Annotated in this window: 48 protein-coding genes (1 of these 48 running past the window's edge); 10 read left to right on the top strand and 38 right to left on the bottom strand. The window is 51.6% G+C overall.

Translation table 11 applies throughout. The annotated features are described in order from the left end of the window. Nucleotides 1–392, top strand: the end of a protein-coding gene (locus SE18_RS26260) for an isoaspartyl peptidase/L-asparaginase family protein (protein ID WP_054537447.1). 523 nt of this gene lie to the left of the window's left edge; the window shows 392 of its 915 coding nt (coding positions 524–915); its start codon lies off the left edge, out of view; the stop codon is at nt 390–392. A 49-nt stretch (nt 393–441) separates the two neighbouring features. Here the strand turns inward: SE18_RS26260 and SE18_RS26255 are convergent, their stop codons facing one another. From SE18_RS26255 to SE18_RS26200, 12 genes are all read right to left on the bottom strand, one after another. Further along, a complete protein-coding gene (locus SE18_RS26255; protein WP_054537446.1) occupies nt 442–747 on the bottom strand; it encodes a YciI family protein in 306 nt (101 codons plus the stop codon). 279 nt (nt 748–1,026) lie between these two features. Then, nucleotides 1,027–2,031, bottom strand: a complete 1,005-nt coding sequence (locus tag SE18_RS26250) for a GNAT family N-acetyltransferase (RefSeq protein ID WP_054537445.1) — start codon at nt 2,029–2,031, stop codon at nt 1,027–1,029. A 114-nt stretch (nt 2,032–2,145) separates the two neighbouring features. Beyond that, nucleotides 2,146–3,603: a hypothetical protein gene (locus tag SE18_RS26245; protein WP_054537444.1), complete on the bottom strand. Its 1,458-nt coding sequence runs from the start codon at nt 3,601–3,603 to the stop codon at nt 2,146–2,148. A 118-nt stretch (nt 3,604–3,721) separates the two neighbouring features. Continuing rightward, nucleotides 3,722–5,266, bottom strand: coding sequence for a CpaF family protein (locus tag SE18_RS26240; RefSeq protein ID WP_054537443.1), 1,545 nt, complete (start codon nt 5,264–5,266; stop codon nt 3,722–3,724). 12 nt (nt 5,267–5,278) lie between these two features. Further along, the gene (locus SE18_RS26235) at nt 5,279–6,640 is read right to left on the bottom strand and encodes an ATP-binding protein (RefSeq protein ID WP_054537442.1); all 1,362 of its coding nucleotides are present in this window, start codon (nt 6,638–6,640) and stop codon (nt 5,279–5,281) included. A gap of 196 nt (nt 6,641–6,836) precedes the next feature. Beyond that, nucleotides 6,837–7,658: a hypothetical protein gene (locus SE18_RS26230; RefSeq protein WP_054537441.1), complete on the bottom strand. Its 822-nt coding sequence runs from the start codon at nt 7,656–7,658 to the stop codon at nt 6,837–6,839. A gap of 278 nt (nt 7,659–7,936) precedes the next feature. Further along, on the bottom strand, nt 7,937–9,505 hold the full coding sequence (locus tag SE18_RS26225) for an aldehyde dehydrogenase (NADP(+)) (RefSeq protein WP_054537440.1): 1,569 nt from the start codon (nt 9,503–9,505) through the stop codon (nt 7,937–7,939). Next, a complete protein-coding gene (locus SE18_RS26220) occupies nt 9,496–10,410 on the bottom strand; it encodes a dihydrodipicolinate synthase family protein (RefSeq protein WP_054537439.1) in 915 nt (304 codons plus the stop codon). The genes SE18_RS26225 and SE18_RS26220 overlap by 10 nt, the downstream gene beginning before the upstream one ends. Further along, the gene (locus tag SE18_RS26215; RefSeq protein ID WP_054537438.1) at nt 10,407–11,633 is read right to left on the bottom strand and encodes an NAD(P)/FAD-dependent oxidoreductase; all 1,227 of its coding nucleotides are present in this window, start codon (nt 11,631–11,633) and stop codon (nt 10,407–10,409) included. The genes SE18_RS26220 and SE18_RS26215 overlap by 4 nt, the downstream gene beginning before the upstream one ends. Beyond that, nucleotides 11,623–11,865: a 2Fe-2S iron-sulfur cluster-binding protein gene (locus SE18_RS26210; RefSeq protein ID WP_054537437.1), complete on the bottom strand. Its 243-nt coding sequence runs from the start codon at nt 11,863–11,865 to the stop codon at nt 11,623–11,625. The genes SE18_RS26215 and SE18_RS26210 overlap by 11 nt, the downstream gene beginning before the upstream one ends. Beyond that, entirely contained in the window at nt 11,862–12,971 is a 1,110-nt protein-coding gene (locus SE18_RS26205; RefSeq protein WP_054537436.1) for an NAD(P)/FAD-dependent oxidoreductase, read from the bottom strand. Before SE18_RS26205 ends, SE18_RS26210 begins: the two co-directional genes overlap by 4 nt. Then, nucleotides 12,968–13,900, bottom strand: coding sequence for a 4-hydroxyproline epimerase (locus SE18_RS26200; RefSeq protein ID WP_407928519.1), 933 nt, complete (start codon nt 13,898–13,900; stop codon nt 12,968–12,970). The genes SE18_RS26205 and SE18_RS26200 overlap by 4 nt, the downstream gene beginning before the upstream one ends. Before the next feature lie 461 nt (nt 13,901–14,361). Here SE18_RS26200 and SE18_RS26195 point away from each other — a divergent pair, with 461 nt between their 5' ends. Continuing rightward, nucleotides 14,362–15,060: an AraC family transcriptional regulator gene (locus tag SE18_RS26195; RefSeq protein ID WP_236707016.1), complete on the top strand. Its 699-nt coding sequence runs from the start codon at nt 14,362–14,364 to the stop codon at nt 15,058–15,060. Here the strand turns inward: SE18_RS26195 and SE18_RS26190 are convergent. Further along, nucleotides 15,043–15,501: a redoxin domain-containing protein gene (locus SE18_RS26190; RefSeq protein WP_054537433.1), complete on the bottom strand. Its 459-nt coding sequence runs from the start codon at nt 15,499–15,501 to the stop codon at nt 15,043–15,045. The genes SE18_RS26195 and SE18_RS26190 overlap by 18 nt on opposite strands. Nucleotides 15,502–15,733: 232 nt before the next feature. On the opposite strand from SE18_RS26190, the gene SE18_RS26185 reads away from it, so the two are divergent. Next, on the top strand, nt 15,734–16,225 hold the full coding sequence (locus SE18_RS26185) for an RNA polymerase sigma factor (protein ID WP_160319561.1): 492 nt from the start codon (nt 15,734–15,736) through the stop codon (nt 16,223–16,225). Continuing rightward, on the top strand, nt 16,212–17,510 hold the full coding sequence (locus SE18_RS26180) for an anti-sigma factor family protein (RefSeq protein WP_054537431.1): 1,299 nt from the start codon (nt 16,212–16,214) through the stop codon (nt 17,508–17,510). The genes SE18_RS26185 and SE18_RS26180 overlap by 14 nt, the downstream gene beginning before the upstream one ends. A gap of 141 nt (nt 17,511–17,651) precedes the next feature. Here the strand turns inward: SE18_RS26180 and SE18_RS26175 are convergent, their stop codons facing one another. The 3 genes from SE18_RS26175 to SE18_RS26165 form a co-directional block, all read right to left on the bottom strand. Further along, the gene (locus SE18_RS26175; protein WP_054537430.1) at nt 17,652–20,333 is read right to left on the bottom strand and encodes a chitinase C-terminal domain-containing protein; all 2,682 of its coding nucleotides are present in this window, start codon (nt 20,331–20,333) and stop codon (nt 17,652–17,654) included. 525 nt (nt 20,334–20,858) lie between these two features. Then, nucleotides 20,859–22,094 carry a patatin-like phospholipase family protein gene (locus SE18_RS26170; protein WP_054537429.1) on the bottom strand — a complete coding sequence of 412 codons (1,236 nt, stop codon included), beginning with the start codon at nt 22,092–22,094 and terminating at the stop codon, nt 20,859–20,861. A 62-nt stretch (nt 22,095–22,156) separates the two neighbouring features. Further along, nucleotides 22,157–22,663 carry a polyhydroxyalkanoate synthesis regulator DNA-binding domain-containing protein gene (locus tag SE18_RS26165; protein ID WP_054537428.1) on the bottom strand — a complete coding sequence of 169 codons (507 nt, stop codon included), beginning with the start codon at nt 22,661–22,663 and terminating at the stop codon, nt 22,157–22,159. A 180-nt stretch (nt 22,664–22,843) separates the two neighbouring features. Between SE18_RS26165 and SE18_RS26160 the strand changes: the two genes are divergently transcribed. Together SE18_RS26160 and SE18_RS26155 are read left to right on the top strand one after the other, a co-directional pair. Then, a complete protein-coding gene (locus SE18_RS26160; RefSeq protein WP_054537427.1) occupies nt 22,844–24,739 on the top strand; it encodes a PAS domain-containing sensor histidine kinase in 1,896 nt (631 codons plus the stop codon). Between the two features lie 276 nt (nt 24,740–25,015). Continuing rightward, entirely contained in the window at nt 25,016–26,437 is a 1,422-nt protein-coding gene (locus SE18_RS26155; protein ID WP_054537426.1) for a glutamine synthetase family protein, read from the top strand. 61 nt (nt 26,438–26,498) lie between these two features. Here the strand turns inward: SE18_RS26155 and SE18_RS26150 are convergent, their stop codons facing one another. Together SE18_RS26150 and SE18_RS26145 are read right to left on the bottom strand one after the other, a co-directional pair. After that, nucleotides 26,499–27,320 (bottom strand): expansin EXLX1 family cellulose-binding protein, encoded by an 822-nt coding sequence (locus tag SE18_RS26150; protein WP_054537425.1) that lies wholly within the window; start codon nt 27,318–27,320, stop codon nt 26,499–26,501. Nucleotides 27,321–27,443: 123 nt separating this feature from the next. Next, nucleotides 27,444–28,634, bottom strand: a complete 1,191-nt coding sequence (locus SE18_RS26145; protein ID WP_054537424.1) for an MFS transporter — start codon at nt 28,632–28,634, stop codon at nt 27,444–27,446. Between the two features lie 399 nt (nt 28,635–29,033). Here SE18_RS26145 and SE18_RS26140 point away from each other — a divergent pair, with 399 nt between their 5' ends. After that, complete coding sequence (locus SE18_RS26140; protein WP_083470177.1) at nt 29,034–30,185, top strand: DNA/RNA non-specific endonuclease; 1,152 nt, start codon at nt 29,034–29,036, stop codon at nt 30,183–30,185. Nucleotides 30,186–30,240: 55 nt separating this feature from the next. Here the strand turns inward: SE18_RS26140 and SE18_RS26135 are convergent, their stop codons facing one another. Then, entirely contained in the window at nt 30,241–31,125 is an 885-nt protein-coding gene (locus SE18_RS26135; RefSeq protein ID WP_054537423.1) for a roadblock/LC7 domain-containing protein, read from the bottom strand. A 302-nt stretch (nt 31,126–31,427) separates the two neighbouring features. Here SE18_RS26135 and SE18_RS26130 point away from each other — a divergent pair, with 302 nt between their 5' ends. Further along, on the top strand, nt 31,428–33,176 hold the full coding sequence (locus tag SE18_RS26130; RefSeq protein ID WP_054537422.1) for a diguanylate cyclase: 1,749 nt from the start codon (nt 31,428–31,430) through the stop codon (nt 33,174–33,176). 44 nt (nt 33,177–33,220) lie between these two features. Here the strand turns inward: SE18_RS26130 and lspA are convergent, their stop codons facing one another. The 14 genes from lspA to SE18_RS26060 all read right to left on the bottom strand — a co-directional run bounded on the left by lspA (nt 33,221) and on the right by SE18_RS26060 (nt 48,449). Then, nucleotides 33,221–33,721, bottom strand: coding sequence for a signal peptidase II (gene lspA / locus SE18_RS26125; protein WP_054537421.1), 501 nt, complete (start codon nt 33,719–33,721; stop codon nt 33,221–33,223). Further along, on the bottom strand, nt 33,718–34,470 hold the full coding sequence (gene map / locus SE18_RS26120; protein ID WP_054537420.1) for a type I methionyl aminopeptidase: 753 nt from the start codon (nt 34,468–34,470) through the stop codon (nt 33,718–33,720). The genes lspA and map (SE18_RS26120) overlap by 4 nt, the downstream gene beginning before the upstream one ends. 3 nt (nt 34,471–34,473) lie before the next feature. Beyond that, a complete protein-coding gene (gene map / locus SE18_RS26115) occupies nt 34,474–35,223 on the bottom strand; it encodes a type I methionyl aminopeptidase (RefSeq protein ID WP_054537419.1) in 750 nt (249 codons plus the stop codon). A 1-nt stretch (nt 35,224) separates the two neighbouring features. Continuing rightward, nucleotides 35,225–35,887, bottom strand: a complete 663-nt coding sequence (locus SE18_RS26110; RefSeq protein WP_054537418.1) for a phosphorylase family protein — start codon at nt 35,885–35,887, stop codon at nt 35,225–35,227. Continuing rightward, on the bottom strand, nt 35,884–36,645 hold the full coding sequence (locus tag SE18_RS26105) for an MTAP family purine nucleoside phosphorylase (protein ID WP_054537417.1): 762 nt from the start codon (nt 36,643–36,645) through the stop codon (nt 35,884–35,886). The genes SE18_RS26110 and SE18_RS26105 overlap by 4 nt, the downstream gene beginning before the upstream one ends. Then, nucleotides 36,642–37,130, bottom strand: coding sequence for a hypothetical protein (locus SE18_RS26100; protein ID WP_054537416.1), 489 nt, complete (start codon nt 37,128–37,130; stop codon nt 36,642–36,644). The genes SE18_RS26105 and SE18_RS26100 overlap by 4 nt, the downstream gene beginning before the upstream one ends. Before the next feature lie 10 nt (nt 37,131–37,140). Beyond that, a complete protein-coding gene (locus SE18_RS26095) occupies nt 37,141–37,818 on the bottom strand; it encodes a maleylpyruvate isomerase family mycothiol-dependent enzyme (RefSeq protein ID WP_054537415.1) in 678 nt (225 codons plus the stop codon). A 43-nt stretch (nt 37,819–37,861) separates the two neighbouring features. Beyond that, the gene (locus tag SE18_RS26090) at nt 37,862–38,344 is read right to left on the bottom strand and encodes a hypothetical protein (RefSeq protein ID WP_054537414.1); all 483 of its coding nucleotides are present in this window, start codon (nt 38,342–38,344) and stop codon (nt 37,862–37,864) included. Nucleotides 38,345–38,442: 98 nt separating this feature from the next. Beyond that, on the bottom strand, nt 38,443–39,642 hold the full coding sequence (locus tag SE18_RS26085) for a zinc-dependent metalloprotease (RefSeq protein WP_170206292.1): 1,200 nt from the start codon (nt 39,640–39,642) through the stop codon (nt 38,443–38,445). Between the two features lie 92 nt (nt 39,643–39,734). Beyond that, nucleotides 39,735–41,615: a selenocysteine-specific translation elongation factor gene (gene selB / locus SE18_RS26080; protein ID WP_054537412.1), complete on the bottom strand. Its 1,881-nt coding sequence runs from the start codon at nt 41,613–41,615 to the stop codon at nt 39,735–39,737. Continuing rightward, on the bottom strand, nt 41,615–43,657 hold the full coding sequence (locus SE18_RS26075; protein ID WP_054537411.1) for a glycosyltransferase family 39 protein: 2,043 nt from the start codon (nt 43,655–43,657) through the stop codon (nt 41,615–41,617). The genes selB and SE18_RS26075 overlap by 1 nt, the downstream gene beginning before the upstream one ends. A gap of 21 nt (nt 43,658–43,678) precedes the next feature. Then, nucleotides 43,679–44,554: a class I SAM-dependent methyltransferase gene (locus SE18_RS27765; protein ID WP_054537410.1), complete on the bottom strand. Its 876-nt coding sequence runs from the start codon at nt 44,552–44,554 to the stop codon at nt 43,679–43,681. 15 nt (nt 44,555–44,569) lie between these two features. After that, nucleotides 44,570–45,730 (bottom strand): glycosyltransferase family 4 protein, encoded by a 1,161-nt coding sequence (locus SE18_RS27760; protein ID WP_054537409.1) that lies wholly within the window; start codon nt 45,728–45,730, stop codon nt 44,570–44,572. Nucleotides 45,731–45,923: 193 nt separating this feature from the next. Continuing rightward, nucleotides 45,924–48,449, bottom strand: coding sequence for a glycosyltransferase (locus SE18_RS26060; protein WP_054537408.1), 2,526 nt, complete (start codon nt 48,447–48,449; stop codon nt 45,924–45,926). 103 nt (nt 48,450–48,552) lie between these two features. Between SE18_RS26060 and SE18_RS26055 the strand changes: the two genes are divergently transcribed. Then, nucleotides 48,553–49,221, top strand: coding sequence for an HAD family hydrolase (locus SE18_RS26055; RefSeq protein ID WP_054537407.1), 669 nt, complete (start codon nt 48,553–48,555; stop codon nt 49,219–49,221). After that, nucleotides 49,221–49,874 carry a thiamine diphosphokinase gene (locus tag SE18_RS26050; RefSeq protein ID WP_054537406.1) on the top strand — a complete coding sequence of 218 codons (654 nt, stop codon included), beginning with the start codon at nt 49,221–49,223 and terminating at the stop codon, nt 49,872–49,874. Before SE18_RS26055 ends, SE18_RS26050 begins: the two co-directional genes overlap by 1 nt. A 50-nt stretch (nt 49,875–49,924) precedes the next feature. On the opposite strand, the gene SE18_RS26045 is transcribed toward SE18_RS26050, so the two are convergent. The 5 genes from SE18_RS26045 to SE18_RS27670 form a co-directional block, all read right to left on the bottom strand. Continuing rightward, nucleotides 49,925–52,297, bottom strand: coding sequence for an alpha/beta hydrolase family protein (locus tag SE18_RS26045; protein ID WP_054537405.1), 2,373 nt, complete (start codon nt 52,295–52,297; stop codon nt 49,925–49,927). A gap of 166 nt (nt 52,298–52,463) precedes the next feature. Continuing rightward, complete coding sequence (locus SE18_RS26040) at nt 52,464–53,750, bottom strand: ABC transporter permease (protein ID WP_054537404.1); 1,287 nt, start codon at nt 53,748–53,750, stop codon at nt 52,464–52,466. Then, nucleotides 53,740–54,978, bottom strand: coding sequence for an ABC transporter permease (locus tag SE18_RS26035; RefSeq protein WP_054537403.1), 1,239 nt, complete (start codon nt 54,976–54,978; stop codon nt 53,740–53,742). The genes SE18_RS26040 and SE18_RS26035 overlap by 11 nt, the downstream gene beginning before the upstream one ends. Beyond that, the gene (locus SE18_RS26030; RefSeq protein ID WP_054537402.1) at nt 54,975–55,877 is read right to left on the bottom strand and encodes an ABC transporter ATP-binding protein; all 903 of its coding nucleotides are present in this window, start codon (nt 55,875–55,877) and stop codon (nt 54,975–54,977) included. The genes SE18_RS26035 and SE18_RS26030 overlap by 4 nt, the downstream gene beginning before the upstream one ends. A 171-nt stretch (nt 55,878–56,048) precedes the next feature. Further along, nucleotides 56,049–57,461: a DNA/RNA non-specific endonuclease gene (locus SE18_RS27670; protein WP_160319560.1), complete on the bottom strand. Its 1,413-nt coding sequence runs from the start codon at nt 57,459–57,461 to the stop codon at nt 56,049–56,051. Between the last annotated feature and the right edge of the window lie 210 nt (nt 57,462–57,671).

The following is a 57,671-nucleotide window of genomic DNA, read 5'->3' as shown; positions in this document are numbered from 1 at the left end:
TTGGCACAATTGCCGCAGCTACCTCAACCGGTGGGATTCCCAATAAATTGCCGGGGCGGGTCGGCGACTCGCCGTTGGTTGGCAGTGGCTTGTATGCAGATAATGAAACTGGCGGTTGCTCGACCACAGGCTGGGGCGAATCGATTATGAAAGTCTGTTTGGCCAAAAGTGTTACTGATCAGTTGCGCACTGCTGCGCCTCACGAAGCGGCCAAAGCCAACATTGCCTTTTTGGAGCGGCGGGTGCAAGGCTTGGCTGGGTGTATTGTGTTGAATGCTCAAGGCGAATTTGGCTGGGCGCATAATACGCCACGGATGGCTTTTGCCTATCGGCGTGGCGACGAGCCAGCGGTTGCTGCGGTGCATGCTGACGAACCGTTTTTGCACGATTAAGGAGCAATTGGCTGGTTGCAAGATCAATCCTCCAACCAGCCAATGAGCGTTATTCAACGTTGCCTGTTACCCATTCTTCGAGCCATGGCTGATGTTTAACTGGATTGAACTCGACAAAACGATACTCAGCAACATTGGCACTTTGATATGGATCGTTGGCGAAGAAGGCCTGAATTGCCGCAAGCGAGGCCGCACGGGCAATCACAATCCCGCCGATGCGCGGATTTTGTGGGCCTGCCATTAGCAACAAGCCTTGGTCGTAGCCTGTTTGTAAGAAAGCGCGGTGTTCAGCCACTATGGGCTCGATTTGCTCTAGCGGCACGGTATAGGTAATTTCCAACATAAAATGGACCATGAGAGTGCTCCTAAAAAAACGCCAACCACCACAGTATACTACTCTGGTGGTTGGCTTGGAATTTTAGCAATCTAGCGCGTTTCTTCGCATTAAATCTTGCTTCCATATTGTGAGTACGTAAAGTATTGCTGCCTTGTTGTGAATGGGATTTTAATTTTATTCCACTATCTTTGTCACACCCCAGATTGTCCTTTAGGGGGTGCAGGGGGATGAAAACCCCCTGCGTTTCCCTCTGATGGAGGAACGGAAGGGTGGCGAACCATGGATTGCCAAGAACTATTAGGCTTCGACAGTTTCGGTACCGAGTTCAACCCCTGGCCGCAATACTTTTTGGTAGCGGTCGAATTGGCGCACCGACTTCATGCCAACGTCGGAATAGACCTTAGTTGCGCCAGTCAGGCTTGAAGCATCGACACCTAAGCCAACTCGCTCTTGGCCACGCTTGGCAAATTCGTTGAAGGCATGGTAGAGCATAGCTTTGGCCAAGCCTTTGCGCCGCCATGGCCGACACACGCCCAGCGTACCAACCCAACCCATTGTTGGATCTTCGGTGATGTGCTTCCAACACATAGCAACTGCGGCAATTTGGTCACCATCGCAGACGATGAAGAACAGCGAAGGATCATAATTAGGCTCGCGACTGATCATTTCTTCCCAATGTTTCAGCTCTTTTTCAAAGGGCGATTCGGTAAATCCCCAATGGTCGCGGAACGAATCGCGCACCGCTGTGACAACCGCAGGCAATTCGGTTGCCGGATCATAGGGTCGAATGATCAAACCTTCGGGCAATTGGACTGGTTGCGGCGTATAATCATCCAATTCAATTACCATGCGCAAAAAGTGGCGCACAAGGCTATAGCCATGGGCTTGCAGACTGTTGGCCAATTCGTGATTGGTGCTCAGCACACCGTGATACACGCTGACCGCAGCATCGCTTGGGGCTTTGGCAATATCTTGGCTGGTGCGTTGCTCCAACCAATCCAAAAGTTGGCTTTGGATGTCGGTGGCAGCATAATCGCTATGTACCCGCGTCCAACCATAGCCATGAACAAATGGATCGTGATTGAAGACCCCTGCGACCCCAATCAGGTTTTCGCCATCCCACATGGTTAAGCTATCGGTGGTGATATCAAACTCAGGATCTTCCCACTCGCTGGCTAACTCGGCTTCAGTAATTTCGATCACATTGGCTTCTTCAAGCGAACAACGGTTGATTAGCGCAACTGCTGCTGGAATATCAGCTAAACTTGCAGGGCGCTGGGTATATTGGGCTACTGCTTGCATAGGCTCCTCAAAAATCGTGTAAATAAGTGCTGTGAGCAGTATCAGCGCATAGCCCAATCTGTTGTAGCGGCATGAGGCTGATTGTTAAGTCATCCTTTGGCCTGATTACAAGCTTTAGCGTTGGGTAATGGGTAAAAACGTTCCATAACTATTAAATGCAGTTGCTGGAACGTTGAGGGTTGGATTATTTTTGGCAACCGAGATCCAAACGCCAGCCGCGACATCATTGCCAACGCTCATTTGGAGCACGCTTGGGGTGCAGCCCAATGGGTTGAGAAACTGCTCAGCGATATGCAATTGATTGGCAAGATCACTGCGATAGCTAATAATTTGAGTTGTACAGCCGCTGCTGCTAAAACTATCGGCCTGCCATGCAACCAGATCAACAAGCTGGAAGCGACTGCTTGCAAGATTATTTTCATGCTTAGCAGGCGTATTGGTGAGATTAATCCCATCACTGGCTTGGACATCATATTGCCAAACATCATAGACAAACGGATCGCTGAAGCTATTGTTGCTGCCTGCAAAATAGACAGTTGGGCGACCTGTGCCATCGCTGACGGTGCTAATTTCACTGATGCTCCATGGCTCGCGAATCGATGGCAAGACTAAATCGCTGGTCACGTTAGTGGTTGCATTGTGGATGCGCAGGCTATCGGTTGCAATTCCACGCGGTGGAGCGCCATTTGGATGCTTGATATAGGTTACATACACGTTATCGCTCAAACTGAGATCGTAGACAAAGGGAATAATGTTTGAGGCGCTGGTGTAACTATCAACGGTGCGAGCTGTCATGCCGCTGAGATCGCCATGAGCATACCGAATTTCATCAAGGGTTGGGTCGCCGCCAAAATTGCGTTGATTGACGATTGACGAACGCTTGCCATAGACCACATGAATTTGATCGTTGCTATCAATCCCAACGTGCGGTTGAATCAGGATGATGTTGGTGGTAACACTTTCGATCACCACTGGTTGGCTTAAGCTGGGCACAATTTGGCGATAAACGAGCGCTTGCTTCGTCGTTTGCTGTTCTTGAATGAGCATTGTGTAGACAACGCCAACGCGTGAGCCAGTGGTATTGCGCACGGCGATGGGGCTGATCAAACTATTGTTGATGCTTTCGCCTTGCAAACTGACTGGTTGACTGACGGTTGCGCCGTCGGGGCTAATGCTGACGACATATGGGCGATAACTTGGCTCGCCTTGGGTCAAACTGGTTTGGTTACTAAGGTAGGCCAAGTGGATTGTGCCGCTGATATCGCCGGTTAAGCTGGTGTAGCCAAGGGTGGCAGTCGAATTATCGGCGCTGATCGTATGCCGTAAGACTTCATTGGGGCCGCGCATTCGACTATAAATTAAGTCGCAGCCATTGCCTGCTTGGCATTCGGCCCAAGCATAATGCCGGAGATCGTTGTTATCAACATAGATTGCTGGGTAGTAAGCACCTGAGTCGGCATTTGGATTAATCGCGAGTTTGGTGGCTGGGGCGATATACTGCCCACAGCCCCACAGCGCTAGCAGCAAGCCAGCCAAGATTGCACTTCGGCGAGTCCAGGTTTGTCGAGCCATTACGCTCCCCTTTGCTATGAATGATTCTTACTAGTGATCATAGCACACCCTGCCAGCGCCAAACAACCCGTAGGATTCACTATTCCTACGGGTTGTTGCTTGATGAAAAGCTTTGAGCTTAGCGCCGCATGCCTGGGAAGGTTGCGCCGAAGATTGATGGAGGCAATTTGAAGCCTTTGGCTTCGAGAACTGGCGTAAAGCGGGGGCGCGTGCCCGTTGGCCGTAAAACACCCAACACTTTGCCATCAGGCGCAGTGCCTTGATCTTCGAAAATGAAGATGTCTTGCAACACAACCTGACCACTTTCCATGCCTTGGACTTCGGTCACCGCTACAACTTTCCGCGAGCCGTCGCGCAAACGCGCTTGTTGCACAATCACATGCACTGCCGAGGCAATTTGCTCGCGAATAACCGCGACTGGCAAATCCAAGCCCGACATCAAGGCCAAGGTTTCCAAACGCCGAATTGCGTCGCGCGGCGTGTTGGCGTGGACAGTCGACATTGAGCCGTCGTGGCCAGTATTCATTGCTTGGAGCAAGTCGAGCGCTGCGCCGTCGCGAATTTCCCCGACCACAATCCGGTCGGGGCGCATCCGCAGCGAGTTCTTCACAAGGTCGCGGATGGTCACCAAGCCAGAGCCATCAACATCTGCTGGCTTGGATTCAAGTCGGATAACGTGATCTTTACCGAGTTGAAGTTCTGCTGAGTCTTCAATCGTACAAATGCGGTAGTGATCGGGGATGAAGTTGGAAAGCACGTTGAGCAAGGTTGTTTTCCCAGAACCAGTACCGCCAGAGACGATCAGGTTCATGGCGCTGACCACACAGGCATTGAGGAAGTCGGCCATTTCCTTGGTCATTGAGCCATAGTTAATCAAGTCGCTGACTTGGAGCTTTTTCTTGGAGAATTTACGAATACTCAACGATGAACCATCGATTGCACATGGTGGAATGATCGCATTAACCCGCGAGCCATCAGGCAAACGTGCATCGACCATTGGCCACTTGCGGTCAACCCGCCGCCCAAGTGGGCGAATAATCCGGTCGATCACTTTGAGCACATGATCTTCCGAGGCGAAAATAACTGGTGAAAGGGTCAATTTACCTCGTTGTTCAACATACACCACGGTGGCGCTGTTGACCATAATTTCAGTGATGCTATCATCGCGAATCAGTTGCTCAAGCGGGCCGAAGCCAAATAATTCATCAAGCACCATTTGATAGAGCAATTTCATGCCATCTTGATCAAGGTTTGTGCTCGATTGGCGGACGAAGGTGGTAAAGCGCTCTTGAATCAGCCGCTCGGAATCTTCGTTGCGTTGCAGCTGGGTTTGCGAGCCAACCGAAGCCTGAATTTTATCGACAATCCAGAGTGAAAGCTCAAGTAATTTGCGATGCGCATCGCGATCGGCGAGTACCAAAAAGCCACTGGTGTTGATTGTGCCAGCGCTGAGGCCAGAGCTTGAGCCAGCCAAGGCGCTCAAGTTGCCACTTGGCATTGGGGCCGAGCTTGGGGCTGGTGGCGGTGGTGGGCTTAGCGGCGTCAACGACGATGAACGATATTCAGGCATTGATTGCTCGCCAGCCATTGGTTGAACTGGGGCTGGTGGTGCAGCTGGTTCTGGGCTTGTTGGCGTGCTTCCAAGACGTTTGAGAAGTGACATAGCTTGACCTCACTACATTTTGACAAAATAGGCTTCACAAGCCCGATCCAAAAGGTCTTTGTTCATTTGGGGCGGTTGGCCACGATATTTGGCTTCATCAAGCACTTGATCAAGCAAATCGCGTGGGTGACAACAGCGCAATTCGCGGTTGACTTTGAAATAGTGTTCTTGAATCAAATAGCGCAAGCCATCGTCGCTATAGGGCACACCCTTGGATTTGCACACGATGCGGAAAATATCGCGATATTCGTTGGGCGTTGGGTTGGCAACCTCAATCTTATGCCGAATCCGCCGCAAGAAGGCATCATCAACCAAGCCCTTGGGGTCGAGGTTGGTCGAAAAGACGATCAACACATCGAAAGGAATTTCGATTTTTTTGCCAGTTTGTAAGGCCAAAAAGTCGATTTTCTTTTCGAGCGGCACGATCCAGCGGTTCAATAATTCTTCTGGCCGACAGCGTTGCCGCCCAAAGTCGTCGATCAGGAACAAGCCGCCGTTGGCTTTCATTTGGTAGGGCGCCTCATAGACTTTGGAGATCGGATCGAAGATAAGCTCCAATTGTTCCAAAATTAACTCGCCACCAACCATCACCCGTGGCCGTTTACAGTGCAACCAACGCCGATCAGGTGCAGGCGGAATCGTTGTGGCAACTGCGCCAAAGGGCGCTGGTACATCATCTTGGCGCATTTCGGGCTTGGTCAAAATCGCGTGATTGAGCGGATCGTAAAGCTTAATCACTTGGCCATCAATTTCGACTGCATAAGGCAGCATGACTGAGCCGCCCATAATCCGCGAAATCCCTTCGGCGATGGTGGTTTTGCCATTGCCTGGCGGGCCATAGAGGAATAGTGAACGTGCCGAGTTGGCAGCAGGGCCAATTTTATCGAGCATTTCGTCGTTGACAACGAGATCCTTGAAGGCTTCGCGAATCCGTTGTTGATTGATTGTCATGCCACCAATCGACTGGCGATTGACCATCTCGATGTAGGCTGCAAGCGGTACTGGCGCTGCCCCAGCATATTGCGAGCGATCAAGCACCTCGTTGACTTTGCGTGAGCCTTGCAAGGTAATGACATATTGATACGAACGTTCGCCAAAGCCTTGCTCCGCCCCGACAATATCGACATACTCGCTCATTTTGAGAAACTGAAGCACTTTGTCGATGACGTTGAGATAGGGCAAACAGGTTTGCTCTGAGATCCGCTGGGCGCTAATGGTGCCATTGAAATAAATAACTTTTAGGACAAGATCGGCAATAAAACCCATCCCAAGCCCGGTTTCTTCGATCGAAGTTGGTTCGTTGGGAAATTGCGGCCCATTATCAACGGATGGTTGAGCAGTCGAAGCAAATTCACGTAAAGGAAACGCAGACATAATGTGATCTCCTGAGCTTCAACAAGTTAAGATCGGCGGGGATTGGCAGATCTCCCCTATCTGCGCACACCGAATGAACAATAATCAATATTATACTTGAGCCTGCAAGCACGGGCAACCTAGAGTTGTGGTACAATGCACGACGAGGCGTAGCGCGGGCTCAAGGTTTTCGAGCCCGAGGGAAGCGGGGAGAAGTTTACCCGCCGATTGAACGCCGCTGTTGCAATGCCCGCCCAATCAATAACCCCCCAACCAAGGCAATTAACCCAAAACTTGCGACCCAAATCTGTGTTCCAAGGCTAGCCCATGGCACGCTTAGGTTTGCTGCGCCAACATCGACCAGTGCTAAACCTGCAATTACGCCCAAGCCTAGGACGACTTGGCTGCCACCAAGGGTCAATAATTCATGGCGATTGCCACCGCCAGCAACGATCCATGCGCCGATTGCTCCCGTGATGAACAAAGCGCTATAAATTTGGGCATGAAACGCATCAATGTTCCATGGCCAAAAAGCGGTTGCCCAAGCTGGCGCAACAATACAAGCAACTCCATAGCCTGCTAAAACCAAGGCTTCGATTAATAAGATGCTGCGCAACCAGCCAAGCGCTTGCGGATTGACCGCTGGCCAAGCCCGATACTGCCACCAAAACCAGCCCAAGACTAAGGTTGGAATCGTGTAGATAATGAACCAAAGCCAGACGATTGGCCGCGCAAAATCAAAATTACTCAGCCATGCCAATGATGCTCCCGTAACCACAGTGGTAAAGGTCACAGCTTGCGGGATGGTCAAGCGTGCCACCGACCAATCCTTGATGATGAGCGTACACAGCACCGCCACCATTTCAGCAGCATAGACCGCACCTAAAAAGCGGGTCGCAAACGGACGTAATGCCCAAGGCCAACGTGGCCCAACCAAATTTGGGGCCAGCAACAACGAAACGCCAGCAATTAACACCAGCGCAACAATCAAAAACATAATTCGAACCCATGGCGATAATTGAGGTTTTATGCTAGCCATCGCAATGCTCCTGTTGGCAAAACTGCCGTCAGTCTAGCATGCTGCGCTTGGCTCTGACAATGATTGCTTGCTGATTTGGCTGGGGTAAACGGGAACCACGAAGAACGCGAAGTTTTGATCCACGAAGAGCACGAAGGGGGAATAGAAACATAGGAACATTCCAACACCTAAATATTTGGGGGTGCAGGGGGCTGAAACCCCCCTGCGTCTCCCGCTGGCGGGACGGAAGGGTGGAAAACCTACATCGAAGTACCCAATCTCAGGTTTTGCTTCAAGAATTAAGCATTGCTCCATTGCTCATCGACCAAGCGCCAAATTGCCTGCGGATTGGCGTTTTGCAGAATGCTGGGCAAGCGTGATTCGCGCACATTATCGTAGCAGTGTAGCGCCGCAAAGCGTCGAATTGTTGCTGGAAAGCCAACTGCCGTCCAGCCTGCATGGCCTGTCGCCGGATACGGCCCACCATGGTTCATGGCCGAACTAACTGCCACGCCAGTTGGCATTTTATCGTTGAGCAAACGCCCAACTTTTGCTCGTAAGCGCTCGGCTACCACCTGATAAAACGCTTCGTCTGTGCCAGCGCTGCTGCTGTAGATGCTGCCAGTCAAATTGCCTTCAAGACAATCGAGAACTTGCAAAACCTCGGCTTGGTCGGCACACTCCACAATCAGGCTGACTGGGCCAAAGACTTCGTGGCTGAGTGCTTGAGGATTGGCGAGAAAGCTGTTGCCAGCCACATACAGCAAACTATTGGCATAGCGATAGCCATCATCCAACCCATGGCCGCCAACCAATACTTGCGCGCCTGCGTCTTGCAACGCGCTGATGCCCTCTTCGATGCCTGCCAAAACGCCTTGGTTAAGCAACGTTAGGCTTGGGTATTGGCTGAAATGAGTTTTGGTTGCTTCAATAAAATCATTGCTTGCTGCTGAATGTTCTAAAATTAGCAAGCCTGGGTTGGTGCAAAATTGACCAGCACCCAAGGTACACGAGCCAGCAAATTCTGCCGCCAAGGCTTCGGCGCGCTCGGTTACAGCTCCCGCCAGCATCACAACTGGGTTGATGCTCGACATTTCAAGGTAAATTGCTTTGCCCGCTTGATCGGCAGCAGCTTTGAGCGCCAAGCCTGCACGCCGCGAGCCAGTGAAGCCAATCGCGCCAATTAATGGATGGCTGACCAGCGCCAAGCCCAATTCGTCGGGCAAGCCATAGAGCAATTGCACACTCGCTGCTGGCAAACGAGCTGCCACAACCGCCTCATGCGCCAATTGGGCCAAGCGTTCAGTGGTAGCCGGATGGCTTGGGTGGCCCTTGGCAATCACGGCGTTGCCTGCGGCGATGGCTGAGGCAAAATCGCTGCCAGCAATCGCATTGTAGGCAAACGGAAAATTATTTGGCCCAAAAATGGCGACTGGCGCAGCCAAACTGCCATATAACGAGCGAATATTGGCTTTTGTGTCGATCGTTGCTAATTCCCAGGTATGGTTGCGCACAGCATTCGCAGCTTGACGTAATTGATTGACTGTGCGCGGCAATTCTACGCTATTCAAACGTGGCTCGATTGGCAAACCTGTTTCGCTATGAGCTAGCTCGCTTAATTGTTGACGATTGGCCTCAATTAAGTCTGCATAGTGTTCGAGAAATGTTGCGCGTTGCTCTGCACTGCTTTGCGCCAGTTCACGCGAGGCTGCAACTCCAGCATTTAAGGCGAGTTCTAAATCGCCACGCCCAGAAATTGGGTATTCAGTGGCGATGGTTTGGGCAGTTGTCGGGTTGGTTGCCTGAAAGCTGCCAACATAATCGCCAAGCTGCCATTCACCGTTGATCAAAATAGGTTTCATGGCCATAACTCCTGCCGCCGCGCGAGGGCTTGTTCAATCACCGCGACTGCTGCTTCGCGCTCGGCTCCAACTAATTCAAGCCGTGGTGCGCGGACAGTTTCGCTGCCCATGCCCACCATTGCTTGGGTTAGTTTAATCAATTGGACAAATTTTGGCATGGTATCGAGGCGTAGCAATGGCAAGAACCAAGCATACATCGCTGCTAAACGTTCGCGATCGCCATGGCCTGCGCTAACGGCCTGCGCCAAGTGAAATAATTCGACTGATTCATGGGGAAAGGCATTAACCAAGCCAGCAATCCAGCCCACCGCGCCAGCAGCAATGCCTTCAACAATCGCATCGTCAACCCCAACCAGAATTTCGAGCCGTTGCCCAAGCTCGGCCCGAATTGCCGTTACCCGCCGCACATCAGTGCTCGATTCTTTAACTGCCTGCACATTTGGGTGGCGCTCGGCTAATTCGCCAATTTGGCTGGGCACAAAATCGGTGCGATAGGCCACCGGATTATTGTAGATCATCACTGGTAGCTCGGTGGCGCTGATGACGGCGCTCATATGGGCTTGCATTTCGTGCCAATCGGTTGAATACAGGTATGGCGGCAAGACCATTAAGCCTGAGCAGCCTTCGGCTTCGGCAATTTGGGCCAGCTGACAAGCCTCGGCAGTTGAAAGTGCCGCAATCCCAGGAATAACAGGATTCTTGCCAGCAACCTTGACGCAGGTTTGCAGAATTGCCTGCTTTTCAGCAGCGCTGAGAGTTGCGCCCTCGCCCAGCGAGCCAAGCGGCACGATCCCCACACAGCCAGCATCCAACATCCAACGGCAGTGCTCGGCCAAAAAGCCATGATCAACGCTGCCATCGTGATTAAAACGGGTGGTAATTGCCGGAATAATTCCATGCCACATGCTCATATTGACTCCATTAATAAATCGGCGACGCTGACCGGATGAATCGGAAAGCGCACGCTATCTTGACCCCAACCGAACAAATATTGCGTTGCGCCGCTGCAAACTCGGCCTTGGCACATGCCCATGCCACAGCGAGTTTGGAGTTTGGCGTTGCGCCACGATGGCTGTGTTTGCAATTGTTCAAATGGCACATCTTCGCAACGACAAACCAGCGTATTGGCCTGCGCAAGTTGCTTTAACTCTGGCCGCAGGGCGAAACGGGTTGCTAATTGTTGACTAAATTGGCGGGCTTGGGCTTGCTTGTGGGCCAATTGGCTGGCCGCATGATAATTACCAGTTGCTGCAAAGCCCGCAATTTGGCCTTCGATGATTGCTTTATCTTCGCCGCCAATGCCAGTTAATTCGCCAGCAGCATAGATATGATTGACGCTCGTTTGTTGGCTGCGATCAACCAGCACCGAGCCGTGTTTGAGCGTGCAACCAAGTTGTTGGGCTAGCTCAGTGTTGGCAATTAAGCCCCAGCCGCAGGCCAAATAATCGCATTCGATGCTGTGATGATTGCTTAAACGCACCTGTTGCACCGCGCCATTGCCTTCAGCTGCCACGACCCATGTATTTGGGTAAAACGGCGTATTGCGCAAACTGGCTAGGCTTTGGGCTGCTTGCATGATTTTGCTTGGATAGCCAGCCAAGCTCCTACCAAAACCCAACAGTTGGCCCAATGGCGCTTGCTCAACCAGCGCTTTAACGATTGCGCCACGCTGTTTTAATTGGCTAGCGACCGCAACCAACAACGGGCCGCTGCCTGCAACGACAACGTTTTTGCCTGCAATCTGCAAGTCACCTTTGACCAAGGCCTGCAAGCCGCCAACCCCCAGCACTTTAGGCAGCGTCCAGCCAGGAAACGGCAAGAACAATTCGCGGGCGCCGTTGGCCAAAATCAAGCGATCAAACGCGAGTTGTTGTGGCCCATTCGGTGTTGCCAAAAACAAGTGATCGTCGTTCGCGCCAAGCACATGGCTTTTATTGAGATAACGCAGTTTGGTCTGCTGGGCAAACAAATGTTGATAACGCTTCGGCGCAGCATTTGCTCCACCACGCCAAATCTGGCCACCAGCCTGATCATATTGATCGATCAGGATGACATTAGCCTTGCTTTGGCTTGCACTCCAGGCGGCGGCCAAACCTGCTGGACCAGCCCCGACAATGACCAGATTAAGGCTCACACTGTACCTCCATGCCCTCGGAGCATTGTTGCAAGCAGGCCAGTTGATGAGCTTGCTGGTTGATTGTGACGCGGCACTCGCCACAGCTACCCATACCACAGACGGCCATGCGTGGCTCGCCGCTAACCGAGCGCCGATTGACGATGGCGTTGTGCATCAGCACGGCGGCGAGATTGCTGTGCTCAGCAACCTGATAGCGTGTGCCATTGATTGAAATGTGAATTTGTTTCATCGTTGCTCCTGCTGCAAGCCGCGTGGCAGGTAGGGTTGAAGATCGAGCGCTGCTGGGCGTTGTAGCATTTGGTCGGCCAACAGGCGGGCGCTACTCAACGCGGTCGTAATTCCCAAGCCTTCGTGGCCAACATTCACCCACAACCACGTATGCTCAGGGTGCTGGCCAATTAGCGGTAAGCCGTCGGGTGACGCGGCACGCACGCCAGTCCAAGTGCGCAGGCAGCGTACATCGGCCAGCGCTGGCACATAGTCAATCGCTTTGCGTAACATCATGCTTAATAACTGTTGATCGATTTGGCGATCGGTGCGATCAAACTGGCGCGAGGAGCCAATCAGCAGTTGGCCGTTGGGCCGTGGCTGAAGGTTGAAAGCCACCGAATCGCCGCTGCTCGCATGGGCGTTTTTGATGTAGCTTAATTCGACCAGCTGATGCTTGATCAAGCTGGGATAGCGCTCGGTAATCACCAATTGGCCGCGTTTGGCACGAATTGGCAACTCTGGCAATAGCTCAATGCAACGCTGACCATTGGCAACCACAATCGCATCGGCATGTAGTTGGCGTCCATCGCTCAAAGAAACAGTGTTGGGTTGAATGCTGCTCACTTCGCCGTACACCAGTTTGGCTGCATGGGTTTCAGCTTGTTGCCACAGGTACACTGCGCTTTTGGGTGGATAGACTACACTATCGTTTGGTACTAATAAACCGCCTACCAAGCCCGCTCGCAGCGCTGGTTCGTGGGCATACAGGGCCGCTGCATCCAATATTTTGCAGGCAATTTGGTGCTGGCGATAAACCACTGCTTTTTCAGCAACTACTTGCCATTCTTCAGCATCGGTGGCAACCCACAATGTGCCGCATTCATGGTATTCATGGCGCTGTGGGTGTGTGGCGGTGAGCGCTTGCCAGAGTTGCTGGCCATACAAAGTAAGCTTTAATTGCGCTTCGCCCTCATCCATCACCACAATATGGCCCATGCCAGCTGCCGTTGCCCCGCTGCCAAGGCAATCGCGCTCGATGAGGGTAACTTGCACGCCAGCTTGGGCCAATTCCAGCGCCACTGCACAGCCCACAATCCCGCCGCCGACGATGATCGCGCTGCTCATTGAATCCCCCAGCGAAACGGATCTGCCTCGTGCAGAATCAGTTGGCCTTCAAGCGTGACATAGGCCGAGCCTGTAATTTTGGGAATAATTGCCTCGCCAGTATTGCGATATTCTGCGTGAAAGCGGCTGCCAATGATGCTTTCTTGCACCCAAGTTGTGTTTGGAGCTAGTTTGCCATCGGCGGCGAGGCAGGCCAATTTGGCGCTTGTGCCCGTGCCACAGGGCGAACGATCGTAGGCCTTGCCCGGGCAAAGCACAAAACTGCGGCTGTTGGCTCCGTCAGTTCCAGCCCCAAACAATTCAATATGATCGATCAGGTCATTGTTGGCGCCAGTAATTTTGGCTGCTTCGAGGGCTTGGCGAATCTGCCAACTAAAATTGGTCAGCTGCTCGACATTCGCCAAACTAAGATCTTGTCCATGGTCGTTGACCAAGAAAAACCAATTGCCGCCCCAAGCAATATCGCCATGAATTCGGCCATGATTGGGCAGATCGAGCGCAACATTGGCACGATAGCGATAACTTGGCACGTTTTCGATTGTTGCTTGGCCATCGGGGTGCAAGGTTGCGCTGACGATGCCGACGGGTGTTTCAATCAGGTGCTCGCCAACCCCGATTTTGCCGAGGTGGGCGAGGGTTGCAACCAAGCCAATCGTGCCATGGCCGCACATGCCCAGATAGCCAACATTATTAAAGAAGATCACGCCAGTGCAACAGCGTTGGTCGCTTGGTTGACATAAAATTGCGCCGACCAGTACATCGGAGCCGCGAGGTTCGTTGACCACCGCCGAGCGCAGCCAATCGTAGTGTTGGGCCAGCACAGCCCGTTGCTCGGCAACTGTGCCGCCGCCAAGCTCAGGGCCGCCGCTAATGACAATGCGAGTTGGTTCGCCAGCGGTATGCGAATCGATGATTGCAATGTGCATTATGCCTCCTTGTAACGAGTGGTCGGGGGTCAGGGGCTGGGGATCGGTATCGCGTGCTGTGCCAACCGTCTGTTGCCAACCCGTTGATGCTTCTAAGAGCCAAACGTCTAAAGTCGCATCCCCCTTCATGGCTCAAAACTTCGTGTCCTTCGTGTTCTTGGTGGTTTTCGTCACTGGTTCATGCACGTTCGTTTCACCACCCTTCCGTCCCGCCTCAAGGCGGGAGACGCAGGGGTTTTCAGCCCCTGCACCCCAAATATTTAGGTGCTGGAATGTGACTATGTTTCTATTCCCCCTTCGTGCTCTTCGTGCGCTTCGTGGATCAAACTTCGTGTCCTTCGCGGTTCCGACCCCCAATCCCCAACAACCGATCCCCAACTCCTACAATAGCGGGTTTATGGCGATTTGTCTTGTACAATTAGGCTATGCAGTATGCGGATTTTTGCACAATTGAGTATCCAGATGTGGCGCAACTCGTGCCATTATTTGATCTGTTGCCCGATGTGGTGTTTTTCTGTAAGGATCGGGTAGGGCGCTATTGGGTGGTCAATGAAACCTTGCGGTTGCGCTGTGGTTGTCGGAGTAAGCAGGAGTTGATTGGGCGTTTGCCCGAAGATTTATTTCCGTTGGAGTTGGGCGCAAGTTATGCCAGCCAAGATCAGCAGGTTATTCGCTCTGGCTGCGCGCTGAATCATCGCCTAGAGGTGCATATGTACCCCGATTTGCAGATGGGCTGGTGTGTGACCCACAAACGACCGTTGCGCGATCGCAATGGCAGCATTATGGGCCTAATTGGGATTTCGCGCGATCTGCGTAGCCCAAATCGCAACGCCCCAACTTGGCGGCGGGTGGCTAGCTCTATCGATTATTTAAACGAACATTTTGCTGAAATTAACTCAATTCAGCAATTGGCAACCCTGGCTCAACTGTCGCTAAGCCAATACGAACGGGCGATTCAACAGATTTTTGAATTAACCCCCAAGCAACTGCTAATTAAAACTCGCATTGATGCCAGTATTCAGCTGCTGGCGGGCAATGATTCGATTGCCGCGATTGGCTTGGCCTGTGGTTATGCTGATCATAGCGCGTTTTCGCGTCAATTTCGCTTGATTACAGGCCTCACTCCGCGCCAATATCGCCAATTGCTAGGCCGTAACGCTTGAGTTGTAATAATTCAACATGTTGACACAGGCCAAAAGCTCATTGATTGGCAATTGTTGTTCATCGTTTTGCGGCACAAAACGAAAAACTGCGGTGATTGAGCGTGGTGGCAAGACCAAAATGCCACCTTGTACTTCGAGTTGTTCGCTGGCGTAGCTATAGCTGCGAAACACAGCGCCCGTCGGATCGCTGAGCACAGGATAAATTGGCTGGAAATGCTGAATAAATGCGTTTAAATGGGCGGGATTGGTTTTGGTTAAAATGACTGGTTGCGCTTGTAATTGGCGAAATTGCGCCTGTTGCGCTTCGAGCGTGCGCAGCATCTGTTGCGAACGTGCATCGACCGAATGACTAACGAAGATTGCCACAATCGGTTGCTGCTGATTTAATTTATGCCACATCGTTGACCGATAATCATGGGTAAACAACGTCAGATCACTCATGGAGAACTATGACCTCAGTACTAATGAATCGCTTGATAACTGTACGTGCTCAACCTTACGAATAAACTTGCGGTACTGGTTTCATGCACATTTGAGCAATTTTGCAGCAGTGCGATGCTAGCTGTCCATTTTTGGGTTCGCTGTTCGTCATTAATTGCAGACAGCATGCTACGGCCGGGGCAAGCAGCCTATGATTATTCCTTATGTGCACACAACCGAACGAGAGACGGCAGTGACCAAGGTCATAAGCCAATGGTTTGATGACTATCACGATGCAATGTTTCGCTATCTGACGCGAATTGTGGGGCAACCTGAGCAGGCAGCCGATTTGGTGCAAGAAACCTTTCTCCGCGCGATCAAGGTGCTTGATCCGGCGGTTTTGCCAGCGATTCCCCAAGCGTGGCTTTTTCGGATTGCCAGCAACCTCGCCTTAGATCACCTGCGGCGCCAACGGCGTTGGAGTTGGTTTATGCGTAGCTGGCAACCAGAAGCCAATAATTTTGCTCAGAATGTTGAAATGACACAGGCCATCCGTGGTTGCTTAGCCAAACTCAAACCCCAAGATGCAGAAGTGCTCTTGATGGTCCATTACGCTGGCTGTAGTCCAGCAGAAGTCGCCAATTTAAACGGTGAAGAATTAGGTGCAGTCCGCAAACGATTATCACGGGCCCGTGATCGTTTTCGGAGTTTATATGAGGAGGAACGTGGCCATGAAGTGTCATGATCTTCAGCCGCTCCTCAGCGATTGGCAACACCTGACTGAGGATGAGTGGCATGTGCTGAATCAGCATGTTGCTGAATGTGCAGCTTGTCGCCAAGCACTTCGTCAGCAACAAACAACCAGCCAGTTGTTAGAACAGTTGCCAACCACCACGCTCCACCTTACGACCGAACAGGTGCGGACAATCCGTGCCAAGCTTGGAGTAACGACAATGATTCGAACAAAAACTGTGATGATGTGGTCTTTTGCTGTGGGCCTGATATTTTTGATTGCTGGCGGGGTCTGGGCAGTCAAACCAGTTGAGACCGGAAACTCTGACCAAGTAGCTTCGGTTGTTACGCGGACTGCGCGACCAACCCAGGTTGCGACCGCTCGGCCAACCTGTATTCCAAGCACAACCAAGCCGTGTGATCCAACAGTTCCCACGCCTGTGCCAACCGCAATTGGCACGCTGGTTCCAACCTGTATCCCAAGCACAACCAAGCCGTGTGATCCGACAGTTCCCACGACTGTGCCAACTGAAGTTGCGACGGCGCTGCCAACGTGTGTCCCAGGTTCAACCACCTGTAATCCAAGTATTACAGCCACGCCATTGCCAACGTGTGTACCAAGCACTACCAACCCATGTGGGCCAAGCGTGCCAACGCAATCACCACCAATCGGCACAGCTTTGCCAACGCTTGTGCCAACGAGTACGCCAACGCCAGCCTGTGTGCCAAGCACGACCAATCCATGTAATCCAACCTGGCCAACGACTGTGCCAACTCAAGGCCCACCAACCGCTACGCCAGCGGGCCAACAGCCAACCGTGGTTGCACCATATCCAACGGCGATTCCAACCGAAGAGCCACATTATCCAACCAACACGCCATTGCCATGTCATGGTGCTGTGTGCTCAACGCCGCTCCCAACCAGCACCCCGTTGCCTTGTAGCAGCACGGTTTGTCCAACAGTTGTTCCACCAGTAACCAGCACGCCAGCACCATGTGGCGCTACGGTGTGTCCAACAATTGTTCCAACCGAAGAGCCAACTGCCTTGCCACCAGCGACCAGCACGCCATTGCCCTGTGGCAGCACGGTTTGCCCAACGATGCCACCGCCAGCATTGCCCTGTGAGATCACGGGGTGTCCAACCCAAGTGCCAACGGCCTTACCTCCAGCTACGGCAACGGTGGTTCCAACTAGCCCGCCGCATAACCCTACCGATCCAACGCCAACCAGCACTGTGCTGCCAACGGCAGTGCCACCAAGCGGCCCAACGCCGCCGCCAACCGCCCGTCCTAACTAAATCAACCTTAGGTCTATGCTAGTTAAACAACCCTCACGCCTGCAAAACAACTTGCAGGTGTGAGGGTTTTGGGTCTAAAAAACCGCCGCGTTCATGCACTGGCCTAGAGTGCATGGCGCGGCGGCTTGAACAATGGCGAGCTTAGTTGGCGCGCCAGAGCGCTGGAACGTTGCTTGGCTCCCAGCCCGGCAACGAGGTATGCGGTTGCAGACAGGTATAAATGACGCCGTTATAACTGACTTTTGCCCCAGCCACATAGCTCACGTTGGCTGCCCATGGCTGCACGCCTGTTGTGTTGGTTGGCGTAGCGCTTGGTTGCACTGGGGTGTTGGTTGCTGGCACAACTGGCGTATTGGTTGGGTTGCCCCCACCACAAACACCTTGATCCTGCCACACTTGAGCATTGCCCGGGGTTTCATTTTGGGTCCACCATTGGGCAAACCATTGATGGTTGTTGTACGAAACCAAATCGCCGCGCACATAGACTTTGCCACTTTCCCAGGCTGGAGCAGTACAGCTGCCTGGCTGGGTTGGGGTTGCGCTTGGCGCAGGCGTGCGGGTCGCGGTGGCAATTGGCGTGCGAGTTGGCGTCGCGGTTGGGCCAACTGGCGTGCGGGTTGCAGTTGCAATCGGCGTGCGGGTGGCGGTGGCAACTGGGGTATTGGTTGGGTTGCCAACCGTTGGCGTTGGGCCAACCACCGTGCCGCGTGGATAATCGCTCACCAAGCCATAGGTCGTGTTGTTAAAGTTCACAGTCCAGTTCGATGGCGTGCTCATTGGCAAGTAGTAGACGAAATCAATCGTTACGCTCTCACCAGGAGCCAAGGTTTGCCAGCCTGGGAACTTGAATTGAATATGGTTGAAATCGCCACGCAAGCCACCAGCATTGCTGCCAGTATGACCACTGCTCGTTACCGTAAAGCCAAAGCCCGATTGATCTTTGGCATTATTGGGAGCCGAGGTGCCATAATCGAATTCAAAGGTTGCGCCGCCTGGAATCGTCACGCTTGAGTTGTTGGTAATCACCATTTTGGGGCTAATGGGATAGTTGTTATCGCCAATTGGCCAGTTGGTGAAATCGACCTTAATGTTGAGCAAATTGCTGGGCATCGTGCGATTGGCTTTGTTTGCGCCATAGGCTGGGGCGCTGCGGAACTTGTCGTACAGCAGGCTGGTCAAGGTATCGCCCATGAAATATTCGCCTTGGCCGTTGTTGCGCTCGGCGTGCCAATCGTAGTCGCCTGAAAGCTCCCAGAACATTATCCCGCCTAAGCCTTTGTTGACCACGTAATCAGCTTTGGCTCCCAGCGATTGCTCATCTTCAGTTGAGATAAACACGCGCTTTTGGCTATTCCAAAGCCATGGCGCAACCAATGAGCTGCTGTAGTTGCGGACATAAGTACCAGTCAAGCGATCTTCTGGGTCGGTGGCTGGGTTCAAGCCAAATTGGCTGATGTAGCTGCCAGCAAGGCCTTGTTCGAGGTTTTTGGCGTGCCACATTGGGTTTGCGCCAGCGCCAACTTCTTGGCCATTTTCGGTGTCGTGCCAGATGTTGTCGATGCCGCGTGCGCCATCACCACACTTGGTCAAGCCAATTGGACAATTCGAGCCAACCGCTGTGCCCCACAAGCCATTTGTACCACCGTTGACATTTTTGAAGCCACGGGTGTAATAGGGCACGCCGATGTTGATTCGGCCCGCTGGCATGCTGCCACGAAAGTAATGATACGACCAGTCGGTGTTGAGATAGCCGATGCCGCCATATTGGGCCGTGGTATACACTCCAGCCGCAGCTAATTCTGCATCTTTGCCATCATCATAGAGCGCAGCGTTTGGCCCAACATACTCGTTCCATGCGCCATGCAAGTCATATGACATAACATTGACATAATCGAGATATTGGGTTACTTGATAGGTTTCCATGCCGCGCAGCAAGTAGCCCGATGATGGCGAGGCAATCGTCAGCATGTAATATTTGCCATCAGCAGCCCCAGCAGCGTCGAGCTTTTCGCGCAAGGTTTTCATCAAGGCCACATAGCCTTTCATCAGGCTAGCGCGGCGTGGGTTGGCATACACCCAATCAAGCGGATGGCCAGCGTTGTTCATCGAGGTTGGATATTCATAATCAATATCGACCCCGTTGAAATTGTAGCCGCGCAAAAAGCCAACCACTGAATCGGCAAAGGTGTTGATGCCAGCAGTATTGACGCTGTTATCGGCGTTGACGGTGAGGCTGAAGAAGCCGCCATCGCTAATCCGATCGCCGTTATCGCCAAAATAACCGCCAGTTTCCGCCCAACCACCAACTGAAATCAAGGTTTTGACATTCGGGTGTTGGCGTTTGTATTGGGTCAAAAGATTGAAGTGACCTTTGTAAGGCAAGGCTGGGTCCATTTCAGCGCCAGCAACGCCGGGCCAAGTCATGCCAATCGAGGGATTGGTGGCAGTGTTGCTGCCAACTGAGATGCGGCTGTTTTGAATGTGAGCAAAGGCATAATTGATGTGGGTGATTTTATTCCAAGGAATATTGTTGACGAGGTATGCTGGCTGGCCATTAGTGCCTGTCCGCCAACTTGGAAAATAGCCGATGATCCGCCGGGGATGATCGCTGCCCATCTTTTCGCGGCCAGCGGTATCGTAAATTGTACAATAGGGCGTGTCGACTCCAGCAGTTGGAGCCATCCCATCAGGCCGACAGTCTGCATTGCCTGCCGCTTGCGTTGGCGTGCCACGCGTCAGCAACATTCCCGCCAGCAGAGCGAGGGTGATGGTGAGCGAAAATGCTCCGCGTAGCTTGGCCGTCCTTCGGTACGCAACATCCATGACATTCCTCCATTGATTGTCATTTTGGCCTACGGACTAAAACCTTATTTATTCCATTGAAATTATAAAGATTTTATAAAAAATTAATGAATTTGTCAAGTAGAGGTTAAAAAAGAACATAGAGCAAAGAACATAGAACATAGCTGTATTAGTTTATTGCGTTAGCAATCAGCATATTGCCGCAATCCACCCCCATCGAGGGTCGGTTTTCGCTGTCCACCACGAATCCGCAGGTTTATCAATGGATGCGTGGTGTCCGCGTCGTGCCCTTGAGGGGGTGCAGGGGGATTAAAGCCCCCTGCGTTTCCCGCTGGCGTGACGGAAGGGTAGAAAAGCGTCATGATGGTTAACGTGATGAACCATTACCCAGATAGCATAGAATAGATGCTGTTGAATTGGTTTTTTTCCTCACCAATCAGACGCGGGCGAGAGGAGCACCCGTTTTTACCACGCTTCATGCACGAACGATGACATTAAAGCCCCTCGCCCGCGCACGGGAGAGGGGTTGGGGTGAGGGCATCTCAATTATTCCAAGGTGCCAAGCCGCGCATCGAGATCGTCGAGGGTATGGGCGAGGTTGGCAGTGCGCCAGCTTTTTTGAGGGTTGGTCAGGCGCTTGCCATCGGGGTCGCTGGCCAGTAACGAGTGCACGGTGTCTGCATCGTCGCTAGCAAACAGATGATGCAGCTCTTTAGCCACCCGTTGGCGGCTGATTTGCACGCCGTGTTTGGCCAAAATCGCCTTGTAAGCTTGATATTGGTCGGCCATGCGAATAGTGGCTGATTCGTAGCCATGGCGGGCAAGCATCATTCGCTCATCATAATGCAGCACATGTTCGCCAAACACCGTCGCATCATCAGCCCGTGGCTCAATCAAAATAATATCGACATCTGGGTGTTGTTGGCGTAATTTTTTGATGTGATAGTGTAAACCAGCCTGAATAAAGGTGCGAAATACTTGGTTGCCAATCGCCTGAATCCCTGCATCGGCGATGCGACTGCCAAGCTGTTGCTTGCGATTATCAAAGGCAACCAGTGGATTGACACAGACAATCAATTTTGCACCGCGATCAATCGCCACATCGAGGCTGGCAGTGCCACGCACGCCACCATCAATATAATCAACGCCATTGATCCGCACTGGCTCATAGACGATTGGCATCGCGCTGGACGCGGCGACTGCTGCCGAAATTGGCACATTGCGCAGGCTGCCCTCGCCAAACACCGCCCGATCGCCGCTATCAAGCTCGGTTGCGACGATATACAGTTCGCGTTGCACCTCAGCAAAGTGGTTGCTCCCGCGTTCGGCCAAAAAATTTCGCAGATAGCGCTCTAAACTATTGGTTGAATAAATGCCGTTGGGCAAGCCTTCGAGCATCTTCCAAGCCCAATCCAAGGGCGCAAAATCGCGTGGATGGCGCAAGGTTTCGAGCGCCCGTTGGGCCAAAAGCCGTGGCAAGCGGCGCCCGCGTTTGACTAAGCCCCGCAAATTGAGCGCCAAAATTTGGTCGCGTTGCAGGCGTTTGGCATCGGGCAAGGCGCCTTCGAGAATGCGCAGCAACTCGCGGGTGGTAATGCCATTGGCCAGACACGAGCTAATTAAGCTGCCTGCGCTGGTGCCAACATACATATCAAAATCGTTAATTGTGAGGGTTGTGAGGAGATCATCGATGGCGCGGAGTGCGCCAATTTCGTAAACAGCTCCAGAGATGCCACCACCGGCAAGAACGAGCGCGCGTTTAGATGGGGTTGAATTCTTCATTGATCGTGGCCTCATTGCCATTGGCGATACGTCGGCAAACGAATCGGAGAAACGGCGATTGCTTATTTATCCTGTAATAACTGTTCAACTAAGTTGGCTAGTTGCTCAACTTGGCCTTTCAAGCGTTCAACATCAGAGCGATCGGGCAGATTTTCGGCGTGCGCATGGCCAGAATCATTCAGCAATAATTGGCCCATACGTTGACATAACTCTTCGCTAATTTTGCCTTCATCAAGCAAATGCTCAAGCCGCAAGCGAATTTCGGCTTCAACGATTTGGTTGCCACCAAGCGATTGGAATAGGTTGCGGCGCATCTGTGAGAGCGTCTCGCCGCTGGTTTGAATCAGATCGGATAAGAGCGGAATTGGCAGTGGGCCTGAACGGCGGCCTTTGTTATTGAGCAAAATTTGCGATAACGTTTGCACCGTCAAATCTTCGCCAGTAACATTATCGACCACCCGAACATCGCTGCCAGCGCGGATTAACTTGGCGATGCCATGCAAGGTAATATATTGTTTGGCATTGGTATGATAAAGCTTACGATTGCCGTATTTCTTAATTAATTCCACAACGCCTCCTGCGATCTGAATTGTGCTGCGGGAAACTCATTATAGCATGGTCGTTGCTTGCTGCTGTGCAGTGCGTCATAAAGGATAAACCTGCTTAACCCACTTGGATCGTAAGGCTTCTCATACTACAATAGGGCTTGGACCGAAGGCTTGAAACTTGTGTTGTGAGGACGATACTCTATGCCTCAGAAACTGAAATGGCCGCTAACCAGCGCCTGGCAACGCCGTTTGATCAAAGCGACCCGCCGTAAAGATGTGACGCTTGAGCAATTTCCGGTTGGTTTGGTCTGGTTTCAAGGTTCTCAGGTTTTTTTCAATCAAGCAGTTACGGCGATGATTGGCTATAGCAACGCTGAAATTACCACTGCTGAGCAATGGTTTGAGTTGTTGTATCCAACGGAAGCTGCCAGCATGCGCCAATTATATGCAACTGCCTCAGCCTCAAGCTTAGGCCAAACAATTCAAGGCTTTATTGTTAATCGTCAACGCCAAAGCTGCCTTTTGGAATGCACCTTGGCGGCACATGGCCCGCGCCAAGTGTGGTTGGTGCGCGATATTACCGAGAGCAATCGGCTTGAACGCTTGATGCTGCAAACTGAGCAAACCGCCCATGTTGGGGGCTGGGAGATCGACCTGCGCACCAATCAAGTTTATTGGACGCGCGAAATGTATCGAATTTTAGATACATCGCCGCTTGAATACACGCCGACGATCGAGAATCAGAATTTTTTTCATACCAATGCCACGCTTGTTCAGTTAGAGTCAATTTTTCGTCAGATGATCGAGCAGCGTGGTTCATTTGATCTGAGCCTTGAAATGCGCACGTTTCGTGGGCGTTCATTTTGGGGCCGTTTTACTGGGCGCGTCGAGCTAGAATTTGGCCAGCCAATCAAAATCTATGGCTCGTTGCAGGATATAACTGAGCATCATGAATTAACCGATGCGCTGCGTATGGCCGAGCGCGATTATCGCACGATCTTTGAAACAACCAAAATTGGGATTTTTCGCATAACCCTTGATGGCCGAGTGTTGCGAGCCAACCCTGCTCTCGTGCGCTTAGCAGGCTTTGCCAACGAACATGAATTGGTCGATTATGTGGCCGATCTCAACACGATGTATGTTGATCCTGAGCGCGTGGAGTATTTGCGCGAGCTGCTGCAAACCAATGGCTCGTATGATGAAATTGAGTCGGAAGTGTATCGGCCTGCGAATGGCGAACGGATCTGGATTAGCGAAACCTCGCGCTTGGTGTATGCAGATGATGGGACTGTGCTCTATGCTGAGGGCACAATTCAAGAAATAACTGCGCGCAAACAAGCAGAAGAAGCTTTGCGCCATGCCCGCGATGCTGCTGAAGCCGCCAATCGCGCCAAAAGCACATTTTTGGCCAATATGAGCCACGAGCTGCGCACGCCGCTGAATGCGATTATTGGCTATAGCGAATTGCTGATGGATGACACCGATTTTAGCGATCCCAGCATGCTTGCGGATTTTCACCATGATATTGGCCAAATTAACGAAGCAGGCCATCAATTGCTCACCTTAGTTAATGATGTGCTTGATCTGGCCAAAGTTGAGGCTGGCAAATATCAAATTGCTGCCGAAACCTTTGATTTGAATGGATTGGGCAATGAATTAATTGCCACGATCAGCCCAATGGCCCACAAAAACGCCAACAGCCTTGCTTTTGAACCAAACAAACAGCTGCCATTAATTCATACTGATCGTGCCATGCTGCGCCAGATTTTGCTTAATCTTTTGAGCAACGCCGCGAAATTTACCAACCATGGCAGCATCAATCTAAGTATGAGTTTTGACCCAGCCAGCCAGCATGTGCAATGTCGGGTGAGCGATACTGGAATTGGCATGACCAACGAGCAAATATTGGGTTTGTTTGAGCCATTTACTCAGGGCGATGCCTCGACGACCCGGCGTTATGGCGGTACGGGCTTGGGCTTGGCGTTATGTCGCCATTTTATTGAGCTATTGAATGGCACGATTCAGGTTGAAAGCGTGTTTGGCCAAGGCTCGATTTTTACCATTATTTTTCCATGCTCGGTCGAGGCCATTGATTAGGCAAATTGCTACAATCACTCTTTCGAATACAACCCGCCATGCGGCCTCTAGCGGCAAGCAATCGGCAAAGCTTTTGTGCAACTTGTACAAATAGCGCAATTTAAACTTTGGATAGATTACACAAGTTCTGGTGTGATGGGATTGCGTATAATGCGACCTAGTTGAATGGATCGCGCGTTCCTTGGCCATATCCCTGAATGTTCCAAACCCACTACGAAGCCTTCATGCTCGCGGGACACCGAGTATGGCTTTGTTAGTAACAAAGGATGACACACCATGACACTTCGCGACTTTCTCGAAATTCCCTACGAAGAGTTGGAAGAACTGAACCTCGCTGCCAAAGCTCAACGGGTTGCCCGCACCTCATTGGACAAGTTGCAAGAAGAGCGCATGCGCTATTTGAACGACGAACGCCGCATCAAGGCTGTGACCGTTTGTTTCACCGACCTTGAAGGCCGCTTGCACATGCTCGATTACGACAAAAAATTCTTGTTGAAATCAGCTGATAACTTGACCTTTGATGGCTCTTCAATCCGTGGTTTCTCGCAACAATCAGAATCCGACTTGCGCTTGGGCATCGATTGGGGTGCATTCTACTGGTTGCCATCCGATATCTTTGGGCCTGGTAAAGTGTTGGTGTTTGGTCAAGTGCTCGAACGCGATGGCTCAGTCTATGCAGCCGACTTCCGCGCCCGCTTGCAAGCTTACACCGCTGAATTGTTGGCCAAAGAAGGCATTGTTTGTAATGTTGCCAACGAAATTGAAGGCTTCTTGTTCAAGGGCCGCAACGCCGAGCAACACTACCGCGATACCGGCCATTTCGATTTGGTCAGCACTGGTGGCTACTACAACTCATTGCCTGGCGATCCGCTGCGCTTGTTCATTGATGCTGCTGCTGAAGCACAACGCGCAATGGGCTTTGAAAATGAAAAAGATCACCCAGAAGTTGCGCCTTCACAGTTCGAAATGAACTATTCCTACACCGAAGCCTCGGTCGCAGCCGACCAAGTGTTGCTGTATAAATTGATTTGTCGCCAATTGGCCTACAAACTCGATTTGACCGCCAGCTTCTTGCCCAAGCCCGTAACTGGGGTCAACGGCAGCGGGATGCACACCAACATGTCATTGGCCAAGGGCGATACCAACTTGTTCTACGATGCCAATGGCGAAGAAGGCTTGTCAGAATATGGCTGGAACTATGTCGACCGCATTTTGACCAGTGGCTTGGATCTGTGTTTGTTGTTGAACGCCAGCGTCAATTCCTATCGCCGCCTCGACCCACACTACGAAGCGCCAAACCAAATCAAGGCTTCGGCAATTGACCGTGGTTCGATGGTGCGGATTCCATTAGGCAACGCTCGTTCAGCGCGGATTGAAGTGCGCTCGATTGCTCCCGATGCCAACCCATACATGGCAATTTACGCGCTTTTGAAGGTCGGCTTAGAAGGGCCAAAGGCCGATTTGTCAGTTCGCAAGGGTGCAAACGTATTGCCCGATAACATTTACGATGCAATCGACGCTTTTCAATCGAGCGAAATTATCGCTTCGGTCTTGGGCGAAGAAATTCAAGCTAAGTACGCTGAACTGAAGACGGCCTCAGCTGATCGCTGTCCACATCGCTTGGGCACCTTGATCAAGCGCTCGGAAGTTCAATTCCACCACGAAGTGACCAACCAATACCTCTGGAGCAAGTTCTAAATTTCTGGAGCGAGCTACAGTCAAGGCCCAGTGCAATCGCGCTGGGCCTTGGTGTTTTAGTTTATTTCCGCGTATACGGCAGCCAAACGTGTTCGGTGAGGCTTTCTGGTGGCACGGTTGGGCGCGGCGTTGGGCTTGGGGTCGGGGTTGCTGAGCCTGGAGGCGCAACATAGGGGAATTGTTGCAATCCAGGTCTGGTTACATCATCGCCAAGCACAATATTCTCATCAACAATCACATTGCCATAGACATCGGTGGTGCGAAAGCTGTAGGGGCCAGCACCCATGCCAGTTTCGGCAATAAAATAATTGAAAATAAAGCGTGGTGCCACTTTATACGGTGCTTGGCCCATACGATACTCAAATTTGGCAATTGCATTGCGATGATTCCGGGGCTGCACCGCTGTCCACCATTGGTTGCTGCCATCTTTAAAATGATAGCCAACCTTGCCTGTGGTGGCTGGATTGCTGATCAATTGCCAAGTGATTGGCACAATTCCATCGACCCGCCGCGCAATTCGGTCGAACGCTTGCGGGCTAAGGTCGATATGCCCAGTTTGGCATTCAGGGCAGCGGTCGGTAATTTGAACTGTGACCGATCCCAAGGGACCAGTGATTTTAACGAACGCGCCACAATAATCGGCTATGGCATAATCGGGGTTGTTCATAGCACCGAATAAAACATCATTTGGTCCTAAGGGAATACTACAATTGCCCAAACCAGTGGCGGTGTAATAGGTGGCTTGGCCTTGGCGCAGCGCCCATGGGTTGGTGATGGTGGTTGGGCTTTGGGCAAAACTCTGCTGTTGCCAAGCATAACTCCCAAGCCCAACGATTAACAAACTTGCGAACAATAGCCAACGAAGCATGGTTCTAGTGAGCATCCGAATTACCTTTAACTAATAATTAATAGTTGTCACTCTACGCAATGCTGTCGTTGTTGTCAAGTTGGGCTAAAATAAAAACAGCACCACTGGAGAGTGATGCTGCACCGCCGAAAAGGCCAATTAGGCGTTGATTGGGGCGGCTGGCTTGAACCAATTCAATTTGAGGCCCAGCCCAACCACCAAGGTTGCCAAACCAATGCACATGCCAGCAACAATAAAGACCAATTGTGGCCCTGAAACATCGAACATATAGCCGCCAGCTTGGGTTGCCAACAACGGTGATAAGCCGCCACCGATGGCGCTAATCAGGCCTTGGGCGGTGGCTAGCAAGTTGGTTGGAATTCGCTCGGTAATCAGGCGAATAATTGCGACTGAATACAAGCCAAAGCCACAAGCCCGAAACATGCCAATTGGAATCAACATCCAAGCTTCGCTGACCATGCCGCTGCCAATAAAGCCCAGCCCAAGAATCAAGGTGGCAATGGCGAGGGTTTTGGCCGTCCCAAAGCGCGCAATCACCCGATCAGCCTTCAACATGACTGGCACTTCGGTGCTGGCAATCACACAGGGCAAAATACCAAGCATCATCGTGCTGCCACCGCTGAGTTTTTGAATCAAGTTGCCATCGAACATCGAAACCATGCTGAAGGCTGCGCCGACCAAGCCTGTGATAATTACAATCGCGATAAAGGCTGCATCGCGTGGTGCTTTGGCTGGCTTGACCGTTGTTTTGCGCAATTCTGGAGTGTGATCAAGGCTATTGGCAACAATCGCAACCAAGCCTGTCATACACCCAGTCAAAATAAACATGGTTGGATAGCCAGTTTTGGCCCACCAAATGCCGCCCAATAATGAGGTTACGGCGTAGCCAACCGACCCCCAGAGCCGCAGTTTGCCATACGCCAGCTGATGGCGCACCGCCATGCCTGCGATCATACTATCGGCCAAGGGCGCGATTGGGCCACGAGCCACCGCCAACATAACCATCACTGGCAAGATTGTAAAGAAGCTGGTTGGAAATGCCAAGGCAATTTGACTCAAGGCAGTGAACGTCAACATACTGAGCAATAATTGCACATGCCAGCCCCGCCGATCAGCCGTTGCGCCCACCAAGGGATTAAACAACAGCACCGCCAACGGGCTAATCGCCCCAAACATGGCAATTTGTTGGCCACTTAAGCCAAGGTTGGTAAAGTACACATTGATAAACGGCACATACATGCCAACGCTTGACCAAAAACATAAATAATATAAACTACCCCGAACCCCGGGCCGTGCATTCGACCGCCAGAGCGCCAAACGGCTGCCCATATGCTGACTCCTCATAGATTCCAACAGGATTTTGCCGTGATTCGTAAGCCCATGCTGGGAATTTTGGGCATACAACAAAGCTGACGAGCGCTACGCCTGCCTCGCCAGCTTCATTGCCGCGTTGTTTGCATCTGTAGATTGCAAAAAACGAGCTGCTCCAGAAAGCGCTCGTTTTTGCAAAGCATGTGTCTTACTTCACTTCTGTAACGATACAGCTAATTTCTAAAATTGCAAGTATGATCATATAACAGCTTTGTTGTAGCCCTCTATCCCCCATACAGGTGAGGCCAGCGCTAGGCAGGATTTTAGTGGTTATATACAGCTGATTTATGCCTAGACAGCTATGGTACAGTATGCAAGCTATTCATCATACTTTCATTGCGAAAGGACATTGCTGTCATGACTGGTCTGCGTCGGCTTTTTGGTCTACTCATTTTAGGACTGTTGGCGCTGGGCCTGCGTCAACCAACCACCCAAGCGGCTCCCAACGATAGTTTGCACCTCACGCTGGGCAACCCAAGCAATGCGGTCAGCGATCCATTGGTACCAGATAATTATTTAATCGAACGCACCCAATATGCCATGGCCTACCAACGCGATGCTGGCATTCCAGCTTGGGTTAGTTGGCACTTGGAAGTACAAGATCTTGGTAGCACCTCGCGCGGCGATTTTGTGGCCGATTCAAGCCTGCCAAGTGGTTGGTATCGAGTCCAGCCAGGCGATTATAGCGGCAGCGGCTATGACCGTGGCCATATGATTCCCTCAGGCGACCGCACCGTCTCGCGGGCTGCCAACGATCAAACCTTCATCATGTCGAATATGATTCCCCAAGCACCAGACAATAACCAAGGCCCATGGGCCAATTTGGAAAATATGTGCCGCACATGGGCGCGGGCTGGCAACGAACTCTACATTATGACTGGTGGCTATGGCACAAAAGGCACAATTGCCAGTGGTCGGGTGAACATTCCCGCCTTCACCTGGAAGGTGATTGTTATCCTGCCTGTGGGGAATGATGATGCGAATCGCGTCGCCGCCAATACTCGGGTGATTGGCATTTGGATGCCCAATAACCAAGGCATTCGCAGCAATCCTTGGGAGCAATATCGGGTCAGCATCGATTATATTGAAAGCATGACTGGCTTTGACTTTCTCTCGAATGTGCCAACAGCAATTCAAAATTTTGTTGAGGCCCAAGTTGATGGCTCGCCAGCGGTAACGGTCACGCCAGGCACGGTTAGCCCAACCGCAACCCGCACGGCCACGGCAACCCCAAGCGCAACACGGACTGCTACGCCAAGCATGACGGAAACCCAAGCTGTCACGCCAGCAACAGTCTCGGCAACCGTAACCCGCACTGTTACGCCAGCAGTGAGCGTCACCGCTAGCCCAACTGATAGCGGGCCGCCAAGCTTTACTTTTACCCCAACGCCGTTGGCAAGCGCTACGCCAAGCATAACCCCGATTGTTAGCGCCAGTGCCACGCCTTCATCAACTGCAACCGTGGCAATTCCCCAAGTGCAAATCTTCTTGCCCTACGTTACCAAATAGCTAAAAAAAACGGCATCCCGCTAGCACCTAGCGGGATGCCTCGATTGTGCGTTCATTAGGCTGCTAATAGCTCCATCAATGGGCGCTCCATATCAGCAACATTCAGCCAAAAAAGGCCGAGGTTGGCGTGTGGCTGGAGCAACGTAATCAAAATATGGCTATGTACTGGGCGAATAATACACAAGCCTTCAGCAGTACGAATAATGCTTTCTTCGGTTTGGCCTAAAGCTGCGCTATGGGCAACTTTATCGGCGATGCGTAACCATGGCCCGCTAATCGCTGCCAATTGTTCAGGGCTAATCTTGGCTGGCAAGGTTGAAACCAGCAGTTCGCCGTTGGTGTCGATTAAGGCTGTGCCAATAATGTCGTGATTGGTATTTTGGGCGAGTTGCTCAAACAGCAGCTGCACTTGGCTGGCTTGATCAAAGGTAGCAGTAATATATTCTTTTTGCACCGAGCTGCTGGTGGGTAATGTGCCACCTAAGGCGGTCATGATTCGTTGGATTGATTCTGGTTTATGCATGATGTAACTGTCTACTATGTAATGGTTTGAACGATTTAAGGCGGCGCGAAGATGGTCGGATACGGCTGCTTGCTGGGTTAGCAGCAAAATAATTGGCCCAGTAACCAACTGCTGAAGCTGATCGGCAAGATCGAGCATTGCCGCATTATCAGTGATTGGATCAATTAATAGAATACAGCCGTTGATGGTTTGGGCAAACTCATGGATGATTGGGCTAGCACTCGCAGGAATTCCATACCATACCGAAGGTTGTTCGGCATAGTCCAAATGGCCTATATCCATGAGTACGCTGCTTTGGCTACTCTGGATGTTTGCTCCATCAAGCTCGTGACTGCTCCACGTGTCACAAATCGACTGAATAAATGCGGTTTTCGGCTCTGCTTCAGCGCCAACGACTAAGATGCGCTGGGTTGTCATTGCTGCGATGCTCCTTGATTGGCGTTGATGTTGGCAATTGAGCGTCAAGCCGTTTCAAAAATAGCGTTTGAATGTAGTCTAGATCAATTGCTTAACAAAATTGCTTACGCTTGCAAAACTACTCACGTACGTTGCAAAAAATCTCCCGAAAGCGGTAGATTTTACCAAACGTTGGTTGCACCATTGAGGGGATGGTGCAAAGATTATGCATATGTTAAAGTTTTTATATTGATCGTCGCATGTGCGATCAATCTGGATTGGATCAATCCAGAGAGCAAGAAGTTTGCCAACGAAAGCGTACTATGGTTTTATCACAGCAAATTCAGCAAGAAGTAAAGCAATCTACCAATCCTGCTCGTACTATCGATTTGTTAAATGTATGGGCCGCAAATTTACGCCATATTGATTTATCGCAAGCATGGAAGATAAATTATCAGGCAGAGTATCAAGCCACTAATGGCTTATTTGCTTACACCCCCTATTATCAGGGCCTCGTTGAAGCATGGTATTGGCGTGGTAAATTTTATAGTGTACATAAAAAGTATGCTGAAGCATTGAATTGTTTTTATAAAGCGCTCGAATATTGTGACTATGTGAATCCAAATATCTTTGAATTGAAAAATCCTGCTGCTAGCTATTATCAAGATGCTCCCGATCAATTTATTGATAATTGGGTCGATAAAATGGCATTGCATAATATTCTAGGCGTTACCTTGGCGCTACAATCGCAGCTTGATGCAGCCTTGGAGCATTATTTAATTGCTGAAGAAATTGCGATTAGCACTAATAATGAATGGATGCAAACGATTCTGAATAGTAATATTGGCTATTTATATCGGGTTTTAGAGCAGCCAATGGAAGCTGAAAGCTATTTACAACGAGCATTTCAACTGCTTCCAGCCGAACTTGAGACTAAAGCCCAAAAACGTTTATATGCCACAATGCTCGATAATAGCTGCTGGGTTGCTTTGGAATATGGCCAATTGTACGATGCCTTGATGTATGCCAATGCCAGTTTGGAGCTGTATCAAGCGCTTGGTTGGTCGCAGGGAATTGTCGAGGTCATGAATATTTTGGGTGTGGTGTATCAGCGCTTTGGTCGCTCAGCCCAAGCTATGGCCGAATTTGAAGCCAGTTTTAGTTTGGCACAACAGCTTGGCTTTCAAGAAGATATGATTTTTTCATTGATCCAGCGTGGTATTCTAGTAGCAAGTCAGCATGATTATGCTCAGGCTTTGGGGTTTGGGCAGCGTGGTTTGGCGCTGGCAATCGAGACCAACGATCTTTGCCAACAAGCAAGGGCGCATAGCACTTTGGCCGCTATCTACGAGCAAGTGGCCGACTATGCCAATGCCATCCAGCACTTCAAAGCCTATCATCACTTGCGCGAAAGCTTGTTTAACGAACGCTCCGACCAACGTTTGCGCTTATTGCAAGTGACCCATCAGGTGCTGCAAGCCCAACAGCAAGCCCGTTTGTATTATCAAAAAACTCAGGAATTGGTGGCAGAGATGCAAGAACGTGATCGGCAACGAATTGAATTGGAACGCTTGGCAACGATTGACAGCTTGACTGGGCTGTATAATCGCCGCCATTTTTTGGTTTCGGCCCAAGTCTTGTTGGAGCAAGCAGCGTTGGCTGGCAATTCACTCGCAATTATGCTATTTGATATTGATCATTTCAAGCAGATTAACGATCAGCATGGCCACCATGTCGGCGACCTCGTGCTGCAATCGATTGCGACAACCGCCCAAGCAGCCTTGCGCCAGTCCGATTTGCTTGGCCGCTATGGCGGCGAGGAGTTTATTGTGCTGTTGAGCCGTGTAACCAAGGCCGAGGCGCTGTTGGTTGCTGAACGCTTGCGTAGCGCAATTGAACAGCAACGCCTAACCTATGAGCAACAGCTAATTAGAAGCTCGGTAAGCCTTGGTTTGGCGCTTTGTCACGAGCATGCAGAAATTTCCTTGGAGCAGTTGATTCAGCAAGCAGATCAAGCGTTGTATCAAGCCAAAGCTGCTGGGCGCAATACGATTCAAACGTTTGGCGCCTAAAATTAAAAAGCGCTCCTAGACTTTGACTTTAGGAGCGCTGTGGGTTAAGCAGTTTGTTGGCTACGACGTTTAGCTGCATCCTCGCGCCACAGCGTGATAAATAGGCTAACCGCGCCAAACGAAATCGCCATATCGGCAATATTAAACACTTGAAAGATTGGCAGCGGAATAATGTGGAAGGTATCAACCACAAAGCCATAGGCAAAACGATCGATAATATTGCCCAAACCGCCAGCGATAATTGCCACAACCGCCGTTTGCCCAAGCAGGCCTGCATCGCGAAACCATGTGCGCGAGCGAAACAGCACAAAGCCAATCACGCCGAGCGCCAGAATCCCTAGCAAGAGCGAGTTGTTTTCCAAAAAGCCAAAGGCTACGCCGCGATTTTCAACATAGACGAAGCGCAAAATACCAGGAATTGGCTCGGTGCCTGGGTTGCCCACGGGCGTAAGTGTATCGAGCGTCCACCATTTAACCCAGCGATCAAGCGCAAGAATCGCCACAAGCATGGCTGCGAAACCACTATAGCGTTTGGTTAATTTCATAATTTGGTTAAAATTTCTGGATCACCAGTGGTAATCGCTAGTTGATGTTCAAATTGAGCCGAACGCGAGCCATCGACGGTTTTGGCGGTCCAGCCATCACGCAGCACGCGAGTTCGTGCCGAGCCAATATTGACAATCGGTTCAATCGTCAGGGTCATGCCAGCCCGCAATTTGAGGCCTTTGCCCCATTCGCCAAAATTAAAGACATCTGGCGGGGTTTCATGCATTTTGCGGCCAATGCCGTGGCCAGTATATTCGCGCACCACCGAGAAGCCTTGGCTTTCGGTGTATTCTTGCATCGCTGCACCAATATCGCCAATGGTTTTGCCAACTCGAGCTTGAGCAATCCCGCGCCACATGGCTTCTTCGGTCACTTTCAGCAGCTTGGCGCTTTGTGAATCGAGCTTGCCGACGGCATAACTCACACACGAATCGCCATGCCAGCCATTGAGACATGCGCCAATATCAATTGAGACAATATCGCCATTGCTCAGCCGCGTGCCATCGGGAATACCATGGCAGACCACATCGTTGACTGAGATACAGGTTGAGGCGGGAAACCCACCATGGCCTTTGAATGATGGCGTTGCGCCATGCTCGCGAATAAATTGCTCAACTCGTTGATCAAGCTCAAGCAACACCGCACCAGCAACAACATATTCGCGCAGCATGGCGTGGGCTTGGGCCACCAACAAGCCTGCTTTACGCATTTCGTTAATTTGTGATTGATTGTAGATCCTGATTGCCATTGTTTACAGCACCGTTAAAATATAGGGATCGCCATCGGTAACAGCGATTTGATGTTCAAATTGGGCCGAGCGCGAGCCATCGACGGTTTTAACCGTCCAGCCATCTTTAAGCAAACGCGTGGCGTAACTACCAAGATTGACCATTGGCTCAATGGTGAAGGTCATTCCAGCGCGTAAGCGTAAGCCCTTGCCCCACTCACCATAATGTAAAACGGTTGGTGCTTCGTGCATGTTGCGGCCAATGCCGTGGCCAGTATATTCGCGTACTACCGAGAGACCTTGGCTTTCGGTATATTCTTGAATTGCGGCACCAATATCGCCAAGCGTATTGCCTGGTCGGGCTTGGGCAATCCCTCGCCACATGGCTTCTTCAGTTGCTTTCATCAGCTTTTCGCTTTGAGCATCGATGTTGCCAACGGCGTAGGTTACGCATGAATCGCCATGCCAGCCGTCGAGAAACGCGCCAATATCAATCGCCACCAAATCGCCATCTTTCAAGCGCGATTTATCGGGAATCCCGTGGCAAATCACATCGTTAATTGAAATACAGGTTGAGGCTGGAAAGCCTTTGTAATTTTTAAACGATGGCGTTGCGCCATGCTCGCGCAGATAGTCCTCAACTAATTTATCCAAATCAAGCAACACTGCGCCTGGAACGACATATTCGCGCAGCATGGCATGGGTTTGAGCGACCAAACGGCCAGCGGTGCGCATTTTTTCGATTTGTGTGCTGTTACGTAATACGAGTGCCATCTTATTCCCCAATCCATGTTCGCCAATCGTCGCCAATCAGGCCTCGATCGCGCGCCGATTGCATGGTCTGGCGGCAGTTGCAGCTTGTGCTTGAAGGCAAGTGCTGGGCGACTGCCGCAATTAATGTATTGCCAAGGGTGCTGGCTGCCGTGCCAACAATGCCAACGACAGCGTAGCATAATTCTAATTCTTTAGCGAGATAGGCCGCTGGGGCAGCGCTTTGGCTTAGGCCATGGGCTTGCCAGCTTTGGGCGGCCTCAAGCGTCGTAGTGGCCTCGCCAACCGCCAGTGTACCACGACTAAACACCCGTTGGCTGACGCTTTGGGCAGCGCTTAATAAACTGGAACGCAAATCGGGACACCAGACTGGGTTTTGGCCAACAAAGCCATAACCACGATTGCGAAAGAAGGTCGATGCGCGTTGCTGCGTTAAATCGACCAGCTGATCGGGAATCAGAATATCGTCTGGCTGAAGCAGACCATCACATGGCAGCATGCTCACGGCCTCGATAATCCAACTTACGCCTTGAGTTTTGGCTGCATACAGCGCCGCATGCGGGTTTGGTTCGTCGAGCAAAATTGCGAGCGTCCCGCTGGGGCTGTTTTTTGTGGCAAACATCGCCAGCCCAAATGGCGTATTAAGTGAGGTTATGGTAAACGTCATTGGTTGCTCATATCGCTAGTTGCCAGCAACTGTTCTGCGGTTGCTAGCACAATTTGGAGACATGTTTGGGCCACTTCAACCCCAAAGAAGCGTGGTGCACCTGCGCTTGGCTCAACTCCGGTCGCATAGTTCGTCACATAGGCCAACGAGGCAAATTTAATCCCTAACTCGTAAGCCAACAACACCTCTGGCACTAAAGTCATGCCAACCACATCGGCCCCAAAATTGGCCCAAGCCCGAATTTCGGCGGCAGTTTCTAGGCGTGGACCTTCCGAACATGCGTAAGTGCCACAATCGAAGCTGCGGGCTTGCTGCTTGCGGGCTTGCTGGTAGAGCGCTTGAGCACTCGCCACATCGAAAACAGCTTGCGGAATTTGCCAAGCTGTTGGGCTTGGGCGATCGCCAGCAAAATTGATCGGGCGAGTTTTGGTGCCATTGAGCACGTAGTTGAGCACGACTAAATCGTGAACTTGCAAGAGTTGATTGATTGCGCCGACCCCATTCCAGCTTAAAATCTGGTTGTAGCCAAGCTCTTTGGCGGCCCAAATGTTGGCGCGGCTGTTGACGAAAGGTGGCGAGACATCTAAACGACCCCAGCCATGGCGCGAGGCAAGGCCAATTTTGCCGCCAAACTGAGCTGGCTGATAGATTGAGCCTGCGGTGCCATAGGGCGTTTCCAGCGTTTGGTAGCTGCCAGCGCCCAAGGTGGCCTCAAGGTCGAGAAAATAGGTGCCAGTGCCACCGAGCAATAAAATCATGCTCCCCCCAAATACATCAAATCATCGTCATCGTCATGCTCATTGCTTGGTGCTGGCTCAGCCAAAAATTCGTCATCGGCATATTCGATCAGGTGGCCAGTAAATTGACCATTGAGGCTGAAGATTAAGCCGATACAGCCAAAAATCAGCGCATGCGGCAAAATTGTGAGCAAATCGATGCCCGTGCTTTGGCCTGACCAGCGGGCATGCACCTGAATCACCACAAACAAAAATTGAGTTGCCAACAAGGCAGCAATCGCGCTTGGTGGCGCGCTGGGCAAGCCATCCCAAGCATCGCGGCCAGCCTCGATGGCGCGCCATGCGATAAAGCCAGCCATAATCAGCAAAAACCACCCAGTCCAGCCATCTTCGGTAAAAAGAAAGCGCAACAGGCCGCACCAAACCACAAAGAAAGCACCGAAGATCAAACCAAGGATGAGCATTAATCCAGTAACAATATAATGAGCGACCTTCCGCTGTTGCATTGCTGCTCTCCTATAGCCCCATCGTTGTGTCGCGTAAGGCTTGGGCCAAGCGCTGATCGCCCTCGATCGTCACGTTTGCGGCGCTTTTGCGGCCAAATAAATACAGCAAAATCTCGCCTGGCTCGCCAATTAGCTTCACGGTAGCAGCGGTAGGGTCTGCTTGACGGGGAAATGCGCCGCCAACCTGAAACGCCAAGGCCTGACCATCGGGGCGCACCAAGCTCAAAACGCCTGGCGTTTTGAATGAGCGCAACATCATGCGCGCATTGATATGCAGCATTTTCCAAATCAGATTTTGCACTGCTGGCGAGGAAATGCGTGGTTTGTTCAAGCCTGCGCGGCGCAAATCTTCGTTGTGCACCCATTGCTCGATAAAATTGGCCAACGCAATCCCGGGCAAACGAAAGGCCAGCGGTGGGCCATTGCGAAATTGCTGCAATAATTTGAAGCGGCCTTGGTTGCGCGCTTTGCGCATCAACTCGTCGGGGTGCACGCCGAGCTTGCCCTTGGTTGATTCAGCCACAATAAAGCGGATTGGTTGCGATTCGCGGGCGACCATATGCGCCAACAAATCGGTGACGTTCCAGCCTTCGCAGAGCGTACTCGCCTGCCATTGGTCTTCAGTTAACGATTCAAGTAATGCCACGGCATCAGCGCGTTCTTGTTTAAGCAATTGCGAAGCATTCATGGCAACTCCAAGCACTAAAATTCTCATGATATTGTATCATGCTTCACCTTTGGGCGATGGCTAGGCCAAGCAATCCTTGCAGGCTTTGGCTCTGCTCGCTTGGGGTTTCAGGGATTCCACGCAACACCATCACAGCTATAATTAACAAAATAACTAAGGTGATTGCAATCCCTAGCATTGAGATTAAGCTGGTGTTTGCTGGAGGGTTCGTGTTTGGTTGGCGCGCTGGTTGGGGTTGCTGATTGAGCTTCTGAACTGCGCTTGGGGCGATTGCTGGCTTGGCTGGGGCAATTGCTGGCTGATCGATTGCAGCTAGGCGTTTTTGGGCGGTTTGATTGTGTGGTTCGAGCGCCAAAACCCGTTGCAAACATTCGCGTTGGCGCTCTGGTTGCTGCACAACTTCGCTGAGCATGAGCCATGCCAACACATTATTTGGCTCTTGTTGAATGACAAGCGCCAGCTGGCTGCGCGCACGAGCAAGATCGCCACTAAGTAAAGCTGCTTGGGCTTGATTCAATTGGTGCATACAATTCCTAATTGGCTAAAAGAGCAGCAGTATTTTAACCAAAAAACCATGCCTCGATGTTGATCATCGAAGCATGGTGGAACACTTGAACGGCTTAATTATACCCCGACGCGAGCGATCCACAGTTGCGGGTTTCGAATTTCGTCGAGGGTTGGCAGCATTTCTGGGCCTTCCCAAACGCGGGCTGCCAAATCCTTGCCACCATGGTCGGCAATGGCATTCACAAAGCGCTCGCCTTGCTCGTATTGCTGCATTTTGAGGCTCATGCCCGTGATGCGGTTGAACAATTCATCGAAGATTGAGCGTTTTTCTTTGCGATCGCTCATTCGCGCTTCAATTTGATCGAAGTTTGGCAGAATTTCGCGACCAACTTCATTCATAATGTGATTGCTATAGCCTTCAACCAACGACATCAATGCTTGCAATTCACTAAATACTTGGCGCTGAGTTGGAGTTAGCAATTGCTCCATCCAATGGCCATCGGTTTGGTCTTTGCTGTTGCTGAAAATACGGTTGATGAAGCTGCCAAAGCCATTGCGCAAGGCATCGAGCTGGCCGCCAAGCTCATTGAAATAGCGCTGAATCAAATTGCTGAAGTGATCGCGCACCCAGCCATAGGCTTCAAACTCATAGGCGTGAGTGGTTTCGTGCAGCGTAATCCACAAGCGGAAGTCATGGTCATCAACGCCTAAACCTTCTTGAACGCGGGCGATGTTTGGCTCGACAAAATAGAGCATGCCTGGCTCAGCTTGGGGCGAGAGCAAACTCAAATCATATTGACCAAGCACCTTGCGAGCTAAAACCCCAACCATGGCCCCAACTTGGGCGCCGACAAACGCCCGATTAATCGCATTAACCGATGGATTGCGGCCTGCATTTTGGGCTGCTTGACGATACAGCTTTTCGATTGGCTCGAACAAGCGCTCAAACGAACGCAAATTGGCATCGATCCATTCTTTGCGGTCAACGACTTTGACCCGTGAAAGGGTTTCAGGCAGCTTGACATTCAAATATTCATCGATTAAGGGCTGGCTACGCTCGACCATCTGATCGTATTCAGCTTGGCGTTCAGCCCGATTGACGACCGGATGCTCCTGCCATTGCGAAACGCGCAAGGCGATTGTGCGCGCAACCGACCAATCGATTAATTTTTGGGGAGTTGTATAATCGTAGATTTTTTGGCCTTGTTGGCGAGTTTTATTGGCGAGATAACGTGCGCCTGCGCCTGCGGCGGCACTAATCAAAAGCACACTACCAAGTTGTTTAATTGATAAACGTTTTGTACTCACGTTCGACATCCTTTCCGCTGGCACAAACACCATTGCTTCAGCATAACACGAGCATTTGGGCGGGGCTAGGGCTGCCAAGCTTTTCTAACACTTCGTTAAGCTCAATAGGACACTCGCTCATCGCCAACTCGCCGCGTGATTCGCAGTTGATCGCAGTGCTCAAGCATGGCTTGGGCATATTTGCGGCTGGTTTGCCAAGCATCGCGCGCTTGGGCAAGGCTGATGCTTTGGCCATTGGCGAGTTGCGCCAGCACCCAGCTGTACATGCGCTGATAGTGGGTTGGCAAGAAATAGACCTCTGGCGCAATTTGGATCAGCTGCTTGGTTTGCAACAGATACCGCCAAAGTTCTTGATCGATGCTTGGCCAATGTTCACGGCTCGGCGGCAGGGCCGGATTGATCTGCCATAATCCTAGCAAGGCTTGAATTTGGCCTTGTTGGCTGGGACTAGGCTGGGCCTGATGGTCAGCAAGTTTAATCTGGTTGGCTTCGATTTGGAGCCATGGCTGCGTGGCTAAGGCTTGGCTAATTTGGCTGAAACTACTTGCTTCGAGGCCCATGCGTTTACGCAATTCCTCGCGGGGCATCGCTTGGCGCAAGGGCCAGGTTTGATGATACTCGGCGAGAATTTGGCGCAATTTGGTTTGCACTTGCTGCCAATAGCCTGAACTGGTGATTAAACTGCTAACCGTGAGCGTGGCCAGTGTTGCTGAGACGATGACGATCATGCCGTTGTTGCAGCCTGTGGTTAGGCCTTCTAAGGCGGTTTGGGCATCCAAGCCACTGCGTTGTTGTAATTGCTGCCAGGGTAAACATTGCTGCGCGATCGCTTGAATCAGAATTTCATGCGGCAAGCCACTAACCAGTTGTTGCAAATGCGCGATTACTGCTGGGCGCATGCGGCGATGGCGCTGGGGATGGGCATCGAGCACCTTAATTCCTGCGATTGTCGCTGCTGGCGAGGCTCGGCGCAAAATACCGCGATCGCCGCGTTGGGCGATGCTGGCTTGGTTTAAGCGCAATTGAGCAAATGCTTGGGCCTCGGCTGGCAACGTATCACGATCAAGCAAGGCCAAGCTACAGCTGATTTCGGCGCTGCCAAGGTAGAGCTGCAACGGCATATTGTGGCTTAGGGTTGGTGCATCGGCAGTTGTTGCAACGAGCACATCAAGTAAATTAGTTGGGGCAAAGCTATGGGGTAAGGTTACAACATCGCCTCGTTTGAGCTGTTGGCGCTCGATGCCGCTGAGATTGATTGCCACGCGCATGCCAGCTTGGACTGATTGCTGGCTGATTTGTTGCGATTGTAGGCCGCGAATTCGACCACGCAGCTGTTGGGGTTGAATTTCGATTTCCATGCCAACGCTCAAATTGCCATCGCGCAGCGTGCCCGTGACGACTGTGCCAAAGCCATCGATGCTAAACACCCGATCGATTGGTAAACGTGGAGTGTGTTGCTGGATTGTGCGGGCTGGCAATTGGCTAATTAAGCGATCGATTGCTGTGTGCAGTTGGGCCATGCCAGCGCCAGTGCGGGCCGAAACTGGCACAATTGGCGCATTTGCAAGGCTGGTATTGGCGACTTGGGCTTGAATCTCGCTGCTGATAAATGCAAGCCATTCAGCATCGACGAGATCGCTTTTGCTCAGCACAATTAGCCCTTGATCGATGCCGAGGTGGCTGAGAATTTGCAGATGTTCGTGGCTTTGCGGCTGCATACCTTCGTCGGCGGCAACCACAAAGAGCACGCCGTCAAAGCCAGTTGCTCCGGCCAACATCTGTTTGATCAAGCGTTCATGGCCTGGCACATCAACCAAATTGACCGAATGGCCAGCAGGCGTGTTGAACCATGCAAAGCCCAAATCAAGCGTCATTTGGCGGCGTTGCTCTTCGGCCCAACGATCGGGATTGATGCCCGTCAGGGCTTGAACCAAGCTCGATTTGCCATGATCAACATGGCCAGCAGTGCCAAGCGTAATCATCAGCGCAGGTGAAACACAAGAAAATCTTTGCCAACTGCACTGCTGATGCGGCGCAACTCGCCCTCAGGATGCTCGCGCTGCAATTGCTCAATATGCACTTGATCATCAGGATTGAGCACAATAATCACTGGGCGTTTTTCGGGCACCACCAACTCCATTTCGGGCTTAATCGTGTTACTGGCATACCATTGCATATCGTTCAAATGCACGCTAATGTTGCGCGATTCCTTCCAGAAATAGCTGTTGAGCATGAGGTAGGCATTGGCGTAGGGCACGCCTTGGGCATCGCGATAGTAGCGAATTGCATCGGCAACCTCACGATTATTGGGAATAAAGCCCGTATATTGGCGCGCCATATCGACGAAGTAACGCTGGAAATTTTCGCGCCCAGCCCATGCCAAAAGCCACACGCCCATGCCAACGCTAAGCAAGCCTTGCACGGCTCGCGAGCCATGCCACCATTGATCAAACGGCTTGGCTTTGGTGATCCACTCAATTGCGAGGGCCAAGGGCGCGGCGGCCATAGTGAAAATGACGGGCATCAGCACGCCAGTGCGGGCAGCGCTCGGGTTTTCAATCGGGTAGGCCAAACTGAGGGTTGTAGCCAAACCAAGCAACGGCAAACTTACCACCAGCATCCACCAACGCCATGAGCGCTCGATGAACAAGCGCCAAACGACGATTGGCAAGCTGAGCAAGAGCAAGGCTGCGCTAACTTTATCCAGCAATGGGTCGAAGCGCACATTATTGACTTCGTTACGATCGCCGCGCCAATTGAAAGCTACCGCTAAATTGACGTTGTTGGCGACGAATTTTTTAATATCGCAGGCGCGTTCGCTGCTGGTATCTTGGCAAAACTCACGGCTAATCTCATCGAGATGGTTGCTGGTACGCGTGCTGACGCGAAACCAGAAAACATCGGGATAATCGAGCATAAAATGGCCCAGCGGCAGGAAAATCAACGCTGTTGTAATCAGGGTTAGACTGCCATGGCCGAGCAATGTCAGCCAGCCCTTACGGTTGCGGCGGCGGTGATCAAAGGCCATCAAGCCAAAGACGGCGGCAATTACGAATGGCACAGCCCGAACCCCAATATAGCCATACAAGCCCATGCCCATCCAGAAACCAACCAGCAAGGCATCGCTGCGTTTGCCCAAGCGCACATAGCGCCAGAGCGACCACAACACCAAAGCGGCGGGCAAGGTGGCATAGGGAAAGCGCAAGCCCATGCGCGTGGTTTCGAGCGGCCATTTGCCCAAGGCATACAGCATCGCGCTCAAAATGCCAAGTTTGCGCCCACCAAGCTCGCGGGCAAATAAATAGATAAATGGAATCGTCAACGTGCCGATAATTACGTTGCCAAGCTTGAGTGCGATAAAGCCAAAGGGCACGCCAAAAAAGCGAATCAACGTGGCGATGTAATAGAATTGGCCTGGTTCGCGGCCTGTGTTGTTGGGCAAAAATAAAGGCCGACCACCCTGCAAAATGGTGTAAACATCTTCCATCTTCCAGCCGTGATCAACCGTCATGTCGTAGGGCATTTGATCAAGCCGATAGAGCCGCATCCATAAGCCAACCGCAGTTACAGCCAGTAAACAGCCGAAGGTCAGCCATGCCCGTTTGGTTTCGGCGCGATCGGCTTTGGGTAGGCGTGGGCGTTGCCATGGTAGCCATGCCAAGAGCCATAAGCCAACTGCTAGCAGCCATGCCCATGTTGAAAGTGGATTAAATTCATTGCCAAACAGATTATGCCATGCTACGAGCGCACTAAACATTGCCACGGCGCTGATGCCTAAACGCAAGGTTAAATGCTTGATTGGGCGCTGAGCGAGGGTTGGCTGCACATCTGGCTTTGGTGGTTGGCGTTTGATCAACCACCACCAAATGCCCAAGCTGACTGCTGCGCCCAGCAAGACTGCGCCATCAAGCTGACGAAACTGAAGCTTCGCTTGCACCTTGATCATGAGCGCTAGGGCAGTTCCAAGCAAGCCTAAGAGCCAAAGCCAGCCTAAGCGCTGGCTCGGTAAGACACCTCGTAGCATGGAAACGATCTCCTGAAAGACTTAACTCAAGGGCTTGCGCGCTTTGACAAAGACATTCACAAAACTGCGTTTTTGCAGGGTTTCTGGGCGTTCATTCAATTGGTCGACATAATTGATGATCCCACGGGCCAAGTTGAGTGGGTTCAATTTGCTGCCTTGATTTTGGTCGCCGCGCATGCGATCGGCACTCTTCATCCAGCGTTCGGGCAAAATCCCCGATTCGATTAAGGGCTTGCCAATGCCATAAACCACATACGGCGTCATGGGAATAGCGTAGTGGGTGGCTTCTTCGCAGCATTCAACCTCGAAATCGGCCATGCGCACTTGGCGTACCAATTCAGCTGGTTCATACAAGCGCACGTGGTTTTCCCAAATGCTGCCAAATTTGGTGTGGGTAAAGGGCTTACCACCAAGCCGCGTCCAGATCCAGCTTGCTGGGTCCCACCACAATGGATAATTGGCGTGCGGCACCGAGATGGCTAAAATGCCGCCTGGCTTGAGAATGCGGCGCAATTCGTGCAAGGCTGCTTGTTGATCGGGAATGTGTTCGAGCACTTCCGAGAGCAGAATTTTATCGAAGCTATTATCGGCAAAAGGCATGCCTTGGCCATCGCCGCGCACAAACGTCGCCCGTTTGGCATGCTCTTGGCCAACCAACAAGCGATCAAAGGCCTCGTCGAAGCCAACGACGTGCAAATCACGCAGCTTGTCGATCATCAAGGTGTAGAACCCATAGCCACAACCGCAATCGAGCACCGTATCGCCAGCTTGCAAATCGAGATATTGCATCAAGCGGCGGGCGCGGCGGCTATAGGCTGGGTCGGCCTCGTTGCGCAGCATTGTATCCATCAGCGCTGCATCGTGGGGCGCTAAAGGGGCGTAAGGTTGTTCAGTCATAGTGATTGCTCTTTCTTATACAACCGATGCTGAAACGGGCTGGCCACACATTTCGGCCATCGTCCGTTCGTAGCTATCGAGGATGCCTTTTACTGAGAAAACTTGCTCCACTTTGGCAGGCTGAACTTTATAGGCTTGGGGATTTTTCAGCACTTCAATAATGCCATCGGCCAAGGCGCGCGGATTTTGGGCCTCTACCAAGCGCCCAAACCCAGTTTCTTGGACTACGACCCGTGCGCCTGGGATATCGCTGGTCACCAGCGGCGTGCCTGCCAACAAGGCCTCGATCTGGACCATCGCCAAACAATCGGTGCGGCTTGGCAAGGTAAATAAGTCGCACATGGCATAAAAATTAGCCAGTTTTTGAGGATCACGCAACAAGCCAAGGAACACAATCCGCTCGCGGTTTTGCTCGATCATGGGCAAACACGCTGAATAAAAATCTTCATAGACCATTTTGTGCTCACCAGCAAATACAAAGCGCACCTCGGGAAAGACCTCGGCGATCATTGGCATGGCTTTGAGCAAGAAATCAAAGCCTTTTTCTTCGACGAAGCGCCCAGCAAAGCCAACAATTGGCTTATCGCTAATCCCAAGTTCCGCTTTCCAGGCCGCAACTTGGCTAGGAATTGGCGTTGGCAACTCGACTGGTGGGTAAATATAGGTCAATTTTTTGCTGAATTTTTGTAAAAAGCTGGAATGTGCGGCGTAATCGCGGCTATAGGCGCTGACGCGGCGGGCTAATTTGCCAGCCAGCACCATTTGGCCAATCATCACCTTTTCGATCGCCCGATTGACCAACCCAGTAGGCATGACCAAATCGCCATGATGGCTCATCAGCAGTGGCTTATTCAGCACGCGGCATAAGCCTGAAAGCAATAAAGCCTCAAGCTGAGGCGTGTGCACGTGCACCACATCGTGGCTGCGAATCAATTTGGCAGCGACAAATGGAAAGTTGAGTGCGAGCATGCCTCGGCTAATTTGGGCCGCAGGCTTGAGCCGCAATACATGCACGCCATTCAAGATTTCTTCAGTTGGCAGCGTTGGCTCATGCTGGATTGTTAAGACAGTGACGTGATGTCCACGAGCTGCGAGTCCTTCAGCCACCCGTTGGGCGTGCATCGTCAAGCCCGTCCAGTGCGGCGCGTAGTAGGTCAAGGCAGATAATATTTTCATGGGAAAATTCCAGCCATACTAGTTAAACGTGGTTATTATACCCTATCCATTTAGAACATAGAGCATAGAACAAAGAACATAGGGATCAGGGTTCGGGGGCTGGGGATAGGGTGCTCGGCTTAGACCCAGCGCCCATGCCCATAGCCCCATCTTCGTGCTCTTCGGGTTCTTCGTGGTTAAAAAGCTTTACCACTTAACGTTTTCGCAAACGATTGAGCCAGCGCAATAGGCGCATGACCTTGCCATTTTCCATGCCTTTGATATGCTGTTCGAGGTGAGCGATATGCTCGTTTTTCTCGGCTACAACCCGATCAAGCTCATCCATGCGGTAGCGCATGCTGGTGTGGCCTGGTTGCTTGCTTTGGGCCTTAACATTGCGGCGTTTGTCGGCGGCATACTGCGGTTGGCGGCAAAACGCAATCAACGGCGCACAGGCTTGCTGCCAAGTATAGGTTTGTTGCACGTGGGCAAATTGAGCTTGGCGTTGCTCACGATTTGGACGGTTCTCAGCTGCGTGAGCCAAGGCCGCGACCCAGCCTTGCACATCCTCAATCGCTACTACGTGGCCAAGTTGCTCTTGCTGCACCACATCGGCCAAACTATCGCCTGCAGAGACAATCATCGGCAAACTAGCCCAGAGATAATCGAGCAAGCGCGTGCGAAAGGCAAAGCGGGTTTCTGTATGGTTATGGTGGGCGCTAACACCCAGATCAGCTTCGAGCAAATAGTTGACCCGTTGATCATATTCAACCCATGTTTGGTTGAAAAAGACGGTTTTGGCATATAAACCAAGCCCTTTGGCGAGATCAACGGCCTCGGTATAGCGCTGCATCACGCCAACGTCGTGGCTATTTGGGTGCTGACCACCCATAAAGACCAATTTTAACTGCGGGTGGCTCTGCTGCAATTCAGCCATGGCCCGAATAATTGTCAAGGGATCAAGCCATTCCCAGATGCCTCCACCCCATAATGCAATCACATCATCGTGATTAATGCCCTCAATTACGCCGCGCATCACGGGCTGGGTTGCTTGCGGTGGCTCGCTTGGCAAGCCAAATGGCACAAGGTCGATCAATTTGCGCAAGGTTGGATCATTGCGATAGTGCTCGGGCGTTAGGCGCTTGCTCACGGTCAACGCGCCCAGCCACAAATCGCGCTGGCGCTCGCTGGCACAGATAAAGAAATCACCCAAGGCTAATTGCTCGCTGATGGCTTCAACGCTGGCATCGTTGACCTCAATTGCTCGTTCAAGGCTCATGCCCCGGCGTTCGGCCAACTCAAGCGCCTCGAAATGGAAGGGATCATAGAGATCAACCACCAAAATGCGTTCTGCATTCAGCAATTGGGGATATTTTTGTAAACTGTAGCCTTGCACGATAATCACTTCTGCATTCAGCGCCAACTCGCCCAAACTTGTGCCATCATTGCTAGGGAAGGCGATGGTTTGCACATTGGCAATCGTCAAATCAGCCCGATCTGGCGCGGCGAGCACGACTTTGCAATGTTGGCTGAGTTGTTTGGCAATTTGCACGCTGCGAATTGCTGGCCCGGCCAAGGCTGCTTGCAATGGATCAATGCTGATGATCAGCACGTTGGTGGTTGGGTGCGGCATAAGTTCTCGCAATTTAAAACTCTCAACCATGGTTTGTTGTTGCATATGTAATTGAATATCAATATCGATCAAGCCAAATGGTTGTTCAAATAAGGTAAAAAGTTCAGCATCGCTGCGTTGGCGCAATTGCTGAATGCGTTGGCGTTCAGCCCACAGCGCATCCCAGCCATCGAGCACATCGCCCAAGGCCGCGATATAACTCAACATAATTTTAGGGACGTGCATCGTGCTGGTTTGGTCGCCTTGGTTGCGCAGGCGCAAATCAAATTCTTTGCGATCAAAGCCGCCAGCGCCATCGAGCAAGCTGCGTTGAATAATCAGCAACAAGGCTGCTGGCAAAATCCGCCACAGTTGCTCGTCTGCATAATGTTTGATGATTGTGCGCAGCGCATTGCGTTCAAGCAAGCTGCGAATTTGATGCCCGCCCATGGTGTTGGCGGTGGCATGTTGGCGATGATAGACCACCGCAGCTGGGGTAAAACGCACTTGATAGCCGAGCAACCAAGCCCGCCAGCCAAAATCGACATCTTCGAAATAGGCAAAATAGCTTTCATCGAAGCCGCCAATTGCCAAAAATGCCGCGCGATCAGCCAGCATCGCCCCGCCACAGGCAAAGAGTTGCGGGCCAGCTTGGCCCAAAACGCTGGTGGCTGGCATGCGAGTAAAGGGTTGGTTGCCATGGCCAAAAATATTTAATGCTGCTTGGATAAAATCAATCTGCTGGCCTTCCCAATCGAGCATTTTTGCGCCTACGGCAATCACCTTTTCTGCCCGATGCGCTTCAATCTCGGCCACCAACTGCGCGATCCAAGCGGGATCTGCTTTGGCATCGTTGTTGATCAAAGCCACATATTGGGCTTGGCTCAAGCGCACCGCTTGATTAACTGCTGGCGCAAAGCCCAAATTATCGCGATTTTCGATGAGGCGGACGCTGGGGAATTGTTGGCGAATTAAGTCGCAGGAGCCATCGTGTGAGGCATTATCGACCACAATAATCTCGAGCGCATTGCTTGGGTAGCGCTGGGAAAGCAAGGAAGTTAAACAAGCAATAAGGTGTTTTTTACCATTAAAATTGATCACGATAATTGAAACGCTTGGCCGATCCATGCACAACCCTTCGGAATTAAAGGCCACAATCAGCCAGCATCGTACCATAAAACGCCAATCTGCATACAATAGCTGCAAGATTATTTTATGCGACGGAGCGTTTATGCCACGACCTATTTTTATTGACCTTTACTTTACCTTGATCGAGCCAGACCCTGGCTACAACTGGGCCACCTTGGCGGCTCCAATCTTAGGTATCGACGATCATGCCTTTCATACTGCTGCTGGGCGCTCGTATCAAGCGCGTATGGTCGGTACCTATCGCCAAGCTGAGGAAATTGTTGACCAAACGCTGAGCTACTTGGGCATCACGGTCACGCCTGAGGTGCATGCGACCTTGACCAAACAGCGCTTGGAGTTTTTCAACACGCTGCGGGTCTATCCCGACACCATTCCGACCCTGCAAGCCTTGCGCGATCGGGGCCACCAAATTGCCTTGGTCACCAATTGCTCAGCAGAGACGATTCCGATGATGGAACCGCTGGGCTTGCTCAAGTTATTTGATGCAATTGCCTACTCCTGCGATGTGCGTTCGGCCAAGCCCGAGCCTGGCATTTACCAACATGCGATCGATGCGCTTGGAGTTGACCCGCGCGAGGTGGTATATGTTGGTGATGGCGACACCCAAGAACATGCTGGCGCAGCAAAATTTGGCATGACCACGGTGCTGTTGCAGCGGCCTGGCGCCAAAGTGCGGGCGGTGCAAACCGATTATGTGATTAGCTCGCTAACTGAATTATTGGATTTAGCGCCACTGAGCCAAGGAGCCTAATGCTAGCAGTTATTCTGGCCGATGCACCGCAAGCAGATATTCGCTCTGCATTGCCCTTGTTGAGCAGCACCGATTTATTGATTGCTGCTGATGGCGGGGCACGCCATGCGCTCAATCACGGGGTTACGCCACATGTGATTATTGGCGATTTGGATTCGATTCAGCCTGCCATGTTGGAAATTATGCAAGCCCGCAAGGTCGAAATTTTGCGCTTTCCTGCCGCCAAAAACGAGACCGATCTCGAATTGGCGTTGTTGCTAGCAGTTGAACGTGGCGCAGATAAAATTCGCATTTTGGCGGCGCTTGGTGGCCGCCCCGATATGCACATGGCCAATCAATTGTTGCTGACCCATCCTGCTTTGATTGATCGTGATGTAGCGCTGCTTGATGGCGCTTGGGAAGTGCGCTTGATTCGCCAGCATTTGGAATTTCAAGGCAACGTGGGCCTGCGGGTTTCGCTCTTGCCCTTGGGCGATGTTGGCGGCGTGCGCACTGAGGGCTTGCGCTATCCCTTGCGCGATGAGGATTTGCCGATTGGTCCGGCACGTGGCGTAAGCAACGAATTTGCTGCGGCCAACGCGCAGGTGAGCATTCGCTCGGGGCTGTTGTTAGCGATAATCGAGCGCGAATTGCAGGCGGGCTATTTAGCTTAAACAAAAAACAAGCGGAGCCATAACGGCTCCGCTTGTTGCATGCAACTAAATTACTGAGCAGCAATCCAGTTTTTGCTGAGTTGGAAACTTGGGGCAACCGTGGTGGTTTCTTCAAACACGATTACATTCGTGGTTTCAGGCACCGTCATGGTTGCTGCATCGGCGACGACTGGCTCGCCAGCAACGCTTGGGTTACCGCTCAAATATTGGCGGAACCACAAGATTTGCTCTTGAGCAGCGCGGAATTGGTTAGCTGGCTCGCTCAGGCCGTGGCCTTCGAGCTCATAGGTGACCAACTTGACCCGATGCTTTTGAATTTCGATTTGATCATGGAAATCGACTGCATACTTGACTGGCAAGAAGTCGAATTCGCCATGGAACAACAGGGTTGGGGTGCGCACGCGGTCAGCCCGATTCAATGGCGAATCTTCGGCGTATTCAGCTGGCTTATCCATTGGTGAGCCACCTTCGAGGTAGGCAATTAATGGCCCCAAGCCAAAGTGGAATTCATTGGCATTGTTCAACAAGGTACATTGTGGGTTGGCAGCAGCGTAGCGGGTTGGGTGGCGGGTGATACTTTGGGCGCTGAAATAGCCGCCGTATGAACAACCAGTAACCCCAATTTTGCTTTGTGACGTCCAACCGCGTGAGATTGCTTGGCCAACAATTTCGGCACCTTCGTCGATGTCGATTTTGCCGAAGTTGTCGTTATCAGCCAAGGCGTTCAAGAATTCTGGCCCGAAGCCTAAGCGGCCTGGAAGAGGCACATACAACACAGCGATGCCAAAGTTTGGCAACAAGTTGTAGGGGTTTTCCGTGTTGGCAGCAAAGAATTGGGTCATGGTTGAGCGTGGACCACCTTCTTGCCAGAACACAATTGGCACATCTTTTGGTGGGAATTCAGCGCCACCTGGTTGGATCAAGAAGCCGTTGCGTTGGGCACCACTGTTGACGGTAAACGAAACGCTATCAACCCGCACATTGTTGAGTTTTTCAAGCTCGCCGTTACCCCAGGTCAAGCGGCTCAAGGCTTGGCCATTCCAGTTCATGCGATAAATATCAGCTGGCTGGCTGAACGACATATAACTGAAGATCAATTGTTGGGTCAGGTTGGTGCTGATAGCGCCGAAGTAGGTGCCATCCATGGTTGAGATCTTGCGGAACTCACCTGAACCTTGGTTGAAGTAGTACAAGGCTTGGTTGGTACCAGTGACGGTATTAAACAAGACCTCATCTGGTGATAGGAACTTGATTGCTGACGCGTCAGGAGTTTGCAACTCTGGCGTGTACAATTCGCGCAACAACGTGCCATCAACGCTGTGGAATTCGTAGCTCGCCATATCTGGGAAGATATAGGTTGGGTTTGGCCGTCCAGCAATGCGTGCTGGGCGTTCCAAGCGCACGATGTAGCGTTGGCCGTCGGTGCTCCATTCGATGTCGCGCACAACCCGACCATCGCCATCGACTGCCCGCCAAGCTTCAGGCTTGAAGTTGCCAGTTGTCAGATCGAAGGTATCGAGCACATTTTGGGTGAAGAGTGGGTTATCCTTGGGTGACAGACCGCCAAGAGCATCTTGGGTCATAATGTCAACCAAGCGTTTTTCGCCAAAGCCTTCGCCCAAAATCACGCTATCGCGAATCAAGGCCAGCTTGCTACCATCTTTCGACCAAGCATAATCGTAGAGCAAGGTGTGGTCGGGCACGCTGTACAATGGGGTTAATGAGCCAGTGTTCAGGTCGAAAACTGCCAAATCAAGGGTTTCTTCGCTCATCCGGCCACGTGAGTCGGTATGGGCGTAGTAGGCAACCCGATCTTTTGGTTTGACCCGTTCCATGGTCGTTTTTGGCGCTTCGACACTGAACGGCAATTTGACCGAATCAGGCGTTTGGCGCATGACTTCGAGTTCAGCTTGCTCGAAGGTCACAACCAATAAGCTTGAGGCGTTGGGTGAAATTGATAATGGAATGAAGGGCATATTGACTGGATACAGGTTGGTTGCACCAGTGCTGCGCTCAATTGACAGCACCATGCCACCCATGAACAGGTCATACAAGACTTGCCCAACATGGTCATTATCGAGCCAAACCATTTCGGTTGCAGCGATAGGGAAGAATTCGCTATCTTCTGGCAATTGCAATGGTTGAACTGGCACGATTGAGCCATCCACAACATTCAAGAAGGCTGAGCCTGTATCGCTGTAGCGATAGTTGCCAATCAACACGGTGGTGTCATCGGGGCTGATCGTGGTGCCAACGCCTGGGTAGGTGTTGGCTTGCAGTTGGGCAAGTTTCAACAACTCTTCGTCGTCGAGCAAAAATTCTGGTTCTTCGTAGTAGGGGACATTGACAATTTCTGCTGCTGCAGGCATTGTTGTGAACAAAACTGCCAGCAAGGCCAGTATTAAGCCGATGCGTTTTCGCATAACGCTAGGTTCCTCCTAGAGCAAAGCTCTTCCACACAAAACCCAACAAACGAACAAGTTCCAACTCAGGAATCTACTTTAGCAGATTTGCTGCTAAAAAACGAGAGCAATTTGGCAAAATTGCTCTCGGATTAATTAACGCCGCCAGCAATTTGATTGTTGCAGCCTATTCTCCTTGGCGTAAGGCTTGCCACATTGCGCCAAATGAGGCTTTGCTGCCGCGCAACAAGGTGCTCGCCCGAAACATGCGCGCGGTGACAAATTGCAAGCCAAGCACGGTCAAGACCATTAATCCAAGCGACAGCCCAACTTGCCAGAGTGGCACGCTGGTCAAGACGCTACGAATCGTCAACACAACTGGTGCAGTCAATGGGAAGAGACTCAGGCCCGTGGTCAGGCCACCATTTGGTTGCTCGATAATCACGCTCAAAAACATCAACGGGATAATAATTGGCAAGCCAACAATCACCGTCAGCTGTGAGCTTTCGCGCATTGTATTGGCGACGGCCCCAATGCCCGCCATCAGTGAGGCATACATGGCATAGCCAAGCACAAAACTCAGCAAGGCCAGCAACCATGCGCTAACTGGAATTTCGACATTGGCCATCATACTGCCCAAGGCTGCACCTTGGCCCGTAATAACCGCGCCCATCGTAATCCAGATTGCAACTTGAACTAGGCCCAACAGGCCCAAACCAAGAATCTTGCCTTGCAACAAGCTGCGGGGCCGCAACGACGAAAGCATCACCTCGATTACCCGATTTTCTTTTTCTTCAATCAGCGATTGCAACAGCAAGTTGGCCGATGAGAAGATTGAAATATAGAGCAATAAGGCCAGGCCCATACCTAAAACAAAGGCCGATTGCATGCGTTCGCCTTCGTTTGTCGCCTTGTTGATCGGCCCATCAGGCCCCTCAACTTTGAGTTGGGTGGTTGGCTGCTGGAGCAAAAAGGCGTAACTGCTACCGTTATCGGGATACAAACTGGTGCTTAGTAATAATTCGACCAATGACGATTGGAGCGAATCGCCAAATGGATTAACTTGGTTGCTATAGCGCTGCACCTTGCCTGTGGCCAAGTAATCGCTTGGAATCACATACAAGGCTGGAATATCGGTTTTTTCCATGGCTGCCAAGCCTTGGGCCACATCGGGGTATTGGATATACAACGAGGCGGTTTGCGGATCGAAGCTGCTGGGAATGCCTTTAATCACGCCGCTTTCGTCAACAAAGCCAATTTTAAGCTTGCCCGAAAGAATATCTTCGTTGATTTTGGCTGGGTCGCCCAAGCCTGGCACTGCAAACCCACTGCGATTATTATTGTTGCTGGATTGGCTAAAAAAGCCAACCACTGCAATCAGCAGGGGCATGCCGAAAACCGCGAGCCAAAAGGTTGGTTTACGAATGTGTTTAATAAATTCATTTTGGGCGACACTGAGCATTTTATTCGCCATGCTGACCTCCAAGGCTCAATGCGCGGCGAATTTCGGTCAATGTAAGCCGTTTGCCATAGCGCAACATTCCAACCCGCACAATTCGGGCTGAAAGCCAAATCATTACGAAAGCCATGCCAACCAATAACAGCACTGATAGCCCAATTTGCCATGCTGGCACGCTGACCAACGCAACCCGCTGCATCATAACAATGGGCGCTGTGAAGGGGAACAGGCTCAGGAACAGGGCTAAGGGGCCATTCGGGTTTTCAATAATCATGTTGATAAACCAGACTGGCGAAATCATCAAGATCGAGATAATGCCCGAGAATTGCTGGCCTTCTTGGACTGCTGAAACGCTTGCGCCAATTGCGCCGAGTGCTCCAGCAACCATCAGATAGGCTGGCACAAACATCACTGCCCCAATCAACAAGACGTTGGTTGGCAAGGTCAAATTGGCCATACCTTCGATGTTGGCGCGGGCAATTGTGAAGGCAAGCAGCGCTGTGCCCACCCAAATGCTAATTTGGGTTAAACCAACTAAACCAAGGCCGACAATTTTGCCAACCATCAGCTCAAATGGTCGCAACGAGGTCGCCAAAATCTCCATCACCCGTGATTCTTTTTCTTCAACCAAGGCAGTCATCAAGTAGGCACTTGAGCTAAACACAGCGATAAAGAAGAAAATGCCAAACAGATAGGGCGCGAAAAAGAGCAAAATCCCTTGGCCTTCGCTGGTTTCAACAGCGCTATTTGGCTTGCGATTGTAGACCTGATCAATTGGCTCAAGCGCTCGTTGATCATTCAACGATGGTTGATTGCTAATCAAGGCTTTTTGCATGTAATCTTTGAAACGATCACGGGCATCGCTGCTCAAATTGCCTTCGTTGGCAACGCCGCGCAAGGCTCCGCTTTGCAGATAATCGCTTGGAATAACGACATAACCATCGATTTCTTGCTTACTGAGCGCCGCTTTGGCTAAATTTTCATCATCAAAGCGAATAACCGCCACATCTTTGCGCAAGGTATCGGTGATCGTGACTGTAGCAGGCAGTTTTTGGGTGATGCCTGCTTGGTCAACCACGCCAAGGCTATTACTTTGATCACCAAAGGCAATAAAGGCAAAGATTGCCGCGAAGATTGCCACTAGCAAGAGCGGCGTGCCAAAGGTGGCAATCAAAAAACCTTTGCGTTTGGCATGAACTGCATATTCATGAGCGGCGATGGTCCACCATTTTGCCTTGCTCATTGGCCACGCTCCCCATTGACGACCCGCACGAAAATGTCGTCAAGCGACGGAATCGCCACTTCGAAGCGATCGATGCTGGTGTCGCCACGGCTTGCCAAGGCTTGGAAGACGCTTTGAGGGCTGGTGCCAGCTTGCAGATTGAGCTGCACTTGGCCATTCTCAGTTTGCACGCTCTCGATGCCAGGCAAATTATCGAACGAACCATTGCCTTCAACCCAAACTGCGTTGGGAGCGAAGCGGCGGCGTACATCGCGCAAGGTGCCATTCAAAACAATTTCGCCGCGATTGAACATCACAATCCGGTCGCACATCTCTTCGATCAGGTGCATTTGGTGGGTGCACATCAGCACCGCGCGGCCTTCACGCCGAATATCAAACAATAAATCTTTAACCATACGCGTATTGACCGGATCGAGTGCTTCAAAGGGTTCGTCGATAATTACGATATCTGGCTCGTGCAAAATCGTCGTGCCAAATTGCACTTTTTGCTGCATCCCTTTGCTCAGTTCGCTGACTTTTTTCTGGGCGACATGGCCGAGTTCAACCCGTTCGAGATAAGCACTGGCCCTTTTGCGAGCCTCGTTGCGTTCGATGCCTTTGAGAGTTGCCAAGTAGACCATACAATCAATAACTTTGAGGTTACGATAGAGGCCGCGTTCCTCGGGTAGATAGCCGATGCGGTTTTTCTTACTTTCGTCCATTGGGCCGCCGAGGACTTCAATCGAGCCACTATCGGGGCGCAAAATATCGAGAATCATGCGGATCGTGGTGGTTTTGCCAGCCCCGTTGGGGCCAAGTACACCAAACAATTCGCCTGGTTCAACATTAAAGCTGACTCCGCGAACTGCTTGCGTTCCCGCAAAAGACTTTTTAACATCTACAACATTTAACATTGCCATCCAGCATTTCCTCCTGTAGGCTAGGAGCCTACCCACAGCCTAAGCATACCATGGCTGTTCGATTTCCAAACAGGTATCCGAGGGCGAATCGTTCTCGTCCTTAAGGACGAACAGGCCACTGGATAGTACTCCAGTAGCCTGTTCTTGGTTTCAGGAAAATTGTCTAAAGCGTTATTGACAGCTCACGCTGTGGCTGCCCAATCCGCTGAAGGTATCGCTGCTATAGGCATCCCATGCGCTGCTTGGGCTAAAGCTATCGCTGCGATTGGTGTCGCCTGAGGCGATGCTTGCTTTGCGGCGCAATGTGCGGTCGCTGGTCAACCCACCCCAACCATTGATGCCTGGGTCGTTGCCAACTTGGCCAAAGCTATCAACAACTGCGCCGTTGTAGGTCAGTACCAAGGCATCGTTGCCATTGAAGTTGGCTACGCCATTAGTGATGTTGGCCAGATTCAAGAGGCTACTCGAAGCAGAGGCATTGGCAATCACATAGGTTGCGCCATTGGCCAGCGAGCCGCTCAAATTAACGCTGCTAGTGGCGTTGGTCGCGCCATTGGCATACAGCTGGATGCTATAGCCGCTCAAGCTGACACTGGCTCCAGTGTTGTTGTAAAGTTCCAAGGCTTTGTTGCTGCCGCTGCCTTCAACATATTCCGAGAAGAACAAGCGCGTTGAGCTACAGCCTGTGCTTGGTGGGGGCGTTGCCGTGCGCACTGGAGTCGCGGTTGGGTTGCTCACTGAGGTTGGCACGGCGGTTGGTACAGGAGTTGTCGAGCCATCGATCCGCGCTTCGATCACACTTTGGATGCTGGTTGAAACATTCGAGAGAAAGTTATAGCCAGTCAAGCTTTCAAGCGCATCGACCGTGGTCAGATAATCGCGCCAATCGTTATCGCGAATGCCTTGCACATTTGGCATGTTGATTGCAATGACGCGAGTGTTGTTGCTGATGCGGCTCAGGTCGTTGCTGCCTTGGCTTAGCACCACAATGATTTTCCAAGTTGAGTTGGGGATGCGCACTTTGCCGTTGGCGATTGTGCCGCGTGAGCCAGCGCCACCTGTGATCATGTACAACTCGTTGCCTGCGCTAACCAACTCGCGGGCATAGGTTTCGAGGTCGACCCATGGGCCTTGATTATTATCGGGAGCTTGGGGAATGATGTTGGTCATGAAGAAGGTTGGTTGGTTGTCGCTGGAGCTTGAGGTGCGGTCGCCGGAGGGAGTCATGTGGCCGCGATCGTAGCCGCTGCCGCTGTAGTCGCCGGTGGCGACCCGATACCAACCACTGGGCAAGCTACTGTCTGATTGGAAATCGCTGCGTGAGGCGCTGCCAATATCGCCGCTATCGAGGTGCCAACTGACCCAATTGGCGATGCCATTATCACGATGATACGAAAGCGCATATTGGTTCCGTTGAATCAAATAATTGGTAGGATAGCTGCTGCTGGCGACCGCCCCGCTAGGATTGCCCAAAACCAAGTTATCGCTACTAACAGTTTTGGCCTCTAACGGGTGAACCATGCTGGCCCCAGCAAGAATAATCACGAACAACGCGAGCAGGGTAATCAGCCGATGATCCTTCATTTAAGTTCCTTTCAGAATGGAATTGCTGATCTGGAGGGTTGTTATGCTTTGCTCTGAGCGTAGGTACTATAGAATACCATACTTACGCTTGATGTGAGTTATGATGAAAGCATTGCTTGACAAACAAGGACGGAAGTCCCACGATGGAAGTGCTTACCCACCATCCGAAGGAGTTCCGTCCATGGCTAGTATAGCATTTTCTGACCTGAT

The organism is Herpetosiphon geysericola, assembly GCF_001306135.1.
Lineage (GTDB): Bacteria > Chloroflexota > Chloroflexia > Chloroflexales > Herpetosiphonaceae > Herpetosiphon > Herpetosiphon geysericola.
The sequence above is the reverse complement of the archived record's forward strand: the minus strand, read 5'-3'. Positions and strand labels throughout refer to the sequence as shown.

What these genes read in the sequence shown, in the direction of transcription:
- SE18_RS26255 (WP_054537446.1), bottom strand. Translation starts at nt 747, where the DNA reads ATGGTCCATTTTATGTTGGAAATTACCTATACCGTGCCGCTAGAGCAA.
- SE18_RS26250 (WP_054537445.1), bottom strand. Translation starts at nt 2,031, where the DNA reads ATGCAAGCAGTAGCCCAATATACCCAGCGCCCTGCAAGTTTAGCTGAT.
- SE18_RS26245 (WP_054537444.1), bottom strand. Translation starts at nt 3,603, where the DNA reads ATGGCTCGACAAACCTGGACTCGCCGAAGTGCAATCTTGGCTGGCTTG.
- SE18_RS26240 (WP_054537443.1), bottom strand. Translation starts at nt 5,266, where the DNA reads ATGTCACTTCTCAAACGTCTTGGAAGCACGCCAACAAGCCCAGAACCA.
- SE18_RS26235 (WP_054537442.1), bottom strand. Translation starts at nt 6,640, where the DNA reads ATGTCTGCGTTTCCTTTACGTGAATTTGCTTCGACTGCTCAACCATCC.
- SE18_RS26230 (WP_054537441.1), bottom strand. Translation starts at nt 7,658, where the DNA reads ATGGCTAGCATAAAACCTCAATTATCGCCATGGGTTCGAATTATGTTT.
- SE18_RS26225 (WP_054537440.1), bottom strand. Translation starts at nt 9,505, where the DNA reads ATGGCCATGAAACCTATTTTGATCAACGGTGAATGGCAGCTTGGCGAT.
- SE18_RS26220 (WP_054537439.1), bottom strand. Translation starts at nt 10,410, where the DNA reads ATGAGCATGTGGCATGGAATTATTCCGGCAATTACCACCCGTTTTAAT.
- SE18_RS26210 (WP_054537437.1), bottom strand. Translation starts at nt 11,865, where the DNA reads ATGAAACAAATTCACATTTCAATCAATGGCACACGCTATCAGGTTGCT.
- SE18_RS26205 (WP_054537436.1), bottom strand. Translation starts at nt 12,971, where the DNA reads ATGAGCAGCGCGATCATCGTCGGCGGCGGGATTGTGGGCTGTGCAGTG.
- SE18_RS26190 (WP_054537433.1), bottom strand. Translation starts at nt 15,501, where the DNA reads ATGAGTGATCTGACGTTGTTTACCCATGATTATCGGTCAACGATGTGG.
- SE18_RS26180 (WP_054537431.1), top strand. Translation starts at nt 16,212, where the DNA reads ATGAAGTGTCATGATCTTCAGCCGCTCCTCAGCGATTGGCAACACCTG.
- SE18_RS26175 (WP_054537430.1), bottom strand. Translation starts at nt 20,333, where the DNA reads ATGGATGTTGCGTACCGAAGGACGGCCAAGCTACGCGGAGCATTTTCG.
- SE18_RS26170 (WP_054537429.1), bottom strand. Translation starts at nt 22,094, where the DNA reads ATGAAGAATTCAACCCCATCTAAACGCGCGCTCGTTCTTGCCGGTGGT.
- SE18_RS26160 (WP_054537427.1), top strand. Translation starts at nt 22,844, where the DNA reads ATGCCTCAGAAACTGAAATGGCCGCTAACCAGCGCCTGGCAACGCCGT.
- SE18_RS26155 (WP_054537426.1), top strand. Translation starts at nt 25,016, where the DNA reads ATGACACTTCGCGACTTTCTCGAAATTCCCTACGAAGAGTTGGAAGAA.
- SE18_RS26150 (WP_054537425.1), bottom strand. Translation starts at nt 27,320, where the DNA reads ATGCTCACTAGAACCATGCTTCGTTGGCTATTGTTCGCAAGTTTGTTA.
- SE18_RS26145 (WP_054537424.1), bottom strand. Translation starts at nt 28,634, where the DNA reads ATGGGCAGCCGTTTGGCGCTCTGGCGGTCGAATGCACGGCCCGGGGTT.
- SE18_RS26140 (WP_083470177.1), top strand. Translation starts at nt 29,034, where the DNA reads ATGACTGGTCTGCGTCGGCTTTTTGGTCTACTCATTTTAGGACTGTTG.
- SE18_RS26135 (WP_054537423.1), bottom strand. Translation starts at nt 31,125, where the DNA reads ATGACAACCCAGCGCATCTTAGTCGTTGGCGCTGAAGCAGAGCCGAAA.
- SE18_RS26130 (WP_054537422.1), top strand. Translation starts at nt 31,428, where the DNA reads ATGGTTTTATCACAGCAAATTCAGCAAGAAGTAAAGCAATCTACCAAT.
- lspA (WP_054537421.1), bottom strand. Translation starts at nt 33,721, where the DNA reads ATGAAATTAACCAAACGCTATAGTGGTTTCGCAGCCATGCTTGTGGCG.
- map (WP_054537420.1), bottom strand. Translation starts at nt 34,470, where the DNA reads ATGGCAATCAGGATCTACAATCAATCACAAATTAACGAAATGCGTAAA.
- map (WP_054537419.1), bottom strand. Translation starts at nt 35,223, where the DNA reads ATGGCACTCGTATTACGTAACAGCACACAAATCGAAAAAATGCGCACC.
- SE18_RS26110 (WP_054537418.1), bottom strand. Translation starts at nt 35,887, where the DNA reads ATGACGTTTACCATAACCTCACTTAATACGCCATTTGGGCTGGCGATG.
- SE18_RS26105 (WP_054537417.1), bottom strand. Translation starts at nt 36,645, where the DNA reads ATGATTTTATTGCTCGGTGGCACTGGCACCTATTTTCTCGACCTTGAG.
- SE18_RS26100 (WP_054537416.1), bottom strand. Translation starts at nt 37,130, where the DNA reads ATGCAACAGCGGAAGGTCGCTCATTATATTGTTACTGGATTAATGCTC.
- SE18_RS26095 (WP_054537415.1), bottom strand. Translation starts at nt 37,818, where the DNA reads ATGAATGCTTCGCAATTGCTTAAACAAGAACGCGCTGATGCCGTGGCA.
- SE18_RS26090 (WP_054537414.1), bottom strand. Translation starts at nt 38,344, where the DNA reads ATGCACCAATTGAATCAAGCCCAAGCAGCTTTACTTAGTGGCGATCTT.
- SE18_RS26085 (WP_170206292.1), bottom strand. Translation starts at nt 39,642, where the DNA reads ATGTCGAACGTGAGTACAAAACGTTTATCAATTAAACAACTTGGTAGT.
- selB (WP_054537412.1), bottom strand. Translation starts at nt 41,615, where the DNA reads ATGATTACGCTTGGCACTGCTGGCCATGTTGATCATGGCAAATCGAGC.
- SE18_RS26075 (WP_054537411.1), bottom strand. Translation starts at nt 43,657, where the DNA reads ATGCTACGAGGTGTCTTACCGAGCCAGCGCTTAGGCTGGCTTTGGCTC.
- SE18_RS27765 (WP_054537410.1), bottom strand. Translation starts at nt 44,554, where the DNA reads ATGACTGAACAACCTTACGCCCCTTTAGCGCCCCACGATGCAGCGCTG.
- SE18_RS27760 (WP_054537409.1), bottom strand. Translation starts at nt 45,730, where the DNA reads ATGAAAATATTATCTGCCTTGACCTACTACGCGCCGCACTGGACGGGC.
- SE18_RS26060 (WP_054537408.1), bottom strand. Translation starts at nt 48,449, where the DNA reads ATGGATCGGCCAAGCGTTTCAATTATCGTGATCAATTTTAATGGTAAA.
- SE18_RS26055 (WP_054537407.1), top strand. Translation starts at nt 48,553, where the DNA reads ATGCCACGACCTATTTTTATTGACCTTTACTTTACCTTGATCGAGCCA.
- SE18_RS26050 (WP_054537406.1), top strand. Translation starts at nt 49,221, where the DNA reads ATGCTAGCAGTTATTCTGGCCGATGCACCGCAAGCAGATATTCGCTCT.
- SE18_RS26045 (WP_054537405.1), bottom strand. Translation starts at nt 52,297, where the DNA reads ATGCGAAAACGCATCGGCTTAATACTGGCCTTGCTGGCAGTTTTGTTC.
- SE18_RS26040 (WP_054537404.1), bottom strand. Translation starts at nt 53,750, where the DNA reads ATGGCGAATAAAATGCTCAGTGTCGCCCAAAATGAATTTATTAAACAC.
- SE18_RS26035 (WP_054537403.1), bottom strand. Translation starts at nt 54,978, where the DNA reads ATGAGCAAGGCAAAATGGTGGACCATCGCCGCTCATGAATATGCAGTT.
- SE18_RS26030 (WP_054537402.1), bottom strand. Translation starts at nt 55,877, where the DNA reads ATGGCAATGTTAAATGTTGTAGATGTTAAAAAGTCTTTTGCGGGAACG.
- SE18_RS27670 (WP_160319560.1), bottom strand. Translation starts at nt 57,461, where the DNA reads ATGAAGGATCATCGGCTGATTACCCTGCTCGCGTTGTTCGTGATTATT.